This window comes from Corynebacterium sp. HMSC070H05, assembly GCF_001837615.1.
Taxonomy (GTDB): Bacteria; Actinomycetota; Actinomycetes; order Mycobacteriales; family Mycobacteriaceae; genus Corynebacterium; species Corynebacterium coyleae.
Map to the genome: position 1 here is coordinate 97,383 of NZ_KV833343.1, position 56,786 is coordinate 154,168.

Here is a 56,786-nt window from a genome sequence, read left to right on the forward strand (position 1 = left end):
AGGGGCGTTTTTGTAAATTTCACAGGCTCGAAACGCTGGGTTGCGGGTTTGGTCTAGCGTCTTAGGCATGAATTCGTTCGAGGTGTTAGTGCAGGCGATGTCGGCCGCAGCGTTGGAGACGCTGGCTGACTTCGACCTTGAGGTTGCACTCGCCTCGGGCTTCGCACCGGATCGTGCGCGTGCCTGGTCGCGGCTGCGAGAGGTGTACTTCGGGCGCACCAAGTTCACGCGCAAACAGGCGGTGGCAGCTACGCGTGCGCGGGCGTTCTCCCTCGACGAGTTAGTACTGATCGAGCGCCGCATCGCACCGGTGAAGGATGCCTCCCAGCGGTGGGCGCTGCGCCTTGCCCTGCTCGAGGTCGAGGGCGGCTACCGGGCAATTGAGGCTGCAGCCCGCACGTTGGTGCCGGCGGATAAGACACCGGCGGTGGATGCGGCGAAGTTCGGCCCGTCGCGAAACGGCAAACGCACCCTGCACTTAACCTATGACGAGCGTGAGATCTCCGACATGGAGCACGCTGGGCGTTTAGGGATTGATCAGGAGCGTCCGGCTGCACCCCAGATTGCCGAGAATTTGATTGGGATCTTCTTCGGCGAGGGCAAGGTGGCAACCGCAGCGCCGCGTCCGACGGTGTTGGTACCGCTGCCGGATTATCTGCGCATCTTGGATGGCACTGGTGATGATGTTGTACTCGCCATGACTGATGGCACCACCATGACGGGTGCGGAGTTTTTGGCCGCCCAGTTCGGTGATGCGCTTGAGGTGGCGGCGTTTCATCCGCAGGCCGGTGCGGTGAACTTGTACCGCACGCAACGTTTGGCGAATCAGAAGCAGCGCGATTTGGCCAAGTTGGTCTCGCCGGTGTGTGCGTTTCCTGGCTGTCGTCACGGAGCAGACAACTGCGAGCTTCACCACGTGGAGGCGTGGCGGCATGGCGGGGAGACCAATATTGGGAATCTGGCGCCGTTGTGTCGCTATCACAATCGGGTGAATGATGATGATCCGTGGCGGAAGAAACGTGGCCGGATCGTCATGGTGCGGGGTGCGCCAGTATGGATCTCACCCCGCGGCTACCCGGTGAAAAACACCAACCGCGGGGCAATGGACCAACTCTTCGGCTTTTAGCGCCGGAGGACGTAGTACTGCACGCTCATGGCTGGGATGTGCAGCTCAATGGACTGGTCGAACCGGTCCCACTCGGTGGGTTCGGTGTACACGGTGCGCGGCAGTTCGTTGCCCGCGCCACCGTAGACTGATTCGTCGGTGTTGATCAGCATGTCCCATGCGCCTGCTTCGGGCAGGCCGAGGCGGTAGCTGGGCAAGGAGACGCCGGAGAGGTTGATCACGGCGAGGACTGGGGTGGCGTCGACGCCCCAGCGGATGTAGGCGAGGACGTTGTTTGAGGCGTCGTCGCCCTTGATCCACTGGAAGCCCATGGGGGTGTTGTCTTGGGAGTACAGGGCGGGGGTGTCGCGGTAGACCAGGTTGAGGTCGCGCACGAGGCGTTTGATGCCGGCGTGGTAGTTGCGGTGCAGGTCGTCCCAGTTGATGGAGTGGGCTTCGTCCCATTCGGTGGTTTGGCCCCATTCGCAGCCCATGAACATGAGCGGTTTGCCGGGGTGGGAGTACATGTAGCCGTAAAGGGCGCGTAAGCCCGCGGCTTTGTTCCAGTCGTCGCCAGGCATGCGCTGCCACAGGGAGCCTTTGCCGTGGACGACTTCGTCGTGGCTGAACGGTAGGACGTAGCGTTCGGAGAAGGCGTAGACGAGCGAGAAGGTGATTTCGTTGTGGTGGTGGGAGCGGTGGACGGGGTCGAGTGAGAAGTATTCGAGGGTGTCGTTCATCCAGCCCATGTTCCACTTCATGGAGAATCCGAGGCCGTCGGCGTCGGTTTGGGCGGTCACGCCTGGCCATGCGGTGGATTCTTCGGCGATGGTGAGCACGCCGGGGTGTTCGCGGTGGACGGTGGCGTTCATTTCTTGGAGGAATTGGACGGCTTCCCAGTGTTCGCGGCCGCCGTGTTGGTTGGGGAGCCATTCGCCGGGTTCGCGGGAGTAGTCGAGGTAGAGCATGGAGGCGACGGCGTCGACGCGGATGCCGTCGAGGTGGAATTCTTCGAACCAGTACAGGGCGTTGGCGACGAGGAAGTTGCGGACTTCGCGGCGGCCGAAGTTGAACACGTAGGTGCCCCAGTCGCGTTGTTCGCCGCGTCGCCAGTCGGGGTGTTCGTAGAGGGGTGTGCCGTCGAAGCGTGCGAGGGCGAAGTCGTCTTTGGGGAAGTGGGCGGGCACCCAGTCGACGATGACGCCGATGCCGTTGGCGTGCAGTGTGTCGACGAGGCGGCGGAAGTCGTCGGGGCTTCCCCAGCGTGCGGTGGGGGCGTAGTAGCCGGTGACTTGGTATCCCCAGGAGCCGCCGAAGGGGTGTTCGGCGACGGGGAGGAATTCGACGTGGGTGTAGCCGTTGTCGACGAGGTAGGGCACGAGTTCGTCGGTAAGCGTGGCGTAGGTGGAGCCTTGTTTCCAGGAGCCGATGTGGCATTCGTAGATGCTCATGGCGGAGTTGGTGGCGTCGCGTCCGGCACGGGCGGTGATCCAGTCGTGGTCGCTCCATTCGAATTCGCTTGGCTTTGCGACGACCGAGACCGTCTCCGGCGGAGTCAACGTGCGTTTAGCCAGCGGGTCGGCTTTGTCGATGCGTGTGCCTTCGGCGGTGTGGATGGCGAATTTGTAAGCGTCGCCGTCGCCGATGCCGGGGATGAAAATTTCCCAGACGCCGGAGACACCGAGGCTGCGCATGGGGTACTGGCTGGGGTTCCAGGAGCAGAAGTCGCCGATGACGGCTACGCCGGTGGCGTTGGGTGCCCAGACGGCAAATGAGGTGCCGGTGACGACGCCGAGGGTGGTTTCGTATGTGCGGGTGTTTGCGCCGAGGACTTCCCAGAGGCGTTCGTGGCGGCCTTCGTTGATGAGGTGGATGTCGAGGGAGCCGAGGGTGGGTAGGAAGTTGTAGGCGTCGGCGACGATGATGGGGTCGGCGCCGGGGTAGGTGATGCGGTAGCGGTAGTCGGGGGTGTGGGTGTCGTCGAGGGTGGTGGCCCAGATGTCGTCGCCAAGCGGCTGCATGGGCTGGGAGGCGTTGTGGATGAGCAGTTCGACGCGTTCGGCACCGATGAAGCGGGTGCGGATGATGGATCCGTCGCCGTGGGGGTGCCAGCCGTAGATGTCGTGGGGTGCGTTGTGGGTGCAGGCGAGGAGGCGTTGGCGGTCCCCGTCCGGGATGAGCAGGTTGGTGTTCATGGTGGTCCTTAGGGGCGGTAGTCGTGGTCTGAGATCTGACGGTACGCGAGTGCTTCTCGACGATCCGGAGACACCTCGGGCAAACGCACCACGTGGGCGACGTTCTTCTCGGGCGAGAGTTTGATGTAGTTGCCGGTTTCGGCGGTTGTCCACGTGTAGCGCTCGTTGGTGATCTGGTCGTGGACGTCGAAGGTGCCGGGGCTCAGTCCGATGGCGTCGGCGTCGATGTGCAGCAGGCCTTCTTGGGTGCCGGTGGGGTCCAGATTGACGACGACCAACACCGCGTTGCCGGAAATCGCATCGACCTTGGAGTAGGCGATGAGGTTGTCGTTGTCGATGCGGTGGAAGCGGATTTGGCGCAGTTGCTGCAGGGCGGGGTTGTCGCGACGGATCTGGTTGAGCAGCGTCAGGTACGGCTCGAGGGATTTGCCTTGCTTGAGCGCAGCGTCGAAGTCGCGATGGCGCAGTTGGTATTTTTCGCTGTCGTGGTATTCCTCGCTGCCGGCGGCGACGGGGCGGTTTTCGTAGAGTTCGTAGCCGGAGTACACACCCCACAACGGGCTCATGGTGGTGGCGAGTGTGGCGCGCAGCGCAAACGCTGCCGGTCCGCCTTCCTGCAGGGTGGCGTGGAGGATGTCGGGGGTGTTGACGAAGAGGTTGGGGCGGGAGACGTCGGCGACGTCGACAAGCAGTTGGGCGAAGTCGGTCAACTCCGCCTTGGTCACCTTCCAGGTGAAGTGGGTGTACGACTGGCTAAACCCAGCCTTGGACAGCCCGTACATGCGCGGCGGGCGGGTAAACGCCTCGGCGAGGAAGATGACGTCCGGGTCGGTTTCGTGGACCTTGGAAATGAGCCAGTGCCAGAAGTTCACCGGCTTCGTGTGGGGATTGTCTACACGGAAGGTGGTCACGCCGAGGTTGACCCAGTACATGAGCACCCGGTAGATCTCGGCGTAGAGGGCCTCGGGCGCGTTGTCGAAGTTCAGCGGGTAGATGTCCTGGTACTTCTTTGGCGGGTTTTCGGCATAGGCGATGGTGCCGTCGGCGAGCACGGTGAAAAACTCCGGGTGCTCTTTCGCCCACGGGTGATCGGGCGCAGCCTGCAGGGCGAAGTCGAGGGCGATCTCCAGACCCAACTCGTTGGCGTGGTCCATCATGTCCAAAAATTCGTCCTCGCCGCCCAGGTTTGGGTCGAAGGCGTCGTGGCCGCCGTATTTAGACCCGATGGCCCACGGGGAGCCGACGTCGCCGTCTTCGGGGGTGAGGGTGTTGTTGCGGCCTTTGCGGTTGACCTCGCCAATCGGGTGGATGGGCGGGAAATAGACGGTGTCGAACCCCATCGCCGCCACTCGGTCCAATTGCGCCGCGGTGGTGGCCCAGGTGCCGTGGATCGGGTTGCCCTTTTTATCCACACCGCCGGTGGAGCGCGGAAACAGTTCGTACCAGGAGTTCACAAGTGCCTCGCGACGCTCCACAAGGATATCGGCGACGGGCCCGCGGGTGACCAATTCACGCAGCGGGTGTTCGGCGAGCACGTCTTGCACCTCCTGGGAGCACCCGGGGGTGAGGCGTTGGGAAAGGGGCAGGGTGTCGTCGATAAGCGATGCGCGCGCGGAGGCAAGCACCGGGGAAGCATGCTGAGCAATCGCGGCGTCGAACAATTCCACGCCATGCGCGATATCGTTGGCCAACTCCGCTAACGACTGGCCGGCGGCGAGCTTCTTTTCCACCGCGTTGCGCCACGTGGCCATGACGTCGCTCCACGCATCCACCCGATAGCGCCACAGACCTTGCTCGTCCGGCACAAACACCGCATGGCAATAATCCGGCCGATAAAACTCGGCGTGCATCGGCACCTCGTACTGCGCACCCGACGGCGCGACAAGTACCAGCGTCGCAGCAATCGCATCGTGGCCCTCGCGCCACACCAACGCGGAAACCGGCACGACCTCACCAACAACCGCCTTCGACGGCAACGTGCGCCCAGAGACCTGGGGGCGGACGTCGTCGATGCCGAAGCGAGCAACCATCATCAAAACCTTCCGAGCGACCATTGATTCACCCGCCAGGGTAGCGCGGGGCAACCACACACGCGGGCCGAAATAGGCCAAGATGGGGGACGTGAATCAGACAGAGGAATTGGTGACAGATCCGGACCTGCTCATCGACATGCGCGACGTGTCCTTCATTCGCGGCGGACACACGCTCGTCGGCCCTGTCGATTGGCAGGTCGAGCTCGATGAACGATGGGTGGTCATCGGGCCGAACGGCGCCGGCAAAACCACCTTGATCCGGATGGCGTCGGCGCAGGAATTCCCGTCGACGGGGCATGTGTTTATTCTCGGCGAGCGCGTCGGCGCCACCGATATGCGCGACCTGCGTGCTGCGATCGGCGTGACGTCCTCCGCGGTAGCGAACCGTGTGCCGGAGGACGAGAAGGTCGGCGACCTCGTGGTCTCCGCTGGTTACGCCATTTTGGGGCGTTGGCGCGAGGACTACGACGAGATGGATTACGACCAAGCCCTCGAAGTACTTGAGCAAGTCGGCGCGATGCACCTGATCGACCGTCGCTGGGGCACCCTGTCTGACGGCGAGAAGAAGCGCGTGCTCGTTGCGCGTGCCGTGATGACCAACCCGGAGCTGCTTATTCTCGACGAGCCCGCCGCCGGCATGGACTTGGGCGGCCGTGAGGACCTCCTGGCCTACCTGGGGGATCTGGCGATGGACCCGGATGCGCCGGCGATCGTCATGATCACCCACCACCTGGAGGAGATCCCGGACGGGTTTACTCACGCGATGCTGCTGGATGAAGGCGAGATTGTCGCCCAAGGGCTCATCGATGACGTGCTGACGTCCGAGAACGTCTCGCGCGCCTACCACCAGCCGATCGAAGTGACGCGCGCAGACGGGCGTTTCTTCGCACGCCGCGCCCGTTCAGCCCGTAGGGGTGCGCACCGGGCGTAGACCGCCGGGGTGGGAGCAATGCCGACGGAGAAGAAGCGCAACGAGGCCGTGTTGTCGCACGACGAGGCCGATTCGATTGACCCGAGCGAGAAGAGCGGGTTTTTCGGCGCGCGTCTGTCTGCGACGGTGATCTTGCTGCGCAATAGTGCCGAGGGGATTGAGGTGTGGGTGCAGGAGCGTGTCCTGTCCATGCCGAATTATCCGGGGTTGACGGTGTTTCCGGGCGGCGGGGTGGATTCGCGTGATTTCCCGCCGCGTGCTTGGGACGATGGCGAGTTGTGGCTTGGGCGTTCCGCGATTTCGCTTGCTCGCCAGCTCGGGGTGACCAAATACAAGGCTCACGCGGTGTTGTTCGCGGCGGTGCGCGAGCTGTTCGAGGAGACTGGCACGCTGCTTGCGGTTGACGACGACGGCACGCTTCTCGACGACGCCCGCCCCTTCCACAACCACCGCCTCCTGCTGGAATCGCACGAGCTTTCCCTGACTGACGTGTTGCAGGAGAGCAACCTCAACGTATGCGCGGACCTGCTCAAGCCGGTGGCGCGCTGGGTCGGAGTGTCTGAAAGCGGCAACTGGTTTGACACGTTTACGTTCGTTGCTGCCAACCCGGAGGGCCAAGAGCCTGACTCGAATACGGACGAGGCAGATGATGCGAACTGGTTCCCGCCGCAATTGCTTCTCGACGGCTGGCGCCACGGCCTCGTTCGCCTCGCCCCCTCCACGTGGGCGCAGCTAAGCGAGCTGCGACGCTTTGACACTGTCGACGACGTCCTGCACGCCGCGGAAGGAGCAAGCCTCGCTCCCGTGATCGGTGACCCGGTCGACGATGCGCGATACGAAGAGTTCTTCACGTTCCGACCAGTAGACCGGATTGGAAAACGCTATGACATTTAGCGTCGCAGAGGCACGGTTCCTCGCAGCGAACGCTGACGCGATCTCCGCAGTCGAGCCCGAGATCGCCCTGACCAAAAAGAGTGTGTTCGCCGACCGTGCGGTGTTGGACCAACACTTTGGCGACTACGCCCGAGCCGTCAGCGCGCTTATCGCCGCCCGGCGCGCCGCAGCCGGCAAGTTTCCTGCCCTTTGGCTTACCGATGCCGACGCCGCGCAGCAGGCCACCCCAGCACGCGTAGCGGGAGTACGTGCCGCGCGCATTGCCGCGGCGGGAGCGCAGATGGTGCACGACGTGACGTGTTCTGTCGGCTCGGAAGCTCCGCCGTTTCGTCAGCGTGGCATTGCGTGGATGGGCAGCGACTTAGACATGCCTCGTTTGATCATGGCGCGGCACAACTTGGGGCAAGAGGCGTGGCTGGCGCAGGCGGATGCGCTCAGGCCGGTGACGTCTGACGGGGTGGTCGTCGCTGACCCCGCGCGTCGCGCCGGGGGCCGCCGCATCACCGACCCAGCCCAGTTGCTTCCGCCGCTGCCGGATCTGCTCGATGCGCACGCTGGTCGTGAGATGGCAGTGAAGTGCGCGCCGGGCATCGACTATTCGGGGTGGGATGGGCTGGTCAGCGTGGTGTCCGTCGACGGCGGCGTCAAAGAGGCGTGTTTGTATACGCCGGGGTTGGCGGGAGGGGTTCGTCGAGAAGCGGTGGTCCTGCGAGATGGCGAGGAGCGCGTCACCGATCTTGACGACGACACCGTCGACGTCACCGCACCTCAGCGCTACATCATCGACCCGGACGGGGCAGTGGTGCGCGCGGGCCTGGTGCGTGGGTGGGCTGCGCGTCACGGGTTGAACATGCTCGACGAGCACATCGCGTATCTGACAGGCGAGCAGATCCCAGCAGGCTACAGTGGCTTTCCCTTCCTGGAAGCGGTGCCGCTGCGTGCCCTGAAGAAGGCGCTTGCCTCCCACGGTGCGGGAAGCGTGGAGATCCTCGTGCGCGGCGTGGATGTGGACCCGGACCAGTTGCGCAAGAAATTGAAGCTGCGCGGCAAGGCACAGATGGCGGTGGTGATCGCGCGGATTGGGGATCAGGCGGTGGCGCATGTGTGCGGGCCGCGCGTGCACGCCTAACCTTGGGCGCATGGTCTATTTCGATCACGCTGCTACAACTCCGATGCGCCAAAGTGCGATCGACGCGTGGGTGGAACACGCAGGCGCCCTCAACGCGGGAAGCCAACACGCCGCGGGGCGCAAGGCGAACGCTGTGCTTGCCGACGCCCGCGAGCGCATCGCGGGCGCCCTCGGCGCCGACCCCGTCGAGGTGGTGTTTACCGGCTCGGGCACAGAGGCCAACAACATTGGGGTGCGTGGGCTGTTTGATGCATCCGAGCTGGATCGGGTGGTTGCCACGCCGATCGAGCACCCCGCCGTGCTCGAGGTAGTCAAGTCTCTGGGCCAGACTGGGGCGGATGTGGAGTGGCTGCCGGTGGGTCGCGACGGGCACGTTACGGACTTGAGTGCGCTGGATACGCCGGCGGCGGTTGCGACGATGATGTGGGCGAACAACGAAACTGGCGCGATCCAACCGGTGGGTGAGGCGATCGAGCGCGCCACCGCCGTCGGCACGCCGGTGCACGTCGATGCGGTGCAAGCGGTCGGCCACGTGCCGGTGGATTTTCACGCGCTTGGCGCGACCACGCTTGCGGCCAGCGCCCATAAGTTCGGCGGCCCGCGCGGCACCGGCATTTTGTTGGCGAAGCGCTCGCCCGCGCCGCAACCCGTGATCCTCGGCGGGGGTCAGGAGCGCGGGATCCGCTCCGGCACCGTCGACGTCGCATCGGCCGCCGCCACGGCGGTAGCGCTCGAGGAGGCGATCGCAGAACACACCGAGATTGAGCGTCTGCGGGATGCGCTCATTGAGGGGGTGAGGCGGCGGGTTGATGGGGTGGTCGTCGCAACGCAAGAGCCCGCGCTTCCGGGCCATGCACACTTTATGTTCCCCGGCGCGAACGCGGACGCGCTGATCATGCTGCTGGACGTGCAGGGCATTTCGGTGTCGGCGGGCTCGGCGTGCGCCAGTGGCGTGCTGCGCATGAGCCATGTGCTCGAGGCGATGGGCTACAGCGAGCGTGAGGCGATGGGGGCGTTGCGCGTGACGGTCGGGCGTACGAACACTGCGCAGGACGTGGAGGCGTTCCTCAACGCGATCCCGGACGTGGTGGAAAAAGCGCGGGCAGCTGGCGCGCTCTAACCGGCAACGCGCGTGTCGCATGTGATTTGTGTGATTTGGGTGCACTAGTGTTGCCCGCATGCAGATGTCACGCCGAATCCGTACCGCAGCAGCCGCTGTCGCCGCCCTGCTGTTTGCCACAACCGTCACGCCGCTCGGGCAAGCCGACGCCCAGTCGATCCCGGGCGTGGTCTCCGGCGTCGATGTCGCGGGCCACCAGCGTCCGGGCGGCGCGACCATCGACTGGCGCTCGGTGGGCACGATCGGCGGCCAGGACTTCGCCTTTGTCAAGGCATCTGAGGGCGAGAGCTGGAAGAACGAGTTCTACGACGAGGACGCCAAAGCCGCTGCCGACGCCGGCCTGAAGGTCGGCGCCTACCACTACGCGCGCCCCGCCGAGGACCCTGTCACGCAGGCGCGTTACTTCGCCTCCGTGATCAACCAGGGCCCGGCAACGCAGTTGCCGCCGGTGCTCGACCTTGAGGTCGACGAGGGCCTCGGCCCGGTCCAGCTTGCGGCGTGGACGCAGCGCTTCCTGTCTGAGGTGCAGGCGCAGACGGGCAAAAAGCCGATGATCTACACGTACCGCTACTTCTGGTACGAGCACATGAACGACACCTCTGCGTTCACGTCCTACCCGCTGTGGCTTGCCGCGTACCAGAATCAGCCCCCGGCGCCGGTTGGTGGTTGGGACAAGTTGTCGTTTTGGCAGCGCAGCGACTCCGGCCGCGTCGTCGGCATCAACACCCCGGTGGACATGAACCTGTTCAACGGCACGTCGGGCCAGTTGAACCAGTTCGCCGCGGGCAACTTGAACGCTGCTGGTGGCGTGTTGGAGCGTTTCCAGGCGCCTGATTCCGGCGAGTTAAAGGTGCTTGAGCAGGACAGCACCAAGCTGGTTATCGCGGTTCTTGCGCTGGCTGCCGGTGGTCTTGGCGTGCAGCAGTTCATCGACGCCGCACGCCTGGCGGGCTTCGACCTGACGGATGCGAACAACATCGCACGTCTGGTCCAGCAGCTCGCGGGCCAGGGCGAGCTGCCTATCGACGACCTGCGCACCATGATGGTCGGCAACTACCAGATCGGCGATCTGCTGATCTTGCTGGATAACGCGCTGAAGCACTAACAGCCCAGGGCGCGCATGATCGGCCCTGTTTGGGCCGGAAGCCTGTTGTGCGCAACCCCGTGGAGGTGCACCACGCGCCCCAAGCTTGACGACGACGCCGGCACCACCCGGTCCGCATCCGAGACAATCGAGACGACCTCAACGTTCGGGGGAACTACCGGCTGCGTGTCGTGCTCCTCGAGCCCGACGAAAGATTCCCCGATCACCCGGCGCACCAGCCACCTGGGCCACCATCCGCTGTCAGTGCCGCGCCAACACGCACCGAGACCGACCAATGTGTGGACGCGCTTGCGAACCTCCGGCACGGCCAGCGCCCGAAGGCCGACGAGCCCGCCGTAGGAGTGCCCGACGATGTCGACGCGTCTGGCCGTTTCGGGCAACGATGTGATGGTGTGGGTGATTTCGGCGGCGCAGTCGTCGAGAAGCAATGTGCCCCTTCGGCCAAAAGCAGGCGCGAGGAGACCAACCCCTCTGCGCTCCAACTCACGTGCAAGTTTGCGGAACGCAAAAGGTTCTCCGAGCGTGCCGTGCAACGCGACAACGACGTGTGGCTGGGAAGATGCTGTGGATGGATCCGGAAGGAACCTCGGGATATAGGACGCAAGCGCCATAGGGAGTAAACATACTCACCGTGGAAACACTTCGATCGATCCCGGTGGTTGGCGGCACAGCTGCTGTCGTCATCTACGTCGCGCTGGCGGTATGCGTAGTTGTTGTCGCCGTGCTCGTTGGCCGTCGCCGCTTGAGGTGGGCAGTGCTCGGGGCTGCTGCGCTCATGGGCGTTGTGGTATTTGCGCTGACCGTGTGGCCGAAACCGTTCCCTGATAGCATTCCGCTGCGCGTCTACGCGTCGTGGGCGGTGGGCGTCTTCGCAGTAGTTGCGGCGATAGTCGGTCGGCGGCGGCTGCTCTTGGCCGTTGTTGCGGTGCCAGCGGTAGTTTTCGCATTCTTGGGCACCAACTTGCAGTACCAGCAGTACCCAACGCTTGGATCGTTCCACCCCGTGCGCGTGACCGTAGCGATGAGCCTAGAGCAGTTCGAACGCACAGACACCGCCCCACAACTGCACGGCCGGGAAGTAGGAGCCCTTGTCACGGTGCCCGCCCCACCTGAACGGGATGCAGTCGTCTACGTGCCGCCCGCGTATTGGCACGGCGCCACACTACCGGTGCTGGTGCTGATGTCGGGAAGTCCAGGATCTCCAATGGGGTGGTTCACGGACGGGCAGGCGGCAGAAACCGCCGATGCGTACCAGCAGGAGCACGGAGGGATTTCTCCGATCGTCGTCAGTGTTGATGCGACAGGCTCCGCGACGGGCAACCCCGCATGCGTCGACGGGCCGGACGCTGCCATGCACACCTACCTTTCCAGCGATATTCCTGCGCTATTGAAAGACACGTTCCGCGTCAATCCTGACCAGTCGACGTGGACGATCGGAGGACTGAGTTACGGCGGGACCTGCTCGCTACAAGTCGTGACTAACAGCCCTGAGGCATACGGGTCGTTTCTGGATTTCTCCGGGGAGCCCGAACCATCCCTTGGCAACCACGACAAGACGGTGAACGAGCTCTTCGGCGGCGATGAAGATGCCTTCAAAGCGATCAACCCCGCCGACCTGCTCGCAAACGCGAAGGGGGCCGATACTTACCGCGGCATTGCGGGGCGGTTCGTCGCAGGAGAGAATGACAAGATGGCAAGCACCGCGCTGCCTCACCTGAACGATCTTGCCCGCGCGGCGGGGATGGACACCACCTACACCGAACTACCCGGAGCGCATAGTTACCAAGTGTGGCGGGTAGCGCTGCGCGAAAACTTCGAATTCGTCGCCCACCGGGGAGGACTGAAATGAAACACGTCCCAGTGACGCTGATCCTTGTCGCCTTCATGTGGGCGCTGTTTCCGTGGCGGGCGCATCTGGGTTACGACCTTCCCGCCGATGTGCATTTGTGGCACCTGATCACGGCGGGCTTGTCAACGCCAAATGTCGCCCAGGCAATCTATGCCACGCTCGCCGCGGTGTGCTTCGCCGTTCCCGCAGAGCGTGTCTTGGGTTCACGCAGGTTCGTTGTCGCCGCAGCCGCATCGCATGCGCTGGTGTTTCCGTTGGCGTGTGTGCTCGGCGCGATGGTTGAGCAGGCAGGGTTTAACAGGTGGGGCGCCGACTTGGTTAACGAGACTTACCTCACCCCGTTGCCGTGGATGATTGGGCCGCTTGCGTTCGCCTCTGCGTCGATGGGTGTGTTGTGGCGTCGCAGGGTCCGTCTCGTGCTTGTGGCGCTGACCGGCACGCTTGTGTTGTATTCGGGAACGCTGACCTCTGTTGCTGCGTTTACAGCAGTTGTGGTGGGCCTTGTCTGTGGCGTGCTCGCCGGGGCGCGGCAGTTCACGGCGGCGCGACCGACGCTGCGGGAGTCGCGTGTCCTCGTCGCAGTGTTACTCCTTGCTGTATCGGTCGGGCCCGTGCTGACTGCGCTCAACCCTGCGGCGCAGGGTCCTTTTGCGGCGGAAAGCCTCTTGATGTGGGAGCCTGCGGTGGCCGCGCGCGAGGTTCAGGAGCGTTGTGTGGATCCTTCCTCGCTTGCCTGCCGGGAGGCGATGGCCATTAACCAGCAAAGTGGGTTGGGGCCGCTGTTGCTCAATTTGGTGCCGGTGGTGCTTGCGGTGGTGCTTGCGCTTGGGCTGCGTCGCGGCCGGCGGCTGGCGTGGTGGGGTGCGACGGTGTTGTGTGCGGCGTCGTTGGTGGTTGTGGTGGCGCAGGTGCTCGACGTGCGCAGCGACGCGCTGACCACCGTGAACGCCGGTTTGGTGGTGTTGCCGTGGGTGCTCATGCTGGCGGTGTTGATTGCTCAGCGGGCGAAGTTCCGCGTTGGGTCGAACCTGCGTCCGATGCTTGTTCCAGGTATCGCAGTGCTCTTATCGACGACAACCGCGTGGGTGACCGGCGCCCTTATCTTGCGCGACGGATTCATCGGGGATGTCACCCTAAGCAGTGTCGTTGCGGAGCTTCCTGCACGTTTTATGCCCCCTGCAGTGGCCGTGCAGTTGGGACATCAGATTGTGCCGAATGCTCCGGCGGCGTGGGTGCTCTCCGAATGGGTTGGCGTGGTGTTCTGGGGTGCGTTGCTGTGGATGCTGTTTCGTGTGCTTTCTTCAGCGCCGTCTGCACCGATGCAGGAGGAGCGCGAGAGGGCACGGCGCATGCTCGAATCCGGGACTGGTGATCATCTTGCGTGGATGGGGCTGTGGGATGGCAACCGTTACTTTTTCGCAGGCGACAGCGGATACGTCGCGTACCGTGTGTCGCACAATGTTGCCGTGACGGTGGGTTCGCCTGTCGTGGCTGAGGGGGCGGACGAGACGACAGTCGCCGACGCATTTGAGCATTTCGCTGCGGATCAAGGGTGGCGCGTGGCGTGGTATTCGGTGCCGGAGACGTTCCACCGGCCTGGCTTCCGGACGGTCCACGTCGCAGAAGAATCGTTGTTGCACACCGATAATCTCGAGTTCAAGGGCAAGAAGTTTCAAAACATCCGCACCGCGCGCAACAGGGCGGCTAAGGAAGGCGTTCGCCCGGTGTGGACGACCTGGCGCGAGTGCACGCTTGAGATGCGCGAGCGCATCGCCGCGCTGTCGGAGCAGTGGGTGGCAGACAAGGCGTTGCCGGAGATGGGGTTTACGCTCGGCGGGCTCGATGAACTTGACGACGACGCCACCAAACTGCTCCTCGCCGTCGATGAAGAAGGTCGCCTCCACGGTGTGACGAGCTGGCTGCCGGTGTACGAGCACGGCAAGCTTGCGGGCTATACGCTCGACTTCATGCGCCGCGACGCCGAGGGATTCAGGCCGGTGATCGAATTCCTGCTTGCCGAGGCGGCCGTCATCGCCGGGAGTGAGGGGCTCGAGTGGGTGTCGCTTTCGGGGGCGCCGCTTGCACGCACGGATGCGCCAACCTCGTTCTTGGAGATCGTGCTGGATAAGACCGGAGCGCAGATCGAGCCGCTGTACGGGTTTCGCTCGCTGGCTGCGTCGAAGCACAAGTTCCACCCGACGCACACTAGTTGGAACTTGGCGTACGACGACGAGATGGCGCTCGCGTCGATTGGTTTGGCCGTGGTGGACTGCTATCTGCCCGATATGAAGGCGACCGACATGGTGGCGGTGGTGAAGGAGTTTATGGCTCGTCGTGGCGTGGGGTCGTCGCAAAGCGGCGCGCCCACGCAAGCCCCTTAAACTGCGCTGGCACCCCGCCTTTGAGCAGCTCGCGGGTGAGCACGTCGCCGGCTTCGATCGGGTGGTTGGCGCCGATGAGCACGATGTTGCCGTAGCGGCGCCCCTTGAACATCGGCGGGTCGGCGATCGCCGCAACGTGCGGGAATACTTCCAGCATGCCGGCGAGTTCCTCTTTCGCCTCCTTCAGGTCGGCGTGGGAGCCGCAGTTGGCGAGGTAAAAGCCGCGATCGCTTATCGACGACCTCACCGCCGCATAGAACTCCACCGTCGTCAGATTCCGCGGCGTGGTGGCCGACGAGAACACGTCTCGGATGATCACGTCGCGGGTGGCGGGCTTGAAGGTGTTGGTGACGTCGCGGGCGTCGTCGACACGAATCTTCACGGCTGGGGCGCGCGGGATGTCGAAAAGCTCGCGGGCGAGCACCGCCAACTCGGAATCGATCTCCACCACCGTGTTGCGCGAGCCCTTCCACGCGCTGGCAAAGTAGCGCGCCAACGTGCACGCGCCGCCGCCCAGGTGCGTCAGCCGCGACTTCGGCTTCGCCTCGTCGGGGTAGTGGGTATCCAAAAAGTCCGCCATCCAGCGCATGTACTCAAAATCGAGGCGCTGCGGGTCGCCAGGCACGATGTGGGAACTGGGCACCCCGTTGACCAGCAACACCATCGACCCGTCGGGCTCGTGGAGGACTTCCGCGACACCGGTGTCGATTTCATAAAACTCACTTTTGGCGACCATGGCTGGTGAGCGTACTAGAGGCGCGCGTCGGTACGCCGTAGGTAGGCCACAGCAACCGCCCAGCCAGCCACGGTCAACGCTGAGGAGGCAGCGAGAACGCCTGTAACGGTGCCAGTATCGAGCGCTCCAGCGGCGGCGACGGCGGAACTGCCCAGCCACAGCGTGTGCGACAACAACGCAGGCGCCACGATGAACCGCACGCCAGGCACCCCAGCCGCGAGTGCGCCAAACGATACGAGACTTACCACCACCGCAATGCCGATAGGTGCAGCAAAACTACGGATGACCATAGACAGCAGTGACTGCCACGACGCCACCGCGACGGCTGGTGCCAGTGCCAATAACGCTGCGACGAGGAGCTCGCCTGGCACTGCACCGGGAATCCCCAACGCCCAACCGACGAACAACGTGAGGCCGATGAGAACAGCGTGCATCGCTGCGACAGTCACCGCGATCGCGGCGATTTTCGACGCCACCAGGTTGCCCACCGAACGTGTCGAGGTGAGCATGGTGAGCCAGTTGTGCCCGCGGTGCTCGACCCGCCAGGCGGCTGCGGCGAGGATCGCGATGCCAGCGGTACAGAACAGCAACCCATAAAACAGCATGACCTGGGAGAAATAGCTACCCCAACCGGCGGTCAGGGTGCCGGTGTTCGCAGCGTAGTTGCCGGCGCCGATCGCGACGGCAACTACGGGGACGAGGAACGCGACCGCCCAGACGTGGGAGCGTCGAAACTTGAGCAGGTCGTTAAGGATTAGGTCCATGGTCTAGATCTCCTTTCGATCCAGGGCTTTGGTACCGGCGACCAAGACCGCTACGGCGAGGACGAGGTAGCCGCTCCACAGCACCCAGCCGGGCTGCGACGGGGTGACCCCTGCTTCAGTGAATCCGAACGGGAGGATCACTGCGACGTACCCGAAAGGATTGACTGCAGCCAGCCACGGTGGGGACAGCAGTGATGCGATGCCAAAGAACCCGCCGACGACCCCGACTGCGAGCACGACAAGTTGCGACTCGACAAGCGCGGCGAGCAACAGCATCACAGCGAGGAGCGCAAGCGTGGTGCCCGCGACACCGAGACCGAAGCGCAGCCATGTCTCCAGCATCGCTCCGCGCGGTGCAGGCGCGCCCATCGCGACAGGCAGCGCTACGGCCCCAGCGAACTCAATACACTTCGCGACGACAACTACCACCGTCGCAACACCAAACTTTCGAAGAAGCAGCGCCCCGGGCCGAGTTCCTGCGATGGCGTTGAGCCGCCACCCGCCGTTGACGTGCTCCGTATCCACGATGCGGCTGGCCACCAGCGCCAACTGCAACGGGGTCAGAAACGCCAGCGCCATGGCGATTCCGATGAGATGTCCCGCCCATGCGGTATCTGGGTTGGCCTGGAATGCGGCGGCGTTGTCGCCTGCGAAGAGACTCATGTTGGCGAATAGGACGATCCCCACCGTCATGAGCAGGCTCAGCCACACGATTTTGGTGCGTTTGAGTTTGGCGAATTCCACCATCATGCGCCTGCCACCTCGTCGTTGGTCAAGCCGATGAAGATGTCCTCGAGGCTGCGGCGCTTGCGCAGGACCTGGTGGAGTGGCACGCCGTGTGCAACCAAAAGGGCGATGGTATCGGCGAGGTGGTCGTCGTCAAGCCCGGAAAGCTCCACACCACCCTCGACCCGTTTCGGTTGCAATGCGCGAAGGACCGAGACCGCAGTCGCAGCATCCGGCGTCTGGATGAACACATCCGGCAGTTGCGCGCTGTACAGCTCGTCTTGGGAGCCCTGGAACACGAGCTTGCCGTGGTTGATGATGGTCAGGTCGGTCGCCATCTTCTCGATCTCTGACAACAGGTGGCTCGACACCAGCACCGTGCGGCCTTGGTCGCGGGCGAGGCTGATGATGAGTTCGCGGATTTCCTCGATGCCGGCGGGGTCAAGACCGTTGGTGGGCTCGTCGAGAATAAGTAATTGTGGGTCGCGTGCGAGTGCCATCGCGATGCCGAGGCGCTGCTTCATGCCCAGCGAATAGTTTTTCACCAGTTTGTCCATCTGACCCTCGAGGCGCACTAGCGACACGGCGCGGCGCACCGCTTCGGGATCGGCGCCGAGCAGACGCGTGACAATGCGCATGTTTTCACCACCCGTGAGGTGAGTGTAAGCGGCGGGGGCTTCGATGAGCGAGCCGACACCGGCAAGGACATGCGCGCGGTTCGCTCGCGTCATGGGGTGTCCGAGCACGCTGATGTCGCCGTGCGTTGGAGCGATGAGGCCAAGCAGCATCTTCATCGTGGTGGATTTGCCGGAACCGTTCGGGCCGAGCAACCCGTGCACCACGCCTGGCTGGACTTCGAGGTCGAGGTTGTGGACGACGTCTGTGTGTCCGTAGGTTTTGGTCAGACCGTGGGTCTGAATGATCGGTGTTTCCATGTCCCCAAGGTTCGCGCAGGGCATGGGGTTTTCGCGTCGGCGTGAGGGACGATTTTGAAGGTGATACCGGGGTATGACGCGTCAGGAGTCCAACAGGTCGGTGCGCGACACTAGCCCGGTGCGGTAGGCGAAAAGTGCTGCGTGGACGCGGTCGCGCGACTGTGTTTTCGCTAGCACTCGGCCCACGTGGGTTTTCACCGTCGGCATGGAGATGAACATGCGCTGGGCAATCTCCCCGTTGGACCACCCGCGGCCGATTGCCACGAGCACTTCACGCTCGCGTTCCGTCAGTTCGCGAAGTGCCAGCCGGTCGGCGGGAGACAGAGCGACCGTTTCCTCATCCGGAGCATGCAGCTTTGCGACGACCCTATTCGTCGCCCGTGGCGAAATCACCGCATCGCCGTGAGCCACGGTGCGGATAGCGTCAAGCAAAGCCTCCGGCTCGGCATCCTTGAGCAGAAAACCGCTGGCACCGGCGCTAAGGCCGCCGAGGACGTAGGCTTCGTCGTCAAATGTGGTCAAGATGATCACTTTTGTCGCCGGATGCTTTGCCACGACCTGCCTCGTCGCGGCGATGCCGTCTAGCACCGGCATCTGCACATCCATGAGCACGACGTCCACCGTGGCATTGCTGGATGCCTCGATAGCTTCGGCACCATTGGCGACGAGCCAGCGCACCTCCATATCCGGCTGCGAGTCGATGACGTTTCGGATGCCGTGGAGGAAAAGCGCTTGGTCGTCAGCGAGTCCGAGAGTGATCATAGGGTGAGTGGGATCCTTGCTTCAGTGGTCCAGTTTTCTGTGGGAGTGCGGGAGGTGGTCACGGTGCCACCGACAAGTAGTGCGCGCTGGTTCATCCCTTCGATGCCATGCCCCGGCTGAGACACCGCGCCGGGTGAAACGGGGTTGCGCACGATGATTTCGACCTCGTCGTCACCCCAGACCACTGAGAGTGTGGCGCTGCCGGTGCCGTGCTTCATGGCGTTGGTGAGCGATTCCTGGATGATGCGCTGGACCGTCAATGCTACGGCCGGTGCAAGATCGTCGGGTGGGGTGCCTTTGACGGTGTCATCTACCTGAAGCCCGCCGGCGCGACTCGTGGCGATGAGCCCGTCAATGTCCAGTTCCGCCAACGGTTCGACCGGACGTGGACCGGCATTGCGCAGCAGCTCGACAACGCCGCGCATCTGTCGGAGTGAATCGCGTCCAACACTGCCAATGGTGCGCAACGCCTCGTCTTTTGCCTCGAGGGTGTTTTCGCCGAAGCGTGCGCCGTCGGCCTGCGCAACAATGACGGTCAGCGAGTGGGTGACAATGTCGTGGATCTCGCGCGCGAGGTGGGCGCGCTGCTTCTGGGCTGCGCGTTCGAACTCAGCGCGCTGACGCGCCAGCTCCTGCTCCGCACTTTCGTCGGCTCGGCGTCGCAGCTCGCCGAAGAGTAACGCCACGGTCAGCAGGGTTACGCTCCACACGACGTATGGGATTCGGTCCGTTGGCTCGAGTTCCCGAAGAGCTGGCACAACGAACCCGATAGCGACGATATCGCCGACGAGCAGGCCAGCGGTTGCGACGTCACGCAACGGCACAGGCAGATGGCGCCTCGTCACATACGCAGCGAATGGGCCAAGCGCGATCACACCGATCGGCAGCACCTCGCTAAACGACGCAACGACCAAGACTGCAACGATTCCGAACACAGTGGCCAGCGGCCAGCGCCACCGCGTAAACGGCACCACCAGCGCGCCGACAAGCAACGCAAAACTCAATGCCTGTGGGGACGACACGACGCCAAGTGCGCACATCATCACCAGCGCGGCTGCAAACGAGGCGTTGCGGATCGTGGTTAGGGGTGTCGTCGACAAGCGCATGCTCGCAAAGGCTAGTTGTCGCTCCGCATGCGCGCGTCGTACTGCGGTATGACGTTTAGGACTTCACCATTCGCGCGATTGCGGCGGACGCCTCTTCGATCTTGGCGTCGGCTTCCTGCCCGTCGCTGATCGCATCGGCAACACAGTGCTTCAAGTGGTCGTCCAGCAAGCCCAGTGCTACGCCCTTCAGCGCTGCGTTGACGGCGCTGATCTGGGTGAGGATGTCGATGCAGTAGGCGTTTTCGTCGATCATGCGGTGAATACCGCGGGTCTGCCCCTCGATACGTTTGAGCCGAGCGAGGTAGCGGTCTTTATCGCTGATGTAGCCGTGGTCGTTCATTATGGGTCTCCTTGTTTGGTGTGGACGGTACCGGGCTACTTGGACCGGTTAAGTATCCGGTCGGTGCTGCTCTGTGGGGTGAGGTCGAGTCGGCGGAGCAGTTGCGCGTTGAGGGCGACGACGACGGTCGAGGCAGACATCAGGATCGCACCGACGCTCATCGGCATCACGAAGCCGATTGGAGCGAGGATACCGGCGGCCAGCGGCACGGACAGCAAGTTGTAGCCGGCCGCCCACCACAGGTTCTGCTTCATCTTCCGGTAGGTCTCTCGCGAGAGCTCAATGACCGAGAGCACCGATCGCGGATCAGAGCTTGCCAGGATGACCTCCGCCGAGCCGATGGCCACGTCGGTGCCCGCACCGATCGCGATACCGACATCGGCCTGGGCCAGCGCCGGTGCGTCGTTGACACCGTCGCCGACCATGGCGACCTTGTGGCCCTCGGCTTGCAGTTCCTTGACCTTCGCGGCCTTGTCCTCCGGCCGTACACCGGCGAAGACCCGATCGATGCCCAATTCGCCCGCTACGGTGTTCGCCACGGCCTGCGCGTCGCCGGTGATCATCACGACTTGAGCACCTGCTGTGTGCAGTGCGTCGACGGCGTCGCGGGATTCGGGACGGATCTCGTCGGCAAGCCGGAGTGCTCCGATCACCTCGCCGTCGGCGAGGACGTGGAGAATGATCGCGCCCTCCTTTCGCCACTCGTCGGCGACCGGGAGCTCCCCGGCGGAATGCTGCTCAAGCAGGTAGGGGCCACCGACCTCGATCACCTCACCGTCAACAGTTGCCTTCACGCCCACTGCTGGCGATGAAGAGAAGTCGGTGGCCTGCGGCACGGCCACATCGCCAGCTTGAACGGCCCCAGTGATGGCACGGGCGAGCGGGTGCTCGCTGTCTGCTTCAGCGGCCGCTGCCAGGGCCAGCACGTTCGTTTCCTCGTACCCGCGCACGGGTTCGATCGCGGTGACGGTGGGCTCACCCTTGGTCAACGTGCCGGTCTTGTCGAACAACACAGCGTCGACTGAGCGCATCGATTCGAGCGCGAGCCGATCCTTGATCAATACCCCGCCGCGTGCCGCGCGCTCGGTCGCGATTGAGACGACCAGCGGGATCGCAAGGCCTAGGGCGTGGGGGCAGGCGATGACGAGCACTGTGATGGTGCGCACTACCGCGTCATTTGGCACACCGACGACGGTCCAGACCACAGCGGTCAAGATAGCGGCGCCGAGGGTGAACCAGAACAGCAAGGCAGCAGCCTTGTCCGCGAGACGTTGCGCGCGTGACGACGATTCCTGCGCATCGGTGACGAGCTTTTGAATGCCGGCCAGCGCGGTGTCGCCACCCGTGGCCGTTACTTCGATGCGTAGGCCCGAGTCTGTCGCGATGGTGCCAGCGACCACGTGCTCGCCTTCACCGCGGCGCACCGTTTTCGATTCACCGGTGACCATCGACTCGTCCATGCTGGCGCTGCCGTCGACAATTGTGCCGTCGGCAGGCACGGACGCGCCGGGCCGCACGATCACGACATCGCCGACCTCAAGATCCGCCGGAGTGACCTTCACCACTTCGTCGCCGTCGATCTTTTCGGCCTCGTCGGGCAGAAGAGCGGCGAGCGAATCCAGGGCCGAGGTGGTTTGGGCGAGGGAGCGCATCTCGATCCAGTGCCCCAGCAGCATGATGACCACCAGCAGCGCCAGTTCCCACCAGAAATTCAGCCCACGGTCCAGCAAGTTCAGGCTCGCACCCCAAGACGAGACGAAGGCGACCGTGATCGCGAGCGCGATCAGCAGCATCATGCCGGGTTTGCGGGAGCGGATCTCTGAGACCGCCCCGGTCAAGAACGGCCGGCCTCCCCAGAGGTAAATGACTGTGCCCAAAAGTGGTGAGATCCACCGGGCCCATTCCGTGTCTGGCAGCTGATAGCTGATGAGATGGGCGAAAGTGCTGTTGAACCCGACGACCGGGATCGCGAGAACCAGCATGATCCAGAAGAGTCTGCGGAACTGGGCAACGTGATCACCGTGTCCTGCGTGTCCTGCGTGGTCGTGACCACCGTGTCCTGCATGGGCCTCGTGAGCGTCATGCTCATGATGGCTGGCGTGCCCACCGGGTTCGGTGCCGGAGTGGGCGTGCCTGTCGTTCATGGTTCTGTCCTTTCGTTGCTATTCGTGGTTGTGATCGGTTCGGCCGCGCCGGGGGCTAGTGCGGCGACCGTCTCCCACGTTAATACCCCATGGGGGTATAAGTCCAGGGGGTGGTCTCGATGCATGCAGCCGGACGTTTCACCTTTCGTGGGCGCGGGACTACACTGCGCCGACATGCGAGTATTAGCGGCGATGAGCGGGGGAGTCGACTCTTCAGTTGCGGCGGCGCGTCTTGTGGAGGCCGGCCACGATGTTGTCGGCGTGCACCTTGCATTGAGCAAAGATGCGCAGCAGACGCGAGAGTCTGCCCGCGGGTGCTGCTCGCTCGAGGACTCTGCCGATGCGCGTCGCGTGTGCGACAAGCTGGGCATCCCGTTTTACGTGTGGGATTTCTCTGACCGGTTTAAAGAAGAGGTCATTGACAACTTCGTCTGGTCCTATGAAAACGGCGAGACCCCAAACCCTTGCCTGCGTTGCAACGAGAAGATCAAGTTCGCAGCCCTGCTGGACCGCGCGGTCACGCTCGGTTTCGATGCGATTGCCACAGGGCATTACGCAATTATCGACGACGCCGGCAACCTGCGCCGTTCCACCGACCCGAACAAAGACCAGTCGTACGTGCTCGGCGTGCTTACTCGCGACGAGTTGGACCGCTGCATCTTCCCGGTCGGCGATACGGAGAAGCCCCAGATCCGTGAGGAGGCCGCCCGCCACGGGTTTGCCACCGCGTCCAAGCCGGATTCTTACGACATTTGCTTCATCCCCGACGGCAACACCCAGGCGTTTTTGGGCCGCTCAATCGGCATGCGCCCCGGCATGATCCGGGACACCGAGGGCAACGAGCTCGCCGAGCACGACGGCGCGTTTCAGTACACGATCGGCCAGCGCAAGGGGTTGAACCTCCGCGTGCCTGCCGCTGACGGCAAGCCGCGCTACGTCACCGATGTGGACACGGCCACCGGAACCGTGACCGTCGGCCCGCGCGACGCGCTGCGCGTTTCGGAGATCACCGCCGACCGCCTGAAGGTGCTCCACCCGGCGATGTCCGAGGCTTCCGCGAATGGCGAGGAACTCGCCGCTCGCGTGCAGATCCGCGCCCACGGCGGGGTAGTGCCGTGCACCGCGCGTATCGAGGGCGACCAGATGACACTCACCCTCCACCAGCCACTCGAGGGCGTGGCCCGCGGCCAGGCTGCGGTGTTGTACCTGCCGGATCCGGATGGTAAGGGCGATATCGTGCTCGGCTCCGGCACCATCTGCGCGACGACGTAGTACGGATTCACTGGGGGGTCGCGCAAACCTCGTTAGTCGCACCTCGTTGATAGCCGAAAGGGGAATGGGGACAAATTGTTGGAGTGCATGTGGGGGACTTTGTCTCGTTGTTCTGCACTCGGTGCTTGTCGGTGTTCGGCGATGGTGGTGTAGCCGTCGCCGAGTGTCGACTTCAATCGTCTGTGGATGTAGAAGTCGATGTGGGTGTCAATATTGTCGCGCATCTGCGCCACCGTCATTGTCTTGCCTGCGGGAACAGTTGAGTACGGGTTCAACGCTAATGGTGACGCGGTAGCCATTGCCCCCAATGGTCGGAAAACAGTTTTGTCTTCAGCAAAGAAGATGGATGCTGAGCTGAATACAGTACCAGTCCAGACTATGGCGGCAGAGGGCCAAGACGATAAGGGAGTTCTTAGCGCAGCTGCCACAACCATTGCCGGTTGTGCTGGTGGCGTAATCGGTTACGATACAATCATGGAAATTCCAGAGAAGAGGGTTTTCCTACTGGGACTTGGTAAAGTTCCTCGCTAAGAAAATTGGACCAGGACTTGCGATCAGCTGCATTGCCAGTGCAGGTGGCGTCTTTTCAACCTACATAGGGTGGTAAAACATGCGCTCATTGGTAACGATTTGCGGATTTTTAGTGACACTTGGCATATTTCGTTTTTACACTGATATGCCTTGGTTCCCTTCTGTATTCTTTGGAAGCATCGCTGGGCTTATCGCAGGTGTAGCTTTGACAAAATCCGGGTGGCAGGCAACCCGTCGAATTGCGTATAACTTTTCTCAGGGATGGTCCTAGCACCGAGTGCCAGGATTGAATCAAGGTGGGGTGCAAAACACTCCCACTATGAAAAGGTTGGTGGGCTCACTCGAGCGCTAAGCGGTGTGGGTGCGCCAACTATATAGGCCGTTCAGAATGAGAGCGCTATGAGCTCTACCCTGGAGCTGCAGTCCATCTTCTTTAGCAGGGAAGACACCATTCTTTTTACGTGAGGCTCCGAGTAGAACAACGCGTTTGTCCAACTGCCGACAATAGACGTCTCCCCCTCCTGGGAGGGTATCTACTTCAAGGGTTTGGGAAGTCGCCGAACGTTCCACGGGGGCATTCCACAGCGATTCTATACCTCAACAGTGGCCTTGAGGCCAGTGCCGAGGGCAAGACTCCGGACGAAAGATAGAACGCCATTGAGGGCACACACCCTCGAGTTCCACTACGTTGGTCAAGACTGCACTCAGACCGAATACTTAATCGAGCGCGATAAAATGTCGGACGCTTACTCCAAAGCAGGAATGGTCGCGGTTTGAGCCGGGAGGCGTGGTCTATCTCCGACAGGATCCACCTGCCCTTTTGTGCCATTATGCAAAAGGCCGGCAGGTCTAGAAAGCGGTTGGCGGGGCGTGGGAGCAGACGAAGGCGCGGTCGGGCGACAAAAGAAGTAGCGCAGCAGGGACGTGTCAGGCTATGCGTTGAGCAGTGCCTAGGCGCTACCGCGTAACATCAGCGCCGTGACAACACTTCCTACCACCGCGTTCGGCCTCGGGCCCCTGCCCGGCACCGACCTCGCGCAAGCCGCGGACGTGGTGCTTTCCGAGTCGCCGCTGCCGCACGTCCCGCAACTGCCAGATCGCGGCGCCGGCTCCGATCTCATTGGGCGCACCGCCGCGCTGCTCGAGATCCCGATCGCTCCAGGCCCGCGCGGCTGGCGCGTGGCTGCCAGAAAGCGTGCCGACGCCGACCGCATGGCCCGCGACCTCGACCACCTCGAAGCGCTCTGGCACGGCAAGACGGACGCCGTCAAAGTCCAGCTCGCCGGCCCGTTCACGCTTGCCGCTGAGGTGGAGATGCCCAACGGCCACCGCATGATCACCGACCCCGGCGCGCTACGCGATATCACCGACGCGCTCCTGCAGGCGAGCGCGGACCACGTGCGCGACATCGAAACGCGCTTCGGCGCCACGGTGCTCCAACTCGACGAGCCGCGCCTCGGCGACGTCATGGCCGGCACGCTCAAAGGCGCGACCGACTACGAAACCATCGCGGCGATCCCGGAGCCACAGGAGACCCTGCACCGCTTCGGCGAGCACCTGTTGCACACGCCCATGCTTATCGACGACACCCCGTGGCAGACCACCGACCCCCGCACCTGCAACCGCGACGCGCTGGCACGATTGCTGGATACGGGTGCTCGCATTGCGATCCCGACCATGCAGCCACGCGAGCTCTACCGTGTGTTCGACGAGTTACAGATCGACCCGGCACAGACCCAGATCGATGTGTACGCCGAGCCGGCAGACACGCTGCTTGCGTGCGCGCGGAATTACGCTGCCGCTCGCGAAATGCACGAAGAACTCGCAAGCCAGCAGTAGCGCCCTAACCCTGCATCGGCCAGGCGGTGAGCACGCCGGAGGCGTCGCGCCCGTTGGCCTCAAAGTACTTCTTGCGGTCGGTCTGCATGCGGAAGTACTCCACGGCCTGCCACTCCATGAGGTCGCCGGACTCCATCTCGGCCAGGTCTGGGTAGGCCTTGCGCACCTGCATCCACGCCACACGTGCGGCGGCGAACGCGTCGGCGGTCGCCTCGTGGGCGTTGTCGATGCGCACCCCGTAGTGCTCACACATCGCAGTCAGGTTCCGTGGGCCCTTGCGGTAGCGGTCCTTCGCCCGGTCGACCACCAGCGGGTCGAACACAGGGCCGGTGACGGTGAAATCACCGGTGAGGTTGCGCAGCACCGTCAGGTCGTAGGGGGCGTTGAACACCACGAGTGTCAGGCCGTCTTCCCAGCCCTTCTTGATTGCCTCGACCGTCTCGCGCACCACCTCGTCGTGGTCGCGACCCTCCGCACGCGCTTTCTCCGTCGTAATGCCGTGCACCTTGGCGGCTTCTTCGGGGATTTCAATCCCGGGGTCGGCGAGGGTTTCGTTGGCGTCGACCACGCCGTCGTCGATACGCACTAGCGCAGACGTGACCACGCGAGCCTCGCGCGGGTTAGCGGAGGTGGTCTCAAGGTCGAAGGAGAGCATGCGGGAGGCATCGAATGTGGCCATGCCGGTCATTGTAACGAGCGCGCCGACACGAGTGATCCAAAGTCGTTAACCGAGCTTGCGGACTCCGATAAAGCTGGAGAGCGGAGTTGGATCTCGATTGAGGTCATAAGTGCGCAACAGGTCGATGTACACGCTCTTATCCAGGTTCCAGTCGTATTCATAAGTATGGGGAAGACCCTGTGACGCAGCAAATACGAGATCAGCCATGAGACGGGTGACTCGGCCGTTACCGTCGGTGAACGGATGGATACGAACTAGCTCAGCGTGGGTAGCAATACCCAACTGTCTGGCGGTGAGTAACGAAGCCTCTGCTTGATAACCAAGATTGCCAAAGGAAGCATGTAACTCAGTGGAAATGAATTGCGGATCCACGCCGATATTGAGCCCAGTGCGACGGAACGCTCCCGACCAGGTCCAGATGCCGTCGAATAACCACCGGTGAAGCTCGACAAGGAACGATGTTGTCAGTATCTCGTCGAGATGAAGTTCCGAATTGTCGATGTCCTCGAGAACCCTCGCACGAGTAACTGCAAGGGTCTGCTGTTCGAGGCTATGAATTGTGAGCTTGTCAGGGATACGGTCAAAATGTTCGAGCAGCGCCGGTTCGAGCGCACTCATCTCATCTCCGTCGAGCGGGGTTTCGCCGTAGCCGGGGTCTAACCCCATCCGCGTTCCTCGAAAAGCCGTGAGAGGATTTGCTGTTCAAGCTCGGACGGTTCGTAGGTCTCGGGAACGGCACGGCTCTCAAGAGCCATCGAGGCACGTGCAGCGCGGATCGATGCCCCGGACGCTTCAAAGCATTGCGCGTGTGTTGCTGTCATGGTGTGCCTCCCTTCTTCTAGCGCATTGTAGTAGCAGATCGAGTGCCTTGCGGAATACAACCTGGTGAACTTGGGACCCCTGCTGCAAGCGACAGGATGATTGTTTTAACACCTACACTGGCTCCTCGTGAGTGAAATTTCCGTTGATCTGCACCGTGAATGGGACGAACTAGCCGCAGAGGTCCGCAAGCACCGCGACCTGTACTACAACGGCCAGCCGGTGATTACCGACGCCGAGTTCGACGAGATGTTCCGCCGCCTCCAGAAGATGGAGGAGGAACACCCGGAGTTGGCGGTGCCGGATTCGCCAACGAAGCAGGTCGGCGCGCCGACGGCCGATTCCGCGTTCGCGGACGTAACACACCCCGAGCGCATGATGAGCCTGGATAACGTGTTCTCCGAAGAGGAGATGCGCGAGTGGCTGGACAAGACCCCGGGGCCGTACCTGGCGGAGTTGAAGATCGACGGGCTGTCCATCGACCTGATCTACGAAAACGGGGAACTGACCCGCGCAGCAACGCGTGGCGACGGCACTACCGGCGAGGACATCACCGCCAACGCGCGCGTCATCGAGGACATCCCGCACAAACTCACTGGCGACGCACCCGCGTTCCTCGAGGTCCGCGGCGAGGTATTCATCCGCCCTGAGGACTTCCCGGAACTCAATGAGTTGCGCCAAAAGGAAGGCGGCAAACCGTTCGCCAACCCCCGCAACACGGCAGCCGGCGGCCTGCGCCAGAAGAATCCGGAGGACGTGAAGAAGCGCAAACTGCGCATGATCTGCCACGGCATCGGCGCGCGCGAAGGCTTCAACCCGGCAACCCAGCACGAGGCGTACGAGAAACTCGCCGAGTGGGGCCTGCCGGTCTCCGAGTACACGCGCCGGGCTGAGACTGCGGACGATGTGCTCAAGGCCGTGAAGTACTGGGGTGAGCACCGCAATGATGCGATCCACGAGATGGACGGGCTTGTGGTCAAGGTGGATTCCGTCGCTGAACAGCGCGGGCTTGGCGCGACGTCGCGCGCGCCGCGTTGGGCGATTGCCTACAAGTATCCGCCGCAGGAGGTGACCACGAAACTGCTCGACATTGAGGTCTCTGTCGGTCGTACGGGCCGCGCGACGCCGTATGCGGTGCTGGAGCCGGTGTTCGTCTCAGGCTCGACGGTGTCTATGGCAACCCTGCACAACCAGCATGAAGTCAAGCGCAAGGGCGTGATGATCGGCGACACCGTGGTGGTGCGCAAGGCCGGCGAGATTATCCCCGAGGTGCTGGGCCCCGTTGCAGATCTTCGCGACGGCACCGAGCGCGAATTCGTCTACCCCGAGAACTGCCCCTCGTGCGGCACGAAACTTGCTCCCGCGAAGGAGGGCGACGCGGACTGGCGCTGCCCGAATACCCGCTCGTGCCCCGCACAGCTCGCCACCCGCCTGGAGTACATCGCATCACGCGGCGTATTCGATATCGAGGCACTCGGCGAGAAAGGCGCGCAGGATCTCATCGCGTCGGGCGTGCTTATCGACGAAGCCCACCTCTTCGATCTCACCGAAGACGATTTGAAGAAGTCCAGCGTGTACACCCGCAAGGACGGCGAGGTCAACGCCTCCGGCAAGAAGCTCCTGGCCAACCTGGAAACCGCGCGGCACGCCGACCTGTGGCGCGTGATCGTGGCGCTATCCATCCGCCATGTCGGCCCCACCGCGGCTCGCGCGCTCGCGTCGCGCTTCCACTCGATGCAATCGCTTATCGACGCCCCCGTGGCCGACCTCGCCGAAACCGACGGCGTGGGCGACGTGATCGCCGAGAGCTTCAAAGAGTGGTTCACCGTGGACTGGCACCAAAACATCGTGGACAGCTGGGCCGCAGCCGGCGTGACTATGGAGTCGGACGATCAGGACCGCGCCCCGCAGACGCTGGAGGGGCTGACCATCGTGGCCACGGGCACACTCGAGGGCTTTACGCGCGACGAAATCAAGGAAGCAATCTTGTCCCGCGGAGGCAAGGCGGCGGGTTCGGTGTCGAAGAAAACCGACTATGTGGTCGTCGGCGAAAACGCCGGCTCCAAGGCAGCGAAAGCCGAAGAGCTGGGCAGGTCGATTCTTACCGAGGAACAATTCGTGCAACTGCTCGAGGGCGGCCCAGACGCGCTTGCATAAGGCGCGCGGCGGGCAATGTGCCTCGTCGCTAGACGCGAGCGACTAGCTCAGGATCGCGCCCGTGATGCAGCCGAGGTCGCCGACTTCGCGCACCTCGGAGGCCAAGAAGTCGGGCCCGCCCACACGTCCGACGACGAGCACGAGGTCGGTGCCGTGCAGGGGTGCCACGGTCAGGGCGGTGTCCAACTGGAACCAAGACTCTGGCACCCATTCGTCGAAATCGGGCTGCAAGATGCGCGCGCCCTCGATTGCGGGCATCTGCGGGGTGGAACCGTCATCCTCGGGCGCGGCGGAGGAGGCAGCGACGCGCTCCAAACCGGCGTCGGAGTTGTTCAGCACCACCGCCCAGGAGGAGGTGACGGCCTTCGGCATGACGTTGACCAACTCTTCGAGCGTGTCGGCCTGTTTGCCCGAATGTGCCGCGATCTGGGCGAGCATCTGGATCTGTCCGCGGCGGTCGACGCGCCCGGTGAAGGGGCGGATCGAGTCCACTTCGGCGCCGTCGACGGATGCGACGGCGGTGATCAGGGTGTCCACCATGACTCCGGTGGGCAGGGTGACCACGATGTCGTCGGTCACGGTGCCGTCGAGTGAGGACTCGACGATGTCCACGGAGTTGATGTCGGCCTCCACGATGCCGAACGCCTCAGCGAGCTGGCCGAGGCTGCCCGGCACATCGGGGAGTGAAACGCGGATGAGGTACGACATGGCCTTATTTATAGCAACTGGGGGAGAAGAAGCGGTGGCGCGACGTGACGTAAGATAAGGCGCGTTAATCGCAACCCACGTTATGCCGAAGGGATGGGACTGTGGCTGAGATTTCACGCGACGAGGTGTCGCGCATCGCACGCCTGGCGCGAATTGCGCTGAAAGACGAGGAGCTAGACACGATTGCCCAGCAGCTGGACACGATTGTGGAAGCAGTGTCGAAGGTGCAAAGCGTGGACACCGAGGGCGTGACCCCGATGAGCCACCCGCACTCCATCGACGCCGGTATGCGCGCCGATGTGGAAAAGAAGGTGCTGACGCAGGAGCAGGCGCTGGATCAGGCGCCGGCTGTGGAGGACGACCGCTTTATGGTGCCGCAGATTCTCGGAGAGGGAGACTAAACGATGACGCAGTACACGATTCCGGCAGAGGGGCTCGTCGCAAAGCCAGCGCACGAACTTGCGGCGATGATTCAGGCTGGCGAGGTCACCTCGCGCGAAGTTACCCAGGCGTTTTTGGACCGCATCGCGGAGATTGACGACGAATTGGGGGCCTTCCTGCACGTTGGTGCCGAAGAGGCCCTGGCTGCGGCTGACAAGGTCGACGAGCAGGTAAAGAACGGCGAGGAGCCAGCGTCTGCGCTCGCTGGTGTGCCGCTGGCACTGAAGGACTTGCTGGTCACCACGGACGCGCCGACGACGGCTGCGTCGAAGATGCTTGAGGGCTACATGAGCCCGTACGACGCTACTGTGGTCAAGAAGCTGCGCGCCGCTGGCATCCCGATTCTGGGCAAGACCAACCTGGATGAGTTTGCCATGGGCTCTTCCACGGAGAACTCCGCGTACAAGCAGACGAAGAACCCGCACGATTTGGAGCGCGTCCCGGGTGGTTCCGGTGGCGGCACCGCTGCGGCGCTTGCATCTGGTGAGGCCCCGCTGGGCATCGGTACCGACACGGGCGGCTCGATCCGCCAGCCGGCATCGCTCACCGGCACCGTTGGCGTGAAGCCGACCTACGGTGGCGTGTCGCGCTATGGCGTGATCGCCTGTGCGTCCTCGCTCGACCAGGTTGGCCCGTGCGCGAACAATGTGCTTGATACTGCGCTGCTGCACGAGATCATCGCTGGCCACGACGAGTTCGACGCTACCTCCGTGGACCGCGAGGTTCCGGCGTGTGCCGACGCAGCTCGTGAGGGCGTTTCGGGTGACCTCAAGGGCGTCAAGATCGGACGCGTCAAGCAGTTCGAGCGCCCCGGCACCCAGGAAGGTGTCAAGGAGGCCATCGACGCCGCCTACGCTCAGCTCGAGCGCCAGGGGGCAGAGATTGTCGAGGTCGACTGCCCGAGCTTCGACGACGTCATGGGTGCGTACTACATCATCCAGATGTCCGAGGTGAGCTCGAACCTCGCGCGTTTCGACGGCATGCGTTACGGCCTGCGCGTCGGCGACGACGGCTCCCGCTCCGCTGAAGCAGTCATGGCAGCCACCCGTGGCGAAGGCTTCGGCGGCGAGGTCAAGCGCCGCATCATCCTCGGCACCTACGCGCTGTCGGTGGGCTACTACGACGCCTACTACCTGCAGGCACAGCGTGTGCGCACCCTGATCGCCCAGGACTTTGCCAAGGCGTTCGAGGGCTGCGATGTCATTGCAGCACCGTCTGTGCCGTCGACCGCCTTCAAGTTGGGTGAAAAGGTCGACGACCCGTTGGCGATGTACAACTTCGACCTGTTCACGCTGCCGCTGAACCTGGCTGGTTTGCCGGGCATGTCGGTTCCGGCGGGCAACGCCTCCGATACCGACCTTCCGGTTGGTCTGCAGTTGATCGCCCCGGCGTTCGAGGACGCACGCCTCTACCGCGTGGGTGCCGCATTTGAAGCCGGCCGTTAATCCCTGGAATACCCTCGCAGCCTTGGCTGCGGGGTATTTTCTTGTCCTGATCGACCAGGGCTTCATGCCCGTGATCACCCCGCTTCTGCCGTACGAGGTCGGCGGCGCGGTGTGGCTGACCAGTGTGTACTTGCTGTGCACGGTCGCGCCCATGCCGGCCACGGGACGGCTTGGCGACGCCTTCGGGCAGCGCCGCATGTTCCTCACCGGCCTGACCGTCTACGTGGCGGCGCTGGCACTAGCGGGCGCGTCGTGGTCGTTCGGTTCCCTGATCGTCGCGCGTGCGCTCCAGGGCTTCGGCGCGGCGGTGTTCCTGCCGCAAGCCTTCGGTCTGATCCCGCGCGTGTTTGCCGACGACAAGCAAGGCCGCGCATTCGCCGTGTGGGGCGTGATCGGTTCGGTGGCCTCGCTGATCGGGCCGGTTGTTGGCGGTGCGATTGCGCAGTCCCAAGGTTGGCGTGCGGCGTTTTACGCCCAGGCTGGGTTAGGCGCCGTTGCGCTGGTCGCCGGTGTCATCGCTCTGCCGCGATTGACGACGACAGGGAAGCGGGTCACCTTATTACCGGTCGTGCTGTCCTTCGGCGGGCTTGGGCTGTTGGTCTACGGCATCCAGTTCGGCTATTGGCCCTCGATCCTGTTCGGTGTGCTGCTGCTGGGCGTGCTTGTGCAGTCCGCACGCAACGGTACCGACGACGGGTTCCTACCAATCGAGCTCCTTTCGGACCGCGCTTTTGCACTAGGCACACTCGGCGTGGCCTCCATGGGGTTCACCGTCGCCTCGATGTTCATCCCCCTGATGTACTGGCTGCAGACGGTCGCCGGAGCGTCGCCGTCGGCAGCGGGCCTGATCACGGCGCCGATGTCGGTGCTTGCGCTGGTGCTTACCCCGGTGGCCGGCTACCTGACCGATCGCCGCAACCCCGGCAAACTCTGCGCGATCGGGTTTGCCCTCAGCACTGTGGCGCTGGTGCTGGCGATCGCGCTCATCAACGCCGGCGCCAACCTGTGGTGGTTCACCGCAGTCACAGCGCTGCTGGGTATTGGCGGCGCGTTTGTCTGGGCGCCGAACGCGGCAGTCACCATGCGCGGCATCACCGAGGGACAGACCGGCGCTGCGTCCGGGTTGTACAACACCGCGCGCCAGGTTGGCAGCGTGCTCGGCGTGGCACTTGTGGGGGCAGTGCTCGCCTCCGGGGAGATCGATGTGACGGCGTCGAAGGCGCTGGTGTTGCCGGTTGTGGCGATGGTGGTGGGCGTGGTGTCGTCGATACGCATTGCGCCGCGGGCAGGGGCAGGCGCAGCGCGCTAGGCTGGCGTGCATGCGACTTGCCACGTTGACCTCTGGAGGAGATTGCCCCGGACTAAACGCCGTTATCCGCGGTGTGGTCCGCACCGCGAACACCGAATACGGCTCCACCGTCGTTGGATACCGCGACGGTTGGGTCGGTTTGATGGAGGACCGCAGGGTCGATCTTTACGACGACGCCTACATGGACTCCCTGCTTCTGCGCGGTGGCACGGTTCTAGGCACGGGCCGCCTGCACCCGGACAAGTTCAAGGCTGGCATCGACACGATCAAGGCGAACTTGGACGACGCCGGCATCGACGCGCTGATCGCCATTGGCGGCGAGGGCACGCTCAAGGGTGCGAAGTGGCTCTCCGACAACGGCATCCCGGTTGTGGGCGTGCCGAAGACGATTGACAACGACGTTGCCGCGACCGACTACACCTTCGGGTTCGACACCGCCGTGTCCGTGGCCACCGACGCGATCGACCGCCTGCACACCACCGCGGAATCCCACAACCGCATCCTGATCGTGGAGGTCATGGGCCGCCACGTCGGCTGGATCGCCCTGCATGCCGGCATGGCGGGTGGTGCGCACTATACCGTGATCCCGGAGGAACCGTTCGATATTGCGGAGATCTGCAAAGCGATGGAGCGTCGCTTCCAGATGGGGGAGAAGTACGGCATCATCGTCGTCGCCGAAGGCGCGGTGCCCAAGGAGGGCACGATGGACGCCGGCCTTGGTGAAGAGGATGAGTTCGGCCACAAAACCTTTAATGGCATGGGCCAGATCATTGGCGACGAGGTGAAGAAGCGCCTCGGCTACGACGTGCGCACTACAGTGCTTGGCCACATCCAACGCGGCGGCACGCCGACCGCCTACGACCGCGTGTTGGCCACCCGCTACGGCGTCCACGCCACCCGAGCGGCACACGTCGGCAACTTTGGCAGCTGTGTGGCCCTACACGGCGAAGACATCGAACTTGTTGCGCTCGAGGACGCCGTGGCAAAGCTCAAGACGGTCCCGGAGCGTCGCTACGCCACCGCGAAGGCGATGTTTACATAGCACCCGGACGCGCATGCTATGAAAAACCGCATTCCTAACCCCTGCCGCCTGCTCATCGTCGGCATCAACCCCGGCCGCCTCACCGAGGAGGTGGACGCGCCGTTTGCCTACCCGGGAAATCGCTTCTGGCCGGCGTTGGAGGCCGCAGACATCACCCCATACCGTGTCCACGCCAATGAGGGGTTATCGGAGGAAGACGCGGCCATGCTCGCCGAGCGCGGCATCGGGTTTACCAACCTGGTGGGGCGCATGACGCCGAAAGCGTCGGACCTTTCCAAGGCGGAGCTCGTGGAGGGAGGGGAGGTGGTGCGGAGTGTCGTCGAAAAGCATCAGCCCAGAGCTGTGATGTTCGCAGGCATCGGGGCGTACCGCGATGCTTATCGACGACCAAAGGCCACCCGCGGTCTTCAACCCGAAACCCTCGCCGGAGTGCCGGTGTGGGTGGTGGGCAACCCCAGCGGGCTCAACGCGCACGAGACCGTGGCCACGCTCGCTGAGAGCTACCGGGAGGTCTGGGAGGCGACAGCGCCGCTTTGACGGCCGATGGTGCGATCGCCGTGCGCCGTTCACGGGCGCTGACACGCTACCGGCAGGGCGATGATCACCTAGGTTTACAGCTGGGGCGCTCTCATGCCCCTCGTTCACTATTTTCGGAGGCACCGTTGAATTTCTGCGACAACCCCACCTTGAGCAATGAGTGGGTCACTCTCGAGCCCCTTGGCCTGCAGCACGCGGAAGCCCTTGCCGCCTGCGTCGGGGATCTGTCGAGTTTGTGGTACCAGGACCACATTCCGACACCGGGGGGAGTGCCCGAGTACATCGAGACGTATCTCGCTGATCAGCACCGCGGGGTGCGCGCGCCGTGGGCGATTGTCGAACCGGAAGGATCGGCGATCGGCGTGACGACGTTCCTGCACCCGGATCCGACCAATCGCAACATCGAGATCGGATCGACCTGGATTGCCAAAAACGCCCAGGGCGGAAAGTTCAACACGGCGGCGAAGCTGCTCCTGCTTCAGCGCGCGTTCGAGGACCTCGGCTGCCTGCGCGTAGAGATCCGTACGCACTACATGAACCGCCAGTCGCGTGCGGCTATCGAAAGACTCGGCGCGAAGCTCGATGGAGTGTTACGCCGCCACAAAATTCTCGCCAGCGGTCTCGTGCGCGACACATGCGTCTACTCCATCCTGGACATTGAATGGGCGGAAGTGAAGACCTCGCTCAAGGCCCGCCTGAACAGGTGATCCGCCGAGGTCAGGTCAGCGCGTCGAGGCCAATATCCAGGATGGTGACCGAATGCGTGAGCGCGCCGACGGCGAGGAATTCAACGCCCGTGTCTGCGTAGGCGCGGGCGCGATCAAGCGTCAAGCCACCCGAGGATTCGAGCATCGTCGCTGGGGACAGTGCATCTCGCCGGGCGACTGCCACCCGCGTGTCTTCCACTTCAAAATTGTCCAGCATGACCAGAGTCGGCTTCAATTCCAGGACCTCGGTGAGCTGATCTAGGTCATCCACTTCGACCTCAAGGGGGAGGCCTGGGAATGCGTTGGCCGTGCGTCGATATGCGTCGGCTGCGCTACCGACGCTCGCGACGTGGTTGTCCTTGATCAGTGCCGCGTCACCCAGACTCATGCGGTGGTTGACACCTCCGCCGCAACGCACGGCGTATTTCGCCAAATCGCGGTAGCCGGGAAGCGTTTTCCGGGAATCCCTCACCCGCGCCCGAGTGTCGGAAATAACCTCCGTCCACGCAGAAGTCGCGGTCGCGATGCCGCTAGCGTAGGTGAGCAGATTCAATGCAGTCCGTTCCGCCGACAGAATGGCGCGCGCCGGGCCGGACACCGTAGCAAGACAGTCACCGGCCGTCACTCGATCGCCGTCGGCGACATGCACAGACACGTCGACAGCGGGGGAAATCTCGCGCATAGTCCATCCCACAACGTCGATTCCCGCGACGGTCCCGTCCTGGCGGGGGACCACCTGTGCAGTGAGAACCGCGTCCATGTCGATTGTCGCCACGGATGTGGCGTCGGGGCCATGAGCGAAGTCCTCCGCGAGACCGAGACGGATGAGTCGCTGTATGGCCTCCTTATTCAGTGGAGGGAAGATCGGCTGAGCAGGCGTTGTCATCGGTGTCTATTCACCGCTTCCCGGTGTGCCGATGGCGATCATCCGCTCCAATGACTGGCGCGCCTTCGCCGCGACATCCTCGGGCACGGTTATCTCGTCGCGGAGGTCCCGCAGGCTGCGAACCAGCTTTTCTGGGGTGATCATCTTCATGTACCGGCAACTAGCTTGGGGGTTCACGGGCTGGAAATCCGCCAGCGGAGCCCGCTTTCGCAACTGGTGCAGCATTCCCACTTCGGTGGCTACGAGCACAGTTCCTTCTGTGTCGCGGTCTGCTTGGTCGAGCATCCCGCCGGTGGATAGCATGTGCACGCGCTCCGGTTGGATCACTCCTTCGCCAGCGAGGAAGATTGCGGAATTCGCACAACCGCATTCTGGGTGGATATACAGCGGCGCATCGGGGTGCGCCGACGCTTGTTCCGCAAGCTCCTTGCCGTTGATTCCTGCGTGGACATGGCATTCGCCCGCCCAGATACGGATGTTTTCGCGGCCGGTCAGGCGCTTCACGTGGGCGCCGAGGAACTGGTCGGGGCAAAAGAGGATTTCACGGTCCGGATCGATGGAATCCACCACCTCAACGGCGTTCGAGGAGGTGCAGCAGATGTCCGTAAGGGCCTTAACATCGGCGGTGGTATTCACATAACTGACGACGACCGCACCAGGGTGTTCGTCCTTCCATTGCTGAAGTTGCTTAGCGGTGATGGAGTCCGCCAGAGAGCATCCGGCATCTTGGTCCGGGATGAGCACCGTTTTGTCGGGGCTGAGGATCTTGGCGCTTTCCGCCATAAAGTGCACACCGCAGAACACGATCACGTCTGCGTCGGTGTCGGCGGCGATACGAGATAGCGCGAGTGAATCGCCGGTGAAGTCGGCGATGTCCTGGATCTCCGGGATCTGATAATTATGCGCCAGAATGACGGCGTTTCGTTCGCGCTTAAGTTTGCGTACTTCATCGGTCCACATACGCCCAATGTAATCCGGGGCGCTCTGTCGGTGACGATGACATCGGTTTCCACGCTGCTCGCCCCAATTTTCACCTCGCTACTCACACTCTGGCTGGCCGGTGAGCACATGGATGTCAGCGCAGGTCCAATGGCGTGGTCGATCGTGAAAATGGTCATTCTGCCGGTCGGCCTCGGCCTCCTCGTCCGTCTCGTCGCATCGTGCCTTGTGGCGGCCGTTGTGCCGGTGCTGCCGTGGGGCTCGGTCATCGCGATCGCAATCATCGTCACCATTGTCGTGGCCGGTAGCCGCGACAAACTCGCCCAGGCCGGCCTCGTCGTCCTGCTCGTGGTCGAACTCCACAACGCCCTTGGTTACGCGTTGGGCTACGCCACCGCAAAGGCGATGTTCACCTAGGCCACGCTGGGGTTTCCTAACGGAATCTCCAAAACCGCCCCGCGAGTCCATATTGTGAGAGTATAATCTCACGCTATGAGTCAATCGAGTGGTGGGGCGACCACCGCCGAAGATCGTTCGGCCCTGATCGCCTCTGTTGTCTTCCCGATCCTCGTCGTTGTCGGCGGCTGCATCGGATATTTCACCCCGTCTGTTGTTGCGCCGATTACCGGGTGGACAACCTGGCTTCTGGGCGTGGTCATGTTCGGTATGGGATTGACGTTGAAGGTTGCTGATTTTGCGATCATCGCGAAGCGCCCGACGCCTGTGCTGATCGGAGTGATCGCGCAGTTTGTCATCATGCCGGTACTGGCGGTGCTCATTACGTGGATGCTGAATCTGCCACCGGAAATCGCAGCTGGTGTCATCCTCGTCGGCTGCGCCCCGGGCGGCACGACCTCCAACGTGGTGACCTACTTGTCACGCGGTGATGTGGCGCTGTCGGTGGCGATGACCACGGTGTCCACGCTGCTCGCGCCGATCTTCACGCCACTGCTCACCCTGTGGTTGGCGGGGCAGTACCTGCCAGTAAGTGCTGGTTCGATGGCGATCTCCACGGTCAAGATGGTGCTGCTTCCGGTCCTGCTCGGCCTCGCGATTACGTTCTTTCTACCGAAGATCGCCCAAGCGATCTTGCCAGCGCTTCCGTGGATTTCTGTCGTCGCCATTGGGGCGATCGTCGCGATCATCGTCTCGGGTTCACGGGACAAGATCGTCGAAGCGGGTCTGCTTGTCTTGGTAGCTGTGATGATCCACAACCTGCTCGGCTACGCGCTTGGCTACTTCACCGGCAAGGGGACGAAGCAAACCGAATCGGCCTCGCGCACCATCGCGGTGGAAGTCGGCATGCAGAATTCTGGCCTCGCCGCCACGCTCGCTGTGCAGTACATGACCCCGCTTGCCGCGCTGCCGGGTGTCATCTTCTCGGTCTGGCACACCCTGTCCGGCGGGATCTTCGCCATGGTCATGCGTCTTCGCGATGACCGCGCGAAGCGTGCCGAGAACCCAGCAGCGCCTGCCGCAGAACCCATGGTGGTCTAGGGCCATCCACTACAAGTCGCCGCGACGTGCCACCCACACGAACGCGGCGATCTTTTTACGCCCGACAGCGAGCGCGTTGCCCAGCGACGGCCCATTGCCCGCATGGATCGTCCCCCACAACGTGTCGCCGGGGTGCGCGGGGAGAACGCTGCACAGGTGCTGCATTGCGGCGGGGGCGAGGCCGCGGCCGCGCGCGTGGTCGTCGAGAAGAAACTCGTAGACCTGAAACCCGCGCATCCCGTTGGCGTCGTCGCGCGCTGCGGCGATAACGCCGGCGCGTTGGCCTCCAACTTCCACTGCACACAGTGCGCCTGTTTCTGCGCAACTTTGCAACTGCGGCAATGTCGCTGCTTCGGTCCAGGTCGCCACGTCGGGCGTTTGCTTCACGACGTTGCCCAGCACGTCATCTGCGTATTCCACCATGTCCTCTGGAGCTGCCGGGATAAGCCTCACCTGGTCGCTCAGCGGGCGGCGTGGACTAGCACGCAGCTCGGAGACGAGGCCAGCAACGATCCACTGATCCACATCGGCGCTCTCCGGCGGGTTGGGCAATTCGAACCGGATTGCAACCGGCGCAAAATCAGCGAACTCGTTGTGCAAGTGCTGCGCATACGGTGCTAACCCGTCGAGTTCCGGAGGCACAGATGTAGCGACGACATGCACAAACGGCTTCTTGGGATCCAATCCCAGAAACCGGATTCCGGCCACACACCAGTGCCCGTCGGCAAACTTAACGTGCCGGTTTGCCCACGCCAGCGGGTCCTTGACGTTCGGCCCGTCGATGCTGTTGAGGTGATCGCGAAATCCCACGCCGAACTCGCGGTTAGCTACGTGCTCCGCGTGCGGGCGCATTTCCTTTCGCGCGAGGCGGAGGCGTTCGTCTCGCGGGTACCAGTCGCGCAACTGTCGGGGCATCCAAGCCTCGTAGGCGCGAGTCATCTGTGCAAGTAATTCGTTGTCCATCCTCCGCACCTCTCAGTCTTGAAGGAGGTTTTATTTTAGGTAAATTTCGCCACGGCGAGCTGGAGCGCGAGCACAACGGGTGGGGCAGTAGAATGGCCCGCATGACTGCCTACGATCTGATGGATTACGACGAGGTACTGGAAAAGTACGACCCGGTAATGGGCCTTGAGGTGCACGTCGAGCTCGCAACTGAGACGAAGATGTTCTCCACGGCCTCCGCCCATTTTGGTGCGGAGCCGAACTCCAACGTTGACCCGGTTTCGCTCGGCCTGCCGGGCGCACTGCCGGTGGTCAACGCCAAGGGTGTGGAGTGGGCAATCAAGATCGGCCTGGCGCTGAACTGCAAGATTGCGGAGTCATCCCGCTTCGCGCGCAAGAACTACTTCTACCCGGATCAGCCGAAGAACTACCAGATCTCTCAGTACGACGAGCCGATTGCGTACGACGGCTACCTGGACGTCGTGCTCGAAGACGGCACCGAGTGGCGTGTGGAGATCGAACGCGCACACATGGAGGAGGACACCGGCAAGCTCACCCACCTGGGCTCCGCTTCCGGTCGTATTACCGGTGCTACCGCTTCGCTTGTGGACTGCAACCGTGCAGGCGTGCCACTGATCGAGATCGTGACCAAGCCGATCATCGGCGCCGGCGAGCGTGCCCCGGAGGTGGCGAAGGCATACGTCGGCGCACTGCGTGAGCTGGTGAAGGCGCTCGGCGTCTCCGATGCTCGTATGGACCAGGGCAGCATGCGTTGTGACGCCAACGTGTCCCTGCGCCCAGTCGGCCAGGAAGAGTTTGGCACCCGTACCGAGACCAAGAACATCAACTCCCTGAAGTCGGTCGAGCAGGCCGTGCGCTTTGAGATGCAGCGCCAGGCTGCCGCGTTGGAGAACGGCGAGGAGATCGTCCAGGAGACCCGCCACTACCAGGAGAAGGACGGCTCCACCTCGAAGGGCCGTCCGAAGGAAGAAGCCTCCGATTACCGTTACTTCAACGACCCTGACCTGCCGCCGGTGATTGCAAAGCCGGAGTGGGTTGAGGAAATTCGCGCAACCCTGCCAGAGTTGCCGTGGGTGCGCCGTGCTCGCATCCAGGAGGAGTGGCAGCTTCCGGAGAAGGAATTCCGTGACCTGGTCAACGCTGGTGCGTTGGATCTCATCGTGGACACAGTGGAAGCTGGCACGACCCCGGACGAAGCACGTTCCTGGTGGGTGTCCTACATCGCCGGTAAGGCCAACGAGGCAGGCAAGGATTTGGACGCGCTCGGTGTTACCCCGAACGATGTCGCACGCGTGGTTGCGTTGGTCAAGGAGGGCAAGCTGACCACCAAGCTCGGCCGCCAGGCGATCGACGGTGTGATTGAGGGGGACGGCAACGTTGATGAGGTCGTCGCAAAACGTGGGCTCGAGGTTGTGCGTGACGACGGCGCCATCGAGAAGGCTGTCGACGACGCACTTGCCGCCAACCCAGACATCGTGGAGAAGTACCGCGCAGGCAACAAGAAGGTCACCGGCGCAATCGTCGGCGCCGTAATGAAGGCCACCCAGGGTAAGGCAGACCCGGGCCAGGTCAACCAGTTGATCGCGAAGAAGCTCGCGGAGTAAAACCTCAGCGAAGAACCAGCCGGCCCCGACTGATGTACGGGGCCGGCTGGTTCTTCTTTGGTGGGTTGTAGGTAATGGTAACAATGCATATCCTGTAGGTACGTACCTGCAGGGAGGTGTGTTATGACCGCTATTTCCGCCAGAGAATTCAATCGGGATGTCAGTGCCGCGAAGCGCGCCGCGCTCGATCACCCTGTGATCATTACTGATCGTGGGGAGCCGTCACACGTTCTGCTGTCGATCGACGACTATCGTCGGCTCTCATCGTCAGAAACTGGGTGGGTAAAAGCAGTTCAAATGAAGGATGAAGATATAGAATTCGACCCTCCACGAGCTGAATTTAAAGTGCGGAGTCTCGACCTGTGAGGTATTTATTCGATACCAACGTTATTAGTGAGCTGCGGAAGCCGCCCGGCCGAGTGAATCCTCGAGTGGCGAGTTGGGCCGACAACCTGGCAGAGGGAAACGTATACATCTCTTCCATCTCAGTTTTTGAGATCGAAAGAGGAATTCTGCTCAAGCAACGTACGGATCCAGTGCAGGCTGAAAGGTTGCGCGACTGGTTCAATGGTCAAGTTAAAGTTCAATTCAAAGGGCGCATTCTTCCTTTTGATGAGGACGTAGCCTCTGTGGCGGCTGCGATGCACGTCCCGGACCCGAAAGCGACTGCGGATTCTTTTATCGCTGCTACCGCTCAAGTACATAGCCTTATCGTTGCGACACGGAATACCCCTGGCTTTGAGTCGATGGGCGTTGAGCTAGTTAATCCCTGGGAGATGTAACCGCGAAACGCGAAAGCCCCGGCCAGTGTGGTGGATGGCCGGGGCGGGGGAGTCGTCGTCAAGCAGTGCTACTTGTTTTGAGGCTTGACGGCCGGGAACTCGCCAGTCTTGTACATCTCCTCGTAGGACTTCCAGTGGATTTCGTCGCCCGGGGTATCGGGTGCGCCCTCGTAGGACTCAGACTCCGGATCGAGCGCAGGCACGTCCGCGATATCGAATTCGCTGGAAGAGTCCGCGTGCAGATCCGCAGCAACCTCTTCCTGGACGGACTGCCACAGGTCTTGGCCGCCCATGTGGGAATCGCCGGTGAGCTCGTCGACTTCGTTGCGCTCGGCGCGGGTCAGCGGCTCGCCTTCCGGATCGAGCGCGGTCTCGGCAAGCTCTGCAAGACGCTCGCGGCGTCCCGTCTCCTCCTGGATGTTCTTGCGGTCGCGGAACCAAGCCACACCCATAGCAATGCCAAGGGCAAGACCGAGGTAGCCCAGAACCGGGTAAACCCAACCAAGCAGGTCAGCGAAGCCAATGAAGGACAGGGCGTAGCCGACGAGAACCGCCGCGAAGTAGTACGGGCGGAACTTGCCCGGCTTGTCGTGGCTGAGGCGACGACCGCTGGCGTAGAACATGCCGACGGCGGTGTTGTAAATCATCAGGTAGATGACAATGGAGACGAACACGCCCACTGCCGGGTGCATGTTGTCGAAGACCATCAGTAGCGGCATGTCTGCGTCCATCACGTCTGCCATGTTGCAGAACAGAATGAACGTGAGGATCAGCAGCAAGACAGCGAACATAATGCCGCCCAGCAGGCCACCCTTACCGGCCTGTGCAGGGTTCATGTGGGAGCCAGCAAAGACGAGCATCATGGAAACGTCCATGATCATGACCAGGGTTGCGTAGTTCAACGCGGTGATCAGCCAGTTACCAAACGTGCCTGATGCGCTTTGGTTCTGCTGTGCAATCTCGTTGATGTATCCGAAGTCGGACGGGATGTTCGTCAGTGTGATCACAAACGCGGCGAGCAGGCAGATGATCAGCAGCGGCGTGATGAAGGAGAAAACGTTCGTGAGCCTGTCGATGTCAAGAAGACCGGACAGGAGCAGCAGCACAACCATGATGGTCGATCCGGCCCAAGTTGGCAGGCCGAATTGTTGCTCGAGGTTCGCGCCAGCACCGGCGACCATGACGAAGCCGATGCAGAACAGCGTGAACACGGTGGTGATGTCCATGTATTTAGCAATCCACGGACGCGAGACACTCTTGAACACGGCACTGTGGTCATCGGCCATGTAGTAGGAACCGAGCTGGTAGACCCAACCACTGAAAATTGCGATCGCGGCACCTGCGATGGCGGCGCCGATGATGCCCTTGTAGCCAAAGGCAAGGAAGTATTGGATGACTTCCTGCCCGGAGGCAAAACCAGCGCCGACAGTCAGGCCCACGAGCGCGAGGGCGACTTTGAGCGTTTTACTCATCGATAAACAATCCTTATATAAATTTGCGTAAAAGATTTAGAGCGCGTAGCAGGGTAACACCATTACACGGGCTTGGCTAACTAGGTTTGTTGACATCGGTGCAGCGCACCCCGGCGAGTTGACAAATCACAGCGAAGTTTTCGCCTAAGTTGTAGGCCATGGCTAAAAATCCACGCGATCTCACACCCGACGATCTGAACAACCTGGAAAACGTCGCTGACGTGCCCGAATACAAGGAGGATGCTGCGACGGGGATTTTTCCGCAGACTTCCCAGACGGGCGACGAGGTGCGCCTGAGTGCCGATAAGGCAGCACAAGCCTCTGCGCCGTCCGCAGGCTCTACTGCGGTCCCCTCGGCGTCTGCATACTCATCCGACCCGGCACCGGTGACATCCGCGTTCATCCGTGAATCTGAAACCATCGCACCGGCAGCCCCCGCAACTTATGCGGAGGAGCCGGTCGAGCCGGTTGCGGTGGATCCGGCACCGGTTGCAGTAGAGGAGGAAGACGCCCGCCGTGGCACGACTGATTTCGGCTTGCTGCTGCTGCGTCTGTTCCTCGGCGCGTACCTGATTATTGATTCCGTCGCAGTGTTCTTCCGACTCGGCGGCAACGACGGTATCGCCGGCCTAGAAAATGCATTCGCCAACTACCCGTACGGCAACGGCCTGGCTGTTGTTGTTCCCACCCTCGAACTCACGGCCGGCGTGTTCTTGGTCCTTGGTCTGCTCGGACCGATTGCGGCAGCTGTGGCGATCGCCGTCACCGGCTTTTTGGCGCTGCACGCATTCAACGGTCAGACGGACGGCTTCAACGTCTTCGCCTGGACGCCGGAAACGTGGGTGCCGGTCATGCTGCTGGCAGTGTCTCTCGCAGTGCAGTTCACAGGCCCAGGCCGCTACGGTATCGACGCCTCGCGCGGTTGGGCGAAGCGTCCGCTGGCATCGTCCTGGATCTGCGCCATTGTGGGTCTTGCCGCAGCAGGTGCGGCGTGGTGGTTCGGCACCGGGATTAACCCGTTTGCCTAAACCACACGCACGCTGCGTTTAGTCCACTTGGCGGACGGCGCCCTTGTCGGCGCTGGTTGCCATCTTGGCGTATGCACGCAAAGCCTTCGAAACCTCGCGGACACGGTTCGGTGTCCAGGGGTTGTCGGAGGCTTCCATAGCTTCACGGCGCTTTTCCAACTCTGCTTCCGGCACATCCAGCTTCAGTTCGCGGTTGGACACGGAGATGGCGATGGTGTCGCCGTTTTCGATGAGGCCGATCAGGCCGCCTGCGGCAGCTTCGGGGGAGATGTGGCCAATGGACAGACCGGAGGTGCCTCCGGAGAAGCGACCGTCGGTGATCAGTGCGCACTTCTTGCCCAGGCCAGCGCCTTTGAGGAATGACGTCGGGTGGAGCATTTCCTGCATGCCCGGTCCACCTGCTGGGCCCTCGTAGCGGATGACCACAACCTCGCCTTCGAGCACCTCGCGGTTGAGGATCATGGACACAGCTTGCTCTTGCGAATCGACGACGCGTGCTGGACCGGTGAACTCCCATAAGCCTTCTTCGACGCCTGCGGTTTTCAGGATGGCGCCGTCCGGGGCTAGGTTGCCGCGCAAGACGACAAGGCCGCCGTCGGAGGTAAACGGGTGCTCGACGTCGTGGATGACGCCATTTTTCGCATCCGTATCCAGGCTTTCCCAGCGCGCGCTTTGTGAGAATGCCTTCGTGGTGCGCTCACCGCCCGGTGCGGCGTGGAAGAGCTCGAGCGCTTCCTCGGTAGCGCTTCCGCCGCGGATGTCCCAGTCTGCGAGCCATTGGCTTAGCGACGAGTACGTGATCGAATGCACATCATCATGCAGCAATCCAGCGCGGTGGAGCTCACCCAGGATGGCTGGGATGCCACCTGCGCGATGGACATCCTCGACGTGTGCCTCACCGTTCGGGGCAACCTTGGACAGGCAGGGGATCTTGTGTGACAGATCGTCGATATCTGCCAGGTCGAAGTCGATTTCACCTTCTTGGGCTGCGGCCAGGATGTGCAGGATGGTGTTGGTGGAACCACCCATTGCCATGTCGAGCGCCATGGCGTTGCGGAATGCATGGACGTTGGCCACGTTGCGGGGTAGGACGGATTCGTCGCCCTGGCCGTAGTAGCGCTCGCAAAGGTCCATGATGGTCTGGCCAGCGCGCTCGAAGAGTTCGCGGCGTGCGGTGTGGGTTGCCAGGGTGGTGCCGTTGCCCGGCAGTGACAAGCCAAGTGCTTCGGTGAGGCAGTTCATGGAATTAGCGGTGAACATGCCGGAGCAGGAACCACAGGTGGGGCAGGCGTTGTTGGCGATACTGTCGAGCTCGTCGTCGCTGACGTCGTTGTTAGCGGAAAGCGCGATGGCGTCGATGAGATCGGACTTCGGCTTAGTCACACCGCCGACAGAAAACGCCTTGCCGGCCTCCATCGGGCCACCGGAGACGAAGACGGCGGGGATGTTCAGACGCATTGCGGCGTTGAGCATGCCTGGGGTGATCTTGTCGCAGTTGGAGATACACACCATGGCATCCACGGTGTGGGCGTTGACCATGTACTCCACCGAGTCGGTGATGATCTCGCGCGAGGGCAACGAGTACAGCATGCCGGAGTGGCCCATGGCGATGCCGTCGTCGACCGCGATGGTGTTGAACTCCTTGGGTACGCCGCCTGCGGCGCGGACAGCGTCGGCCACGATGTCACCAACATGTTTCAGGTGAACGTGGCCAGGCACGAACTGCGTGTAGGAGTTCACGATGGCAACGATGGGTTTGCCAAACTCGTGCTCGCCGGTGCCTGTAGCGCGCCACAGGGCACGGGCTCCGGCTGCTTGGCGGCCAACGGTGGTGACACGTGAGCGAAGGGGGATCACGGTTTACTCCTTAGGTTCGTTCGCGGACGGGCGAGGTCCCGGCAGATCGGGGTGTTCTGCGAGGTAGGCATCGTATTCCTCGCGGGTAAGCAGGATGCGGTCGCCGTCTTTATCAATGATTTCGTACTTGCCGTCTGCTGCTTGCTCGGCGGATGCAATGACGTCTGTAATTCGTCCTCCGGATGCCTCGGCGAGCGCGGGCAATGAGTTGAACGTTACGCCAGGCAGGGGATACTCGGTGCCGTTTTTTGCAGCGACGCGTGCGGAAGTTCCCTTGAAAGCGATGCCGGCCAGGTCTTCCCAAGGAAGAAAGGCATTTTTGCGAACGAGGTAACGGGTTTTAATTCCTTTGTTATCCACTGTGGTGGAGGAGCAGAGTACCCATGCGAGCCACACAATGGGGATAAGAAGGAGCCAAATGAGATATTTCGGCGCCCACATGATGCCCATGAGTGCGATGCCGGTTGCGAGCACGATGGCGAGGATGTGCTCACGGGTTGGTTTAAACACTTTTTGGGTGGTCGGGGACGTTCCCTGTGTGGCTGTCATACCCCGGCATGCTAGTCATGTTGATGCCGGGGGAAGTAACGGGATGCGCCGGGGTGTCGTCGATACGCGTGATTTCTGTGAATAAAAATGCGCGAGGGGTGGGCTGGCTCACTATTGTCATGTACGTGATCAATCAGCGACTTGTAATTATTGTACCCACGCGGCGCTTGCCGTAGCGGGTTCGTTTTACACGCCGCAGACACAAGCGCCCTCGAGAGCACACCGCTCGCCGGGGGCTTTTATTTTTAGGTAATTCGAACACAAGGAGTGCAACGGTGGCAGGTTCACAACCATCCCCGTCGACGGAGAGCAATGGACCGGAGCGGATGAAAGGCGCGGACGCGGTCGTTCGCAGCCTGGAGGAGCTTGGCACGGAAATTGTGTTCGGCCTTCCGGGTGGCGCGGTGCTTCCGCTTTACGACGCCCTGTATCGGGCAACGAAACTACGCCACGTGTTGGTGCGCCACGAGCAAGGTGCGGGCCATGCAGCAGAGGGATACGCGGTGGCCTCGGGAAGGGTCGGCGTTTGCATTGCTACGTCTGGTCCCGGTGCGACGAACTTGGTAACACCGATCGCGGACGCTTACCTGGACTCGGTGCCGATGGTGGCGATCACGGGCCAGGTTGGCTCGTCGCTTTTGGGTACCGATGCGTTCCAGGAGGCGGACATCCGCGGCATCACGATGCCGATTACAAAGCACAACTTCATGGTGACCGACCCGGAGCAGATCCCGTTCGCGCTTGCGGCGGCGTTTCATATTGCCTCGACCGGCCGTCCAGGCCCAGTGCTCGTGGACATCCCGAAGGATGTGCAGAACGCGGAGATTGAGTTTAAGTGGCCGCCGAAGATCGATTTGGCTGGCTACAAGCCGAACACGAAGCCGCACAACCGTCAGATTGCCCAGGCAGCGAAGCTGATTTCTCAGGCGAAGCGTCCGGTGCTTTACATCGGTGGCGGTGTTGTGAAGGCGAATGCGAACAAGCAGCTGCTCGAGTTTGTTGAGGCGACCGGGATCCCTGTGGCTACGACTTTGATGGCGCTCGGAGCGTTCCCGCAGTCGCACCCGCTGTACCTGGGTATGCCGGGTATGCACGGTTCGGTACCGGCAGTGGGTTCCTTCCAGGAATCCGACTTGCTCATCGCTGTTGGCACGCGTTTCGACGACCGCGTGACCGGCGATACCGATACGTTTGCGCCGCACGCCAAGGTCATTCACGCTGACATCGACCCTGCAGAGGTGGGCAAGATCCGCGCGGTGGACGTTCCAATCGTGGGCGATGCTAAGCGTGTGCTGTCGGAACTGACCGATTACTTTGAGGAATCCGGAAAGGCCAAGGCGCCGTCGATTGAGCCGTGGATTGAGCGTCTGCAGGATCTGAAGCGTCGTTTCCCGCGCGGTTATGACAAGAACGAGGACGGCACGCTCGCTCCGCAGTTTGTGATCGAGACGCTGTCCAAGGCCGCCGGGCCGGACGCAATTTACTGCTCTGGTGTGGGCCAGCACCAGATGTGGTCTGCGCAGTTTGTGGACTTTGAAACGCCGCGCCACTGGATCAACTCTGGTGGTGCTGGCACGATGGGCTTTTCCATTCCGGCTGCGCTCGGTGCGAAGGCAGCGCACCCGGATGCAGAGGTGTGGGCGATCGACGGCGATGGTTGTTTCCAGATGACCAACCAGGAGATCACCACCGCTGCGCTCGAAGGCTTCCCGATCAAGGTTGCGCTGATTAATAACGGCAACCTGGGCATGGTGCGTCAGTGGCAGACGTTGTTCTACGACGGTAATTACTCTCACACGAAGTTGGGTGGGGAAACCTACGTTCCGGACTTTGTGCAGTTGTCGGAGGCGCTCGGCGCGGTTGCGTTCCGGGTGTCGAAGGAAGAAGACGTGCTGCCGACGATCCAACGTGCGCGTGAGATCAACGATCGCCCGGTGGTCATTGAGTTCATCGTGGGCGAGGACGCGCAGGTGTGGCCGATGATCTCTGCGGGCTCGTCGAATAGTGACATTGAGTATGCGCGCGGAATGCGCCCGTTCTTCGATGATGAGGAGTCGGCTGCGGAGTCGCCGCAGGCAATCAGCGAGGCCATCGAGACCGCTGCGGCGGAGCAGGAAGGGAACTAACAATGACACAACCAGATGCAATCACTCGCCACACGCTTTCAGTGCTGGTTGAGGACGTTGACGGAATTATCACCCGTGTTACCGCCCTGTTTACCCGTCGCGGGTACAACCTGGTCTCGCTCGTTTCGGCGAAGACGTCGAAAGAGGGCGTGAACCGGTTGACGGTGGTGGTCGATGCAACGGAGCGTTCTGTCGAGCAGATCGTCAAACAGCTCTACAAGCTGATCCAGGTGCTTAAGGTGCAGCAGCTTGACGACGACACCACGGTCGGCCGCCAGCTGCTGCTGGTCAAGGTCAACGCGGACAATCAAACACGTCCGCAGGTGGTGGACGCTGCCAACCTGTTCCGAGCGCGCGTGATCGATGTTGCGGTGGACTCTGTTGTTATTGAGGCCACCGGTGAGTCACCGAAGTTGAAGGCGTTTTTGGACGTCATGGATACGTTCGGTATCCGCGAGCTTGCCCGATCAGGCACGGTAGCGCTGACGCGTGGCGCTAAAACTTTGGCTCCATTGGACTAAAAACACCCACAAACTGAGGCGGCTGTGTCATAATGTGAAACGCCCGTCTCACAGAATGAAGAAAGAAGCGAGAACTATGGCTATTGAAGTGCTTTACGACCAAGACGCAGACCTGTCCCTGATCCAGGGCAAGAAGGTTGCAATCATCGGCTACGGCTCCCAGGGTCACGCGCACGCTCAGAACCTGCGCGAGTCCGGCGTCGAGGTGGTTGTTGGCCTTCGCGACGGCTCCAAGTCCGCAGAAAAGGCCCGCGAGGCCGGCTTTGATGTGAAGACGAATGCTGAGGCAGCTGCATGGGCTGACGTGATCATGCTGCTCGCCCCGGATACCTCCCAGGCCAAGATCTTCGAAGAGGACATCGAGCCGAACCTGAAGGACGGCGACGCCCTGTTCTTCGGGCATGGTCTGAACATCCATTTCGGCCTGATCAAGCCGGCAGACAACATCACCGTCGGCATGGTTGCCCCGAAGGGTCCGGGCCACCTGGTGCGTCGCACCTTCGCCGACGGCAAGGGTGTGCCTTGCCTGATCGCCGTGGAGCAGGATCCGCAGGGCAACGGCCGTGAGCTTGCGCTGTCCTACGCTGCCGCAATCGGTGGCGCACGCGCTGGCGTTATCCCGACCACCTTCGAGGCCGAGACTGTCACCGACCTGTTCGGTGAGCAGGCAGTGCTCTGTGGTGGCCTCGAGGACCTGATCATGACCGGCTTCGACGTCTTGGTCGAGGCTGGCTACGAGCCGGAGATGGCGTATTTCGAGTGCCTCCACGAGATGAAGCTGATCGTCGACCTGATCTACGAAGGCGGCATTGCCAACATGAACTACTCCGTGTCTGACACGGCAGAGTTTGGCGGTTACCTCTCTGGTCCGCGTGTCATCGACGCCTCGGCGAAGGATCGTATGCGCGACATCCTGAAGGATATCCAGGACGGCACCTTTACCAAGCGCCTCGTCGCCAACGTTGAGGGTGGCAACAAGGAGCTCGAGGGTCTGCGCGACAAGGTTGCACAGCACCCGATTGAGAAGACCGGTGCAGAGCTTCGCGACATGATGAGCTGGGTGAAGAACCCGCTTACCGACACTGCCCGCTAATTCGGCAGGTAAACGTAGCCCTCGGATCAATGTGATTCGAGGGCTTTGTCGTGCTTCTCCCGCACAAGCCCGCACGGCAGAGCAAACCCCGCGCCCGGAGAGTGGGTGCGGGGTAGTCGGATCGCGCCGAATAATTAGTTGGTGGCCGGTGCGTCAGCCGGAGCCTCCTCCTGGGCGCCTTCCGGTGCGATGGAGTCGATGACCTCCTCGACGACGTTTGTCGTCTCGGTCGCGGTAGCGTCGGCCTCGTTGGCGTCAGTGTTGGCGTCCCCAGCGGCGTCCTCGGCCGGTGCGGTTTCGGTAACGGTGCCGTCTTCGACCGTGGTGGTCTCGTTAACAACCTCGGTGGCTGCAGTCGTGGTGGAGGTGTCTACGGTGGCGTCGCCCTCGGTGTCGTCGCCGGTAAACAGGTTCCACAGCAAGGCCAAAAGCAGGAGTGCTGCCAGAATGCCCAGGAGCCACTTCCACCATCCGCCGCCACCGTTATCGTCGTCAGTCACTGCAGTGGAGCCAGCAGCCGGACGCGCCGGTGCGGTGGTCGAAGCCTCAGGGGTAGTGCGCTCGACGCGAACATCCTCGGTCGGGTCGTTCGGGTTTTGATTCGGGTTCGGGGTAGTCATTTGCTAATTCCTTTCGTTATTACTTATCCGCGCCGCTCGGGGCGGATTCATGGTGAACCGCCCGTGACGTGCTCGGATATGCGAACGGTCGCCCACTGTAACAAAGTATGACGATTTGGCTCGGCAGGATTTCGCCCCGGGGAGGCGCGAAGGATTCGTTTCTCCTCGTGAGCGCTGCGGAAAGCATCCCGGCAGCGATTTTCAATAAATTGTCATTAACGTGTTGGTGTTCCTATGGTTGTCGTTATGCACAACCATTCAGATCACGCTCATCATGATCATGCTCATGGCGCACGTGTTGACGCGCCGACGAAGGCGATCGGCGCTGCGCTTGCCGTTACCGCAACGGTCTTTGTTGCGGAGTTGGTCGGAGGTGTGATTTCGGGATCGGTCGCGCTGCTTGCGGATGCGATGCACATGTTGTCGGACGCGGCCGGGCTGATCATTGCGATGGCGGCGGTGCTCGTCGGTAAGCGTGCAGCCACGTCATACGCGACCTACGGCTACCGCCGTGTCGAGGTGCTCGCGGCGATGATTAATGCCGCGACAGTGCTGGCAGTCTCCGTCTGGATTGCAATCGAGGCCTTGCGCAGGCTGCGGGATCCAGCCCCGATTGATACGGGTCCGATGATGATCATCGCCGCGATCGGCCTTGCGGCGAACGCGTTGTCGGCGTGGATTTTGTACTCCCAGCAAAAGGAGTCGATCAACGTACGCGGTGCATACCTCCACGTGTTGGTGGATATGTTCGGGTCTATCGCCGTGCTGGGGGCCGGCGCAATTGTCGCGTTGACCGGCTTTACTGCGGCTGACCCCATTGCGTCGTTGCTGATCGCGGGACTGATTGTTCCTCGTGCGTGGAAACTCATGGCGGAGTCGGTGGGTGTGATGCTGGAGCGTGTGCCCGAAGGGTTTGACGCCGAGGAAGTCGAGGCTGAGTTACGTGCACTGCCTGGGGTGAGGGATTTGCATGACCTGCACTTGTGGTCGCTTGACGGGGTGTCGGTGATTGCAACGGTTCACATTGTGGCGGCGGAAGGAGAAGACCGCGATCAGTTGCTGGATCGGGTTCAGGCGGAGTTGCACAGGCTGGGTGTGGAGCATGCGACAGTGCAAATTGAGCTGCCAGAGCACATCGAGCACGAGACGGTGTGCTGATTCTGTCCTACGCTAAGGCATATGGGCTTTACTACGCCGAGCTATTCGCTCAAGGATCTATTTTCCCGCGCTGAGCGCGGCGAGCTGCAGCTGCCTGATTTTCAGCGCTCATACCTGTGGGACGTGGATCGGGTGCGCACGTTGGTCACCTCCGTGCTGCGTGGCTACCCGGTCGGTTCTTTCCTCGCGCTCGATACTCGCAACGCGGAGCAGCGTTTTAAACCACGCCCGCTTGAGGGGGTGAATGTTGCTGGAGTGGAACCGGGCCTGTTGCTTCTCGACGGCCAACAGCGCCTCACGTCGCTCTTTCACGCATTTAAGGGTGATGGGGAGGTGAGCACGGTGGACTATCTTGGGCGACCGATTTCCCGGAAGTTCATGGTGGACGTACGAGCGGCGGTGGCACACACGCCGATGCCGGTGGAAGCCGTGTTTGCTGTCGATGGGGAAGGGAATGTCCGATCCCACTTTGGGCCGGACATTCCAGGTGGCATCCGAAATCGCGATGACATGATCGAGCACGCTGTGATGTCGGTTTCGATGTTGCTCTGGAAAGAGGGCAACGATCTCCTCGTCGATATGGCGGCACATGCACAACACGACGAGGTGCGTACTGCCGTGAAGCGATTTATCAATGCGGTGATGCGTGAGCTGCCTGCGTACGACATTCCAATGATCCGCCTGGACCGCGATACTGCACAAGAGGGAGTGGGGCAGATCTTCGCGTTTGCTAACTCAGCAGGTGTGCAGATGGATGTGTTCGAGCTCCTTACCGCGACATATGCAACCCAAGACCCGACGTTCGACTTGGCTAGCCACTGGGAAGAACTCGCAGCCCAGTTTGATTGCTATGACGTGCTCAAGGGCATCGGCCGTGTGGAATTCCTGCGTGCACTGTCACTGTTGCTGACCAGTCGGCAGGGGCCTGCTTTGGGCCACCGTGGTGACATCCTCAACATCACGATCGAGGATTACCGTGCACACGCCGATGAGATGGCCCGCGGGTTCGTTGCGGTCGCCCAGTTCCTGCAAGAGCGACGTATCGTCGCTGCGGATCAAGTCCCTTACCCTGCGCAACTCATCCCGCTCGCGGTTATGCTTGCGCGCCTGGCCGAACGTCCCGAACTTGCAGGAAAGAAGGAAGTCGGTGACAGGCTCAACCGTTGGTTCTGGTGCGGCGTGTTCGGTGAGCTTTATGCCGCGCACGCGCCGACAATCCGCATCGGCGTAGACGTCTCTGAAGTCATCCCGTGGGTCTGCGGAGAGACCGACGCCGAGCCACGTACGGTCGCCGATGCACGTTTCCACGAATCCCGTCTCTATACCGCAACCGCGGACAGTGGGATCTACCGTGGGCTGTATTCGTTACTGATGGCACGCGGCGCGCGTGACTGGCGCACTGGAGAGCACTTCGACAAATCCACAGTGGCCGAACTGAAACCTCGCTTCGGCCAGATCTTCCCGTGGGAGTACCTGCGCGAATTCGGTGTCGACGAGCAGCTGGCCGACAGCGTGCTCAACCGCACGCCGATGGGCCGTCGTACCGAGGTCGTCATTGAGCAAAACGAGCCGAAACGCTACCTGCCCAGGCTGCAGTCCAAGTCGCTGCTTGACGACGATGACTTTGACGCCCTGCTCGAAAGCCACGAAGTCGACCCAGAAGCACTGCTGACATCTAACTGGGAGCGATTTATCGCTGATCGTCGTGAACGGTTCATCGGCATGATTGAATACGCGATGGACCGCAACGTTCTCAGCGACGAAGGATTGTGCGACGACGCAGAATAGGAACAGCACAGGGGAGAGACACGAAGGAGGACCGGTGAAGCATTCCGGGTACGCATCGCTTGCCGTGCTATCGGCGGGCGTACTGCTCGCCGCATGCACTCCGGATGTCCAACTTGGCCCTTACGATCGCGCCCGTAGCGTCAACGTCGCAGGGCATGTCTCCAAAACGTTTGAGCCTCACCCGGTGGTGCTCGACGACCCACTTGGCATGGAAACCGCGAAGTTGTTCTTCCCGCGCTCCGAAACGCTCGTGCTTTCCGACGACACCCCGGAGGCGCAACTTCGCGCAGCCTCCATCGCAGTGACCGCACATGCCCCGATGATGGTCTACGACGGAGCACGCCACGCCGAATACGTCTCCATGATCGCCGACATGCACACGGTGACCGTCTTAACTGTCGGTGATGTCGCTATGGCTCCCGCATCTGGTGCAGTACGTATCCGACGCGACCCCGGTGGGATGCGCGCGCTCGGCGAGATGACTTCGCTGCGCTTCGTTGAACGCACTATCGATGACCCTGCTGACAGTGCCCGCGCAGTCGCCGAACTCAACGGTAGCGATCCCACTTGGCTACGTGCTACCTGGGCAGATCCCGTGGCTAAACCCGGCGCCCAAGCGCAACCGTTTCCCGTCCAATCGCGCCGGGATGCGCATATGTCGCCGAAGGTGGTGGCCACGTGGCAGTCGTCGATACCCGCGATTGCGAATGCGAGGAGTTACGGTGCCGCGGTGGAGATCGTGCCGCTGCCGGATCCGCGGAAAGCGGAAGCGACGTTGTTCGCCATGGCGGGGCTTTCTGATAAGTCGCTTATTGCGCTGGGGGCGCAATTCGGCTCGAGTGAGGAGTTGGCGTTTCGTATCCGTCAGTCGGAGCGGAATCGTTAAACCCAAGCGCTAAGGAGTGCTAATGTGGGCGCCAGAGTCTACACAGTGAGAAAGGTGTCCCAGAATATGAAAATCGCGGTGATTGCTGGCGACGGTATCGGCCAAGAAGTTATGGCGGAGGGGCTCAAGGTCCTCAATGCTGTGCGCGATGACGTCGAGACCACCGAATATGACCTCGGAGCGCGCCGCTACCTGCGCAACGGCGAGCTGCTGACGGACGAGGACTTGGAAAGCCTCGCCGAACACGATGCGATTCTGCTCGGCGCGATCGGCGACCCGGCGCGCGTGCCTGCGGGTGTGCTCGAGCGCGGCCTGCTGCTGCCGCTGCGTTTCAAGTTGGACCATTACGTCAATCTGCGGCCGTCGAAGCTCTACCCATCGTCGACGAGCCCGCTCGCAAACCCTGGTGAGATCGACTTTGTTGTGGTCCGTGAAGGTACCGAGGGGCTCTATGCTGGTAACGGCGGTACCTTGCGTCAGGGCACCCCGCACGAAGTTGCTTCCGAGGTTTCTCAGAACACGTATTTCGGCGCTGAGCGTGTTGCTCGGTACGCGTTTGAGTTGGCAATGACGCGCCGCAAGAAGGTCACGCTCGTGCACAAGACCAACGTGCTGGTCAACGCAGGTGGCTTGTGGCAGCGCGTGGTCGACGAGTTGTCGCAGGAGTTCCCGGAGGTCGAGGTGGACTACAACCACATCGATGCTGCAACGATTTACATGGTGCAGGACCCGTCGCGCTACGACGTGATTGTCACCGACAACCTTTTCGGCGACATCCTGACTGACCTGGCAGGTGCGGTTGCGGGCGGTGTGGGGCTGGCGTGCTCCGGCAACATCAATGCTGCACGTGAGTTCCCATCCATGTTCGAACCGGTGCACGGCTCTGCACCGGATATCGCGGGCCAGGGGATTGCTGATCCCACGGCAATGATTCTGTCTGTGGCGATGATGCTGCGCTTCCTTGGCGACGACACCAACGCCGCCCGCATCGAAGAAGCAGTCGAGCGCGACGTGACCCAACGTGGAGACACGCCGGTGCGTACCACCGAGGTAGGTGAGCGCATCGTCGACGCCCTCGCGTAGGGTCGAGCGCATGGTTTCTTCCCGGAAGATCACACGTGCGTCCCTTGCCATTTTCTGTGTTTCTGCGCTTGCCCTGACTGGCTGCGGCGCAGGCGACGGAGGACTCGGTGGGGGCTCTCAGTCCGATGCTGGCGCCAAGAACGCCCTTGCTACCGATGGTGACGAGGTGGTTCAGGACGCCGACGGCACGGGT

General features: G+C 62.3%; 52 protein-coding genes and 1 pseudogene (1 of these 53 only partly in view). 32 read left to right on the forward strand and 21 right to left on the reverse strand.

Annotated features, from left to right (window positions below):
- The first annotated feature begins 67 nt into the window (after positions 1 to 67).
- Positions 68 to 1,126, forward strand: a complete 1,059-nt coding sequence (locus HMPREF2617_RS10325) for an HNH endonuclease signature motif containing protein (protein ID WP_070840655.1) — start codon at positions 68 to 70, stop codon at positions 1,124 to 1,126.
- Here the strand turns inward: HMPREF2617_RS10325 and glgB are convergent.
- Positions 1,123 to 3,300, reverse strand: a complete 2,178-nt coding sequence (gene glgB / locus HMPREF2617_RS10330; protein WP_210400841.1) for a 1,4-alpha-glucan branching protein GlgB — start codon at positions 3,298 to 3,300, stop codon at positions 1,123 to 1,125. The two genes, HMPREF2617_RS10325 and glgB, sit on opposite strands and share 4 nt — an antisense overlap.
- Positions 3,301 to 3,308: 8 nt before the next feature.
- Positions 3,309 to 5,330, reverse strand: a complete 2,022-nt coding sequence (locus HMPREF2617_RS10335) for a maltotransferase domain-containing protein (protein ID WP_070840721.1) — start codon at positions 5,328 to 5,330, stop codon at positions 3,309 to 3,311.
- Between the two features lie 139 nt (positions 5,331 to 5,469).
- Between HMPREF2617_RS10335 and HMPREF2617_RS10340 the strand changes: the two genes are divergently transcribed.
- The 5 genes from HMPREF2617_RS10340 to HMPREF2617_RS10360 are packed head-to-tail and all read left to right on the forward strand — an operon-like array spanning position 5,470 to position 10,512.
- Complete coding sequence (locus HMPREF2617_RS10340) at positions 5,470 to 6,264, forward strand: ABC transporter ATP-binding protein (RefSeq protein WP_371327145.1); 795 nt, start codon at positions 5,470 to 5,472, stop codon at positions 6,262 to 6,264.
- Between the two features lie 18 nt (positions 6,265 to 6,282).
- Positions 6,283 to 7,158, forward strand: a complete 876-nt coding sequence (locus HMPREF2617_RS10345; RefSeq protein WP_070840656.1) for an NUDIX hydrolase — start codon at positions 6,283 to 6,285, stop codon at positions 7,156 to 7,158.
- Positions 7,148 to 8,287, forward strand: a complete 1,140-nt coding sequence (locus HMPREF2617_RS10350) for a THUMP-like domain-containing protein (RefSeq protein ID WP_070840657.1) — start codon at positions 7,148 to 7,150, stop codon at positions 8,285 to 8,287. The genes HMPREF2617_RS10345 and HMPREF2617_RS10350 overlap by 11 nt, the downstream gene beginning before the upstream one ends.
- 10 nt (positions 8,288 to 8,297) lie before the next feature.
- Complete coding sequence (locus HMPREF2617_RS10355) at positions 8,298 to 9,407, forward strand: cysteine desulfurase family protein (protein WP_070840722.1); 1,110 nt, start codon at positions 8,298 to 8,300, stop codon at positions 9,405 to 9,407.
- A gap of 58 nt (positions 9,408 to 9,465) precedes the next feature.
- Entirely contained in the window at positions 9,466 to 10,512 is a 1,047-nt protein-coding gene (locus HMPREF2617_RS10360; RefSeq protein WP_070840658.1) for a glycoside hydrolase family 25 protein, read from the forward strand.
- On the opposite strand, the gene HMPREF2617_RS10365 is transcribed toward HMPREF2617_RS10360, so the two are convergent.
- Positions 10,509 to 11,123, reverse strand: coding sequence for an esterase/lipase family protein (locus HMPREF2617_RS10365; protein WP_070840659.1), 615 nt, complete (start codon positions 11,121 to 11,123; stop codon positions 10,509 to 10,511). The two genes, HMPREF2617_RS10360 and HMPREF2617_RS10365, sit on opposite strands and share 4 nt — an antisense overlap.
- A 20-nt stretch (positions 11,124 to 11,143) precedes the next feature.
- On the opposite strand from HMPREF2617_RS10365, the gene HMPREF2617_RS10370 reads away from it, so the two are divergent.
- Complete coding sequence (locus HMPREF2617_RS10370; RefSeq protein WP_070840660.1) at positions 11,144 to 12,361, forward strand: alpha/beta hydrolase; 1,218 nt, start codon at positions 11,144 to 11,146, stop codon at positions 12,359 to 12,361.
- A complete protein-coding gene (locus HMPREF2617_RS10375) occupies positions 12,358 to 14,742 on the forward strand; it encodes a bifunctional lysylphosphatidylglycerol flippase/synthetase MprF (RefSeq protein ID WP_070840661.1) in 2,385 nt (794 codons plus the stop codon). The genes HMPREF2617_RS10370 and HMPREF2617_RS10375 overlap by 4 nt, the downstream gene beginning before the upstream one ends.
- Here HMPREF2617_RS10375 and HMPREF2617_RS10380 read toward each other — a convergent pair.
- From HMPREF2617_RS10380 to HMPREF2617_RS10415, 8 genes are all read right to left on the reverse strand, one after another.
- Positions 14,684 to 15,478, reverse strand: a complete 795-nt coding sequence (locus HMPREF2617_RS10380; protein ID WP_070840662.1) for a spermidine synthase — start codon at positions 15,476 to 15,478, stop codon at positions 14,684 to 14,686. The genes HMPREF2617_RS10375 and HMPREF2617_RS10380 overlap by 59 nt on opposite strands.
- A gap of 14 nt (positions 15,479 to 15,492) precedes the next feature.
- Positions 15,493 to 16,242, reverse strand: coding sequence for an ABC transporter permease (locus HMPREF2617_RS10385; RefSeq protein WP_070840663.1), 750 nt, complete (start codon positions 16,240 to 16,242; stop codon positions 15,493 to 15,495).
- A gap of 3 nt (positions 16,243 to 16,245) precedes the next feature.
- Positions 16,246 to 16,992, reverse strand: coding sequence for an ABC transporter permease (locus HMPREF2617_RS10390; protein WP_070840664.1), 747 nt, complete (start codon positions 16,990 to 16,992; stop codon positions 16,246 to 16,248).
- Positions 16,989 to 17,903, reverse strand: coding sequence for an ABC transporter ATP-binding protein (locus tag HMPREF2617_RS10395; RefSeq protein WP_070840665.1), 915 nt, complete (start codon positions 17,901 to 17,903; stop codon positions 16,989 to 16,991). Before HMPREF2617_RS10395 ends, HMPREF2617_RS10390 begins: the two co-directional genes overlap by 4 nt.
- Before the next feature lie 81 nt (positions 17,904 to 17,984).
- A complete protein-coding gene (locus HMPREF2617_RS10400; protein WP_070840666.1) occupies positions 17,985 to 18,665 on the reverse strand; it encodes a response regulator in 681 nt (226 codons plus the stop codon).
- Positions 18,662 to 19,771, reverse strand: coding sequence for a histidine kinase (locus HMPREF2617_RS10405; protein ID WP_070840667.1), 1,110 nt, complete (start codon positions 19,769 to 19,771; stop codon positions 18,662 to 18,664). The genes HMPREF2617_RS10400 and HMPREF2617_RS10405 overlap by 4 nt, the downstream gene beginning before the upstream one ends.
- Positions 19,772 to 19,826: 55 nt before the next feature.
- Positions 19,827 to 20,111 (reverse strand): metal-sensitive transcriptional regulator, encoded by a 285-nt coding sequence (locus HMPREF2617_RS10410; protein WP_070840668.1) that lies wholly within the window; start codon positions 20,109 to 20,111, stop codon positions 19,827 to 19,829.
- Positions 20,112 to 20,146: 35 nt separating this feature from the next.
- The gene (locus HMPREF2617_RS10415) at positions 20,147 to 22,255 is read right to left on the reverse strand and encodes a heavy metal translocating P-type ATPase (protein ID WP_070840669.1); all 2,109 of its coding nucleotides are present in this window, start codon (positions 22,253 to 22,255) and stop codon (positions 20,147 to 20,149) included.
- Between the two features lie 174 nt (positions 22,256 to 22,429).
- Between HMPREF2617_RS10415 and mnmA the strand changes: the two genes are divergently transcribed.
- The 3 genes from mnmA (at position 22,430) to HMPREF2617_RS10430 (ending at position 25,897) form a co-directional block, all read left to right on the forward strand.
- Positions 22,430 to 23,527 (forward strand): tRNA 2-thiouridine(34) synthase MnmA, encoded by a 1,098-nt coding sequence (mnmA, locus tag HMPREF2617_RS10420; protein ID WP_070840670.1) that lies wholly within the window; start codon positions 22,430 to 22,432, stop codon positions 23,525 to 23,527.
- 213 nt (positions 23,528 to 23,740) lie between these two features.
- Entirely contained in the window at positions 23,741 to 24,058 is a 318-nt protein-coding gene (locus HMPREF2617_RS10425) for a hypothetical protein (protein WP_141763052.1), read from the forward strand.
- Between the two features lie 978 nt (positions 24,059 to 25,036).
- Positions 25,037 to 25,897 carry a uroporphyrinogen decarboxylase/cobalamine-independent methonine synthase family protein gene (locus HMPREF2617_RS10430; RefSeq protein WP_070840672.1) on the forward strand — a complete coding sequence of 287 codons (861 nt, stop codon included), beginning with the start codon at positions 25,037 to 25,039 and terminating at the stop codon, positions 25,895 to 25,897.
- A 4-nt stretch (positions 25,898 to 25,901) separates the two neighbouring features.
- Here HMPREF2617_RS10430 and HMPREF2617_RS10435 read toward each other — a convergent pair whose 3' ends face one another.
- Positions 25,902 to 26,576: a 3'-5' exonuclease gene (locus tag HMPREF2617_RS10435; RefSeq protein WP_070423028.1), complete on the reverse strand. Its 675-nt coding sequence runs from the start codon at positions 26,574 to 26,576 to the stop codon at positions 25,902 to 25,904.
- Positions 26,577 to 26,621: 45 nt separating this feature from the next.
- Positions 26,622 to 27,242: a Fic family protein gene (locus tag HMPREF2617_RS10440; protein WP_070484282.1), complete on the reverse strand. Its 621-nt coding sequence runs from the start codon at positions 27,240 to 27,242 to the stop codon at positions 26,622 to 26,624.
- Positions 27,243 to 27,524: 282 nt separating this feature from the next.
- Between HMPREF2617_RS10440 and ligA the strand changes: the two genes are divergently transcribed.
- Complete coding sequence (gene ligA / locus HMPREF2617_RS10445) at positions 27,525 to 29,552, forward strand: NAD-dependent DNA ligase LigA (RefSeq protein WP_070840673.1); 2,028 nt, start codon at positions 27,525 to 27,527, stop codon at positions 29,550 to 29,552.
- A 42-nt stretch (positions 29,553 to 29,594) separates the two neighbouring features.
- On the opposite strand, the gene HMPREF2617_RS10450 is transcribed toward ligA, so the two are convergent.
- Complete coding sequence (locus HMPREF2617_RS10450; RefSeq protein ID WP_070840674.1) at positions 29,595 to 30,260, reverse strand: ACT domain-containing protein; 666 nt, start codon at positions 30,258 to 30,260, stop codon at positions 29,595 to 29,597.
- 101 nt (positions 30,261 to 30,361) lie between these two features.
- Between HMPREF2617_RS10450 and gatC the strand changes: the two genes are divergently transcribed.
- The 6 genes from gatC to HMPREF2617_RS10480 are packed head-to-tail and all read left to right on the forward strand — an operon-like array spanning position 30,362 to position 35,741.
- Complete coding sequence (gatC, locus tag HMPREF2617_RS10455) at positions 30,362 to 30,661, forward strand: Asp-tRNA(Asn)/Glu-tRNA(Gln) amidotransferase subunit GatC (protein WP_070422994.1); 300 nt, start codon at positions 30,362 to 30,364, stop codon at positions 30,659 to 30,661.
- A 3-nt stretch (positions 30,662 to 30,664) separates the two neighbouring features.
- On the forward strand, positions 30,665 to 32,146 hold the full coding sequence (gene gatA, locus HMPREF2617_RS10460) for an Asp-tRNA(Asn)/Glu-tRNA(Gln) amidotransferase subunit GatA (RefSeq protein WP_070452295.1): 1,482 nt from the start codon (positions 30,665 to 30,667) through the stop codon (positions 32,144 to 32,146).
- A 22-nt stretch (positions 32,147 to 32,168) separates the two neighbouring features.
- Positions 32,169 to 33,455, forward strand: a complete 1,287-nt coding sequence (locus HMPREF2617_RS10465) for an MFS transporter (protein ID WP_246819549.1) — start codon at positions 32,169 to 32,171, stop codon at positions 33,453 to 33,455.
- 10 nt (positions 33,456 to 33,465) lie between these two features.
- Positions 33,466 to 34,497 carry an ATP-dependent 6-phosphofructokinase gene (locus HMPREF2617_RS10470; protein ID WP_070820876.1) on the forward strand — a complete coding sequence of 344 codons (1,032 nt, stop codon included), beginning with the start codon at positions 33,466 to 33,468 and terminating at the stop codon, positions 34,495 to 34,497.
- Positions 34,498 to 34,515: 18 nt separating this feature from the next.
- Entirely contained in the window at positions 34,516 to 35,034 is a 519-nt protein-coding gene (locus HMPREF2617_RS10475; protein WP_070840675.1) for a mismatch-specific DNA-glycosylase, read from the forward strand.
- Positions 35,031 to 35,741, forward strand: a complete 711-nt coding sequence (locus HMPREF2617_RS10480; protein WP_246821734.1) for a GNAT family N-acetyltransferase — start codon at positions 35,031 to 35,033, stop codon at positions 35,739 to 35,741. The genes HMPREF2617_RS10475 and HMPREF2617_RS10480 overlap by 4 nt, the downstream gene beginning before the upstream one ends.
- 10 nt (positions 35,742 to 35,751) lie before the next feature.
- On the opposite strand, the gene nadC is transcribed toward HMPREF2617_RS10480, so the two are convergent.
- Entirely contained in the window at positions 35,752 to 36,627 is an 876-nt protein-coding gene (gene nadC, locus HMPREF2617_RS10485; RefSeq protein WP_070840676.1) for a carboxylating nicotinate-nucleotide diphosphorylase, read from the reverse strand.
- A 6-nt stretch (positions 36,628 to 36,633) separates the two neighbouring features.
- A complete protein-coding gene (gene nadA, locus HMPREF2617_RS10490) occupies positions 36,634 to 37,587 on the reverse strand; it encodes a quinolinate synthase NadA (RefSeq protein WP_070840677.1) in 954 nt (317 codons plus the stop codon).
- Between the two features lie 21 nt (positions 37,588 to 37,608).
- Here nadA and HMPREF2617_RS10495 point away from each other — a divergent pair.
- Both HMPREF2617_RS10495 and HMPREF2617_RS10500 read left to right on the forward strand, forming a co-directional pair.
- Positions 37,609 to 37,968, forward strand: a pseudogene (locus HMPREF2617_RS10495) (bile acid:sodium symporter family protein); the annotation flags it as partial.
- 90 nt (positions 37,969 to 38,058) lie between these two features.
- Positions 38,059 to 39,063, forward strand: coding sequence for a bile acid:sodium symporter family protein (locus HMPREF2617_RS10500; protein WP_070840678.1), 1,005 nt, complete (start codon positions 38,059 to 38,061; stop codon positions 39,061 to 39,063).
- Positions 39,064 to 39,072: 9 nt separating this feature from the next.
- Here HMPREF2617_RS10500 and HMPREF2617_RS10505 read toward each other — a convergent pair whose 3' ends face one another.
- Positions 39,073 to 40,026 (reverse strand): GNAT family N-acetyltransferase, encoded by a 954-nt coding sequence (locus HMPREF2617_RS10505; protein ID WP_070840679.1) that lies wholly within the window; start codon positions 40,024 to 40,026, stop codon positions 39,073 to 39,075.
- Between the two features lie 101 nt (positions 40,027 to 40,127).
- On the opposite strand from HMPREF2617_RS10505, the gene gatB reads away from it, so the two are divergent.
- The 3 genes from gatB (at position 40,128) to HMPREF2617_RS10520 (ending at position 42,412) form a co-directional block, all read left to right on the forward strand.
- Positions 40,128 to 41,630 carry an Asp-tRNA(Asn)/Glu-tRNA(Gln) amidotransferase subunit GatB gene (gene gatB / locus HMPREF2617_RS10510; RefSeq protein ID WP_070484358.1) on the forward strand — a complete coding sequence of 501 codons (1,503 nt, stop codon included), beginning with the start codon at positions 40,128 to 40,130 and terminating at the stop codon, positions 41,628 to 41,630.
- 123 nt (positions 41,631 to 41,753) lie between these two features.
- A complete protein-coding gene (locus tag HMPREF2617_RS10515) occupies positions 41,754 to 41,996 on the forward strand; it encodes a type II toxin-antitoxin system Phd/YefM family antitoxin (protein WP_070422983.1) in 243 nt (80 codons plus the stop codon).
- The gene (locus tag HMPREF2617_RS10520; protein WP_070422982.1) at positions 41,993 to 42,412 is read left to right on the forward strand and encodes a type II toxin-antitoxin system VapC family toxin; all 420 of its coding nucleotides are present in this window, start codon (positions 41,993 to 41,995) and stop codon (positions 42,410 to 42,412) included. Before HMPREF2617_RS10515 ends, HMPREF2617_RS10520 begins: the two co-directional genes overlap by 4 nt.
- Positions 42,413 to 42,480: 68 nt before the next feature.
- Here the strand turns inward: HMPREF2617_RS10520 and HMPREF2617_RS10525 are convergent, their stop codons facing one another.
- Entirely contained in the window at positions 42,481 to 43,884 is a 1,404-nt protein-coding gene (locus tag HMPREF2617_RS10525; protein ID WP_070422981.1) for a YkvI family membrane protein, read from the reverse strand.
- Between the two features lie 158 nt (positions 43,885 to 44,042).
- On the opposite strand from HMPREF2617_RS10525, the gene HMPREF2617_RS10530 reads away from it, so the two are divergent.
- Entirely contained in the window at positions 44,043 to 44,912 is an 870-nt protein-coding gene (locus HMPREF2617_RS10530) for a DoxX family protein (protein ID WP_070840680.1), read from the forward strand.
- Between the two features lie 18 nt (positions 44,913 to 44,930).
- On the opposite strand, the gene ilvD is transcribed toward HMPREF2617_RS10530, so the two are convergent.
- Together ilvD and HMPREF2617_RS10540 are read right to left on the reverse strand one after the other, a co-directional pair.
- The gene (gene ilvD / locus HMPREF2617_RS10535) at positions 44,931 to 46,769 is read right to left on the reverse strand and encodes a dihydroxy-acid dehydratase (protein ID WP_070771754.1); all 1,839 of its coding nucleotides are present in this window, start codon (positions 46,767 to 46,769) and stop codon (positions 44,931 to 44,933) included.
- A gap of 3 nt (positions 46,770 to 46,772) precedes the next feature.
- Positions 46,773 to 47,318: a PH domain-containing protein gene (locus tag HMPREF2617_RS10540; protein ID WP_070452319.1), complete on the reverse strand. Its 546-nt coding sequence runs from the start codon at positions 47,316 to 47,318 to the stop codon at positions 46,773 to 46,775.
- Positions 47,319 to 47,644: 326 nt separating this feature from the next.
- On the opposite strand from HMPREF2617_RS10540, the gene HMPREF2617_RS10545 reads away from it, so the two are divergent.
- The 3 genes from HMPREF2617_RS10545 to ilvC are packed head-to-tail and all read left to right on the forward strand — an operon-like array spanning position 47,645 to position 51,058.
- On the forward strand, positions 47,645 to 49,444 hold the full coding sequence (locus tag HMPREF2617_RS10545; protein WP_070484259.1) for an acetolactate synthase large subunit: 1,800 nt from the start codon (positions 47,645 to 47,647) through the stop codon (positions 49,442 to 49,444).
- A 2-nt stretch (positions 49,445 to 49,446) separates the two neighbouring features.
- Positions 49,447 to 49,965, forward strand: coding sequence for an acetolactate synthase small subunit (gene ilvN / locus HMPREF2617_RS10550; protein ID WP_070422976.1), 519 nt, complete (start codon positions 49,447 to 49,449; stop codon positions 49,963 to 49,965).
- Between the two features lie 55 nt (positions 49,966 to 50,020).
- Positions 50,021 to 51,058, forward strand: coding sequence for a ketol-acid reductoisomerase (gene ilvC / locus HMPREF2617_RS10555; protein WP_083279502.1), 1,038 nt, complete (start codon positions 50,021 to 50,023; stop codon positions 51,056 to 51,058).
- Between the two features lie 134 nt (positions 51,059 to 51,192).
- Here ilvC and HMPREF2617_RS11950 read toward each other — a convergent pair whose 3' ends face one another.
- Positions 51,193 to 51,678 carry a hypothetical protein gene (locus HMPREF2617_RS11950; RefSeq protein ID WP_070484248.1) on the reverse strand — a complete coding sequence of 162 codons (486 nt, stop codon included), beginning with the start codon at positions 51,676 to 51,678 and terminating at the stop codon, positions 51,193 to 51,195.
- 246 nt (positions 51,679 to 51,924) lie between these two features.
- On the opposite strand from HMPREF2617_RS11950, the gene HMPREF2617_RS10565 reads away from it, so the two are divergent.
- The 5 genes from HMPREF2617_RS10565 to HMPREF2617_RS10585 all read left to right on the forward strand — a co-directional run.
- Positions 51,925 to 52,836, forward strand: a complete 912-nt coding sequence (locus HMPREF2617_RS10565) for a cation diffusion facilitator family transporter (RefSeq protein WP_070423026.1) — start codon at positions 51,925 to 51,927, stop codon at positions 52,834 to 52,836.
- 21 nt (positions 52,837 to 52,857) lie between these two features.
- The gene (locus HMPREF2617_RS10570) at positions 52,858 to 54,624 is read left to right on the forward strand and encodes a DUF262 domain-containing protein (RefSeq protein ID WP_070840681.1); all 1,767 of its coding nucleotides are present in this window, start codon (positions 52,858 to 52,860) and stop codon (positions 54,622 to 54,624) included.
- A gap of 34 nt (positions 54,625 to 54,658) precedes the next feature.
- Entirely contained in the window at positions 54,659 to 55,510 is an 852-nt protein-coding gene (locus HMPREF2617_RS10575) for a hypothetical protein (RefSeq protein WP_070422972.1), read from the forward strand.
- Between the two features lie 66 nt (positions 55,511 to 55,576).
- Entirely contained in the window at positions 55,577 to 56,593 is a 1,017-nt protein-coding gene (locus HMPREF2617_RS10580) for a 3-isopropylmalate dehydrogenase (protein WP_070569316.1), read from the forward strand.
- Between the two features lie 10 nt (positions 56,594 to 56,603).
- Positions 56,604 to 56,786, forward strand: partial view of a cell wall-binding repeat 2 family protein gene (locus HMPREF2617_RS10585; protein WP_070840682.1) — the 5' portion only. It continues 1,311 nt past the right edge of the window; only the first 183 of its 1,494 coding nucleotides appear in the window; the start codon lies at positions 56,604 to 56,606; its stop codon lies beyond the right edge, outside the window.

Coding starts and splice junctions, on each gene's coding strand:
- HMPREF2617_RS10325 (WP_070840655.1), top strand. CDS start 68: ATGAATTCGTTCGAGGTGTTAGTGCAGGCGATGTCGGCCGCAGCGTTG.
- glgB (WP_210400841.1), bottom strand. CDS start 3,300: ATGAACACCAACCTGCTCATCCCGGACGGGGACCGCCAACGCCTCCTC.
- HMPREF2617_RS10335 (WP_070840721.1), bottom strand. CDS start 5,330: ATGGTTGCTCGCTTCGGCATCGACGACGTCCGCCCCCAGGTCTCTGGG.
- HMPREF2617_RS10340 (WP_371327145.1), top strand. CDS start 5,470: ATGCGCGACGTGTCCTTCATTCGCGGCGGACACACGCTCGTCGGCCCT.
- HMPREF2617_RS10345 (WP_070840656.1), top strand. CDS start 6,283: ATGCCGACGGAGAAGAAGCGCAACGAGGCCGTGTTGTCGCACGACGAG.
- HMPREF2617_RS10350 (WP_070840657.1), top strand. CDS start 7,148: ATGACATTTAGCGTCGCAGAGGCACGGTTCCTCGCAGCGAACGCTGAC.
- HMPREF2617_RS10355 (WP_070840722.1), top strand. CDS start 8,298: ATGGTCTATTTCGATCACGCTGCTACAACTCCGATGCGCCAAAGTGCG.
- HMPREF2617_RS10360 (WP_070840658.1), top strand. CDS start 9,466: ATGCAGATGTCACGCCGAATCCGTACCGCAGCAGCCGCTGTCGCCGCC.
- HMPREF2617_RS10365 (WP_070840659.1), bottom strand. CDS start 11,123: ATGGCGCTTGCGTCCTATATCCCGAGGTTCCTTCCGGATCCATCCACA.
- HMPREF2617_RS10375 (WP_070840661.1), top strand. CDS start 12,358: ATGAAACACGTCCCAGTGACGCTGATCCTTGTCGCCTTCATGTGGGCG.
- HMPREF2617_RS10380 (WP_070840662.1), bottom strand. CDS start 15,478: ATGGTCGCCAAAAGTGAGTTTTATGAAATCGACACCGGTGTCGCGGAA.
- HMPREF2617_RS10385 (WP_070840663.1), bottom strand. CDS start 16,242: ATGGACCTAATCCTTAACGACCTGCTCAAGTTTCGACGCTCCCACGTC.
- HMPREF2617_RS10390 (WP_070840664.1), bottom strand. CDS start 16,992: ATGATGGTGGAATTCGCCAAACTCAAACGCACCAAAATCGTGTGGCTG.
- HMPREF2617_RS10395 (WP_070840665.1), bottom strand. CDS start 17,903: ATGGAAACACCGATCATTCAGACCCACGGTCTGACCAAAACCTACGGA.
- HMPREF2617_RS10400 (WP_070840666.1), bottom strand. CDS start 18,665: ATGATCACTCTCGGACTCGCTGACGACCAAGCGCTTTTCCTCCACGGC.
- HMPREF2617_RS10405 (WP_070840667.1), bottom strand. CDS start 19,771: ATGCGCTTGTCGACGACACCCCTAACCACGATCCGCAACGCCTCGTTT.
- HMPREF2617_RS10410 (WP_070840668.1), bottom strand. CDS start 20,111: ATGAACGACCACGGCTACATCAGCGATAAAGACCGCTACCTCGCTCGG.
- HMPREF2617_RS10415 (WP_070840669.1), bottom strand. CDS start 22,255: ATGAACGACAGGCACGCCCACTCCGGCACCGAACCCGGTGGGCACGCC.
- mnmA (WP_070840670.1), top strand. CDS start 22,430: ATGCGAGTATTAGCGGCGATGAGCGGGGGAGTCGACTCTTCAGTTGCG.
- HMPREF2617_RS10435 (WP_070423028.1), bottom strand. CDS start 26,576: ATGGCCACATTCGATGCCTCCCGCATGCTCTCCTTCGACCTTGAGACC.
- HMPREF2617_RS10440 (WP_070484282.1), bottom strand. CDS start 27,242: ATGGGGTTAGACCCCGGCTACGGCGAAACCCCGCTCGACGGAGATGAG.
- HMPREF2617_RS10450 (WP_070840674.1), bottom strand. CDS start 30,260: ATGTCGTACCTCATCCGCGTTTCACTCCCCGATGTGCCGGGCAGCCTC.
- gatA (WP_070452295.1), top strand. CDS start 30,665: ATGACGCAGTACACGATTCCGGCAGAGGGGCTCGTCGCAAAGCCAGCG.
- HMPREF2617_RS10470 (WP_070820876.1), top strand. CDS start 33,466: ATGCGACTTGCCACGTTGACCTCTGGAGGAGATTGCCCCGGACTAAAC.
- HMPREF2617_RS10475 (WP_070840675.1), top strand. CDS start 34,516: ATGAAAAACCGCATTCCTAACCCCTGCCGCCTGCTCATCGTCGGCATC.
- nadC (WP_070840676.1), bottom strand. CDS start 36,627: ATGACAACGCCTGCTCAGCCGATCTTCCCTCCACTGAATAAGGAGGCC.
- nadA (WP_070840677.1), bottom strand. CDS start 37,587: ATGTGGACCGATGAAGTACGCAAACTTAAGCGCGAACGAAACGCCGTC.
- HMPREF2617_RS10500 (WP_070840678.1), top strand. CDS start 38,059: ATGAGTCAATCGAGTGGTGGGGCGACCACCGCCGAAGATCGTTCGGCC.
- HMPREF2617_RS10505 (WP_070840679.1), bottom strand. CDS start 40,026: ATGGACAACGAATTACTTGCACAGATGACTCGCGCCTACGAGGCTTGG.
- gatB (WP_070484358.1), top strand. CDS start 40,128: ATGACTGCCTACGATCTGATGGATTACGACGAGGTACTGGAAAAGTAC.
- HMPREF2617_RS10515 (WP_070422983.1), top strand. CDS start 41,754: ATGACCGCTATTTCCGCCAGAGAATTCAATCGGGATGTCAGTGCCGCG.
- HMPREF2617_RS10525 (WP_070422981.1), bottom strand. CDS start 43,884: ATGAGTAAAACGCTCAAAGTCGCCCTCGCGCTCGTGGGCCTGACTGTC.
- HMPREF2617_RS10530 (WP_070840680.1), top strand. CDS start 44,043: ATGGCTAAAAATCCACGCGATCTCACACCCGACGATCTGAACAACCTG.
- HMPREF2617_RS10540 (WP_070452319.1), bottom strand. CDS start 47,318: ATGACAGCCACACAGGGAACGTCCCCGACCACCCAAAAAGTGTTTAAA.
- HMPREF2617_RS10545 (WP_070484259.1), top strand. CDS start 47,645: ATGAAAGGCGCGGACGCGGTCGTTCGCAGCCTGGAGGAGCTTGGCACG.
- ilvN (WP_070422976.1), top strand. CDS start 49,447: ATGACACAACCAGATGCAATCACTCGCCACACGCTTTCAGTGCTGGTT.
- ilvC (WP_083279502.1), top strand. CDS start 50,021: ATGAAGAAAGAAGCGAGAACTATGGCTATTGAAGTGCTTTACGACCAA.
- HMPREF2617_RS11950 (WP_070484248.1), bottom strand. CDS start 51,678: ATGACTACCCCGAACCCGAATCAAAACCCGAACGACCCGACCGAGGAT.
- HMPREF2617_RS10565 (WP_070423026.1), top strand. CDS start 51,925: ATGCACAACCATTCAGATCACGCTCATCATGATCATGCTCATGGCGCA.
- HMPREF2617_RS10570 (WP_070840681.1), top strand. CDS start 52,858: ATGGGCTTTACTACGCCGAGCTATTCGCTCAAGGATCTATTTTCCCGC.
- HMPREF2617_RS10580 (WP_070569316.1), top strand. CDS start 55,577: ATGAAAATCGCGGTGATTGCTGGCGACGGTATCGGCCAAGAAGTTATG.